The 57,154-nt window shown below is 67.4% G+C and carries 51 protein-coding genes and 1 tRNA gene (2 of these 52 only partly in view); 29 read left to right on the forward strand and 23 right to left on the reverse strand.

Features of this window, described 5'->3' with window-relative positions:
* The 4 genes from K5K93_RS18195 to K5K93_RS18210 form a co-directional block, all read right to left on the reverse strand.
* Positions 1–429, reverse strand: the 5' end (the start) of a protein-coding gene (locus K5K93_RS18195; RefSeq protein WP_222388614.1) for a serine hydrolase domain-containing protein. 642 nt of this gene lie to the left of the window's left edge; only the first 429 of its 1,071 coding nucleotides appear in the window; the start codon lies at positions 427–429; its stop codon lies beyond the left edge, outside the window.
* 16 nt (positions 430–445) lie between these two features.
* Positions 446–2,389, reverse strand: a complete 1,944-nt coding sequence (locus K5K93_RS18200) for a DUF885 family protein (protein WP_222388615.1) — start codon at positions 2,387–2,389, stop codon at positions 446–448.
* 96 nt (positions 2,390–2,485) lie between these two features.
* Positions 2,486–3,271, reverse strand: a complete 786-nt coding sequence (locus tag K5K93_RS18205; RefSeq protein WP_025879090.1) for a queuosine precursor transporter — start codon at positions 3,269–3,271, stop codon at positions 2,486–2,488.
* A complete protein-coding gene (locus tag K5K93_RS18210) occupies positions 3,268–3,951 on the reverse strand; it encodes a DUF502 domain-containing protein (RefSeq protein WP_132824507.1) in 684 nt (227 codons plus the stop codon). Before K5K93_RS18210 ends, K5K93_RS18205 begins: the two co-directional genes overlap by 4 nt.
* An 84-nt stretch (positions 3,952–4,035) precedes the next feature.
* On the opposite strand from K5K93_RS18210, the gene K5K93_RS18215 reads away from it, so the two are divergent.
* On the forward strand, positions 4,036–5,307 hold the full coding sequence (locus K5K93_RS18215; RefSeq protein ID WP_261311873.1) for a hypothetical protein: 1,272 nt from the start codon (positions 4,036–4,038) through the stop codon (positions 5,305–5,307).
* Between the two features lie 7 nt (positions 5,308–5,314).
* Here the strand turns inward: K5K93_RS18215 and K5K93_RS18220 are convergent, their stop codons facing one another.
* The 5 genes from K5K93_RS18220 to trxA form a co-directional block, all read right to left on the reverse strand.
* A complete protein-coding gene (locus K5K93_RS18220; protein WP_093821147.1) occupies positions 5,315–6,034 on the reverse strand; it encodes a hypothetical protein in 720 nt (239 codons plus the stop codon).
* Positions 6,035–6,087: 53 nt separating this feature from the next.
* Positions 6,088–6,540 carry a DUF4442 domain-containing protein gene (locus K5K93_RS18225; RefSeq protein ID WP_032975063.1) on the reverse strand — a complete coding sequence of 151 codons (453 nt, stop codon included), beginning with the start codon at positions 6,538–6,540 and terminating at the stop codon, positions 6,088–6,090.
* Between the two features lie 89 nt (positions 6,541–6,629).
* Entirely contained in the window at positions 6,630–8,264 is a 1,635-nt protein-coding gene (locus K5K93_RS18230) for a CHASE2 domain-containing protein (protein ID WP_093821151.1), read from the reverse strand.
* Positions 8,261–9,961 (reverse strand): FecR domain-containing protein, encoded by a 1,701-nt coding sequence (locus tag K5K93_RS18235; protein WP_222388617.1) that lies wholly within the window; start codon positions 9,959–9,961, stop codon positions 8,261–8,263. Before K5K93_RS18235 ends, K5K93_RS18230 begins: the two co-directional genes overlap by 4 nt.
* 106 nt (positions 9,962–10,067) lie before the next feature.
* Positions 10,068–10,925, reverse strand: coding sequence for a thioredoxin (trxA, locus tag K5K93_RS18240; RefSeq protein WP_222388618.1), 858 nt, complete (start codon positions 10,923–10,925; stop codon positions 10,068–10,070).
* A gap of 153 nt (positions 10,926–11,078) precedes the next feature.
* On the opposite strand from trxA, the gene K5K93_RS18245 reads away from it, so the two are divergent.
* The 9 genes from K5K93_RS18245 (at position 11,079) to K5K93_RS18285 (ending at position 19,081) form a co-directional block, all read left to right on the forward strand.
* Positions 11,079–11,687 (forward strand): DUF998 domain-containing protein, encoded by a 609-nt coding sequence (locus K5K93_RS18245; protein ID WP_222388619.1) that lies wholly within the window; start codon positions 11,079–11,081, stop codon positions 11,685–11,687.
* Between the two features lie 105 nt (positions 11,688–11,792).
* Positions 11,793–14,432: a leucine--tRNA ligase gene (gene leuS, locus K5K93_RS18250; RefSeq protein WP_093821193.1), complete on the forward strand. Its 2,640-nt coding sequence runs from the start codon at positions 11,793–11,795 to the stop codon at positions 14,430–14,432.
* Positions 14,433–14,571: 139 nt separating this feature from the next.
* Complete coding sequence (gene lptE / locus K5K93_RS18255; RefSeq protein ID WP_049467022.1) at positions 14,572–15,147, forward strand: LPS assembly lipoprotein LptE; 576 nt, start codon at positions 14,572–14,574, stop codon at positions 15,145–15,147.
* A 12-nt stretch (positions 15,148–15,159) separates the two neighbouring features.
* Positions 15,160–16,197 carry a DNA polymerase III subunit delta gene (holA, locus tag K5K93_RS18260; protein WP_222388620.1) on the forward strand — a complete coding sequence of 346 codons (1,038 nt, stop codon included), beginning with the start codon at positions 15,160–15,162 and terminating at the stop codon, positions 16,195–16,197.
* A gap of 3 nt (positions 16,198–16,200) precedes the next feature.
* The gene (nadD, locus tag K5K93_RS18265) at positions 16,201–16,866 is read left to right on the forward strand and encodes a nicotinate-nucleotide adenylyltransferase (protein WP_222388621.1); all 666 of its coding nucleotides are present in this window, start codon (positions 16,201–16,203) and stop codon (positions 16,864–16,866) included.
* 58 nt (positions 16,867–16,924) lie between these two features.
* Complete coding sequence (gene rsfS, locus K5K93_RS18270) at positions 16,925–17,338, forward strand: ribosome silencing factor (protein ID WP_049467016.1); 414 nt, start codon at positions 16,925–16,927, stop codon at positions 17,336–17,338.
* 63 nt (positions 17,339–17,401) lie between these two features.
* A complete protein-coding gene (gene rlmH / locus K5K93_RS18275) occupies positions 17,402–17,872 on the forward strand; it encodes a 23S rRNA (pseudouridine(1915)-N(3))-methyltransferase RlmH (protein ID WP_025879294.1) in 471 nt (156 codons plus the stop codon).
* A gap of 22 nt (positions 17,873–17,894) precedes the next feature.
* Positions 17,895–17,971: transfer RNA gene (locus K5K93_RS18280), tRNA-Asn, on the forward strand.
* Positions 17,972–18,130: 159 nt separating this feature from the next.
* On the forward strand, positions 18,131–19,081 hold the full coding sequence (locus K5K93_RS18285) for an alpha/beta hydrolase (RefSeq protein WP_222391118.1): 951 nt from the start codon (positions 18,131–18,133) through the stop codon (positions 19,079–19,081).
* Between the two features lie 19 nt (positions 19,082–19,100).
* Here the strand turns inward: K5K93_RS18285 and arcD are convergent, their stop codons facing one another.
* The 4 genes from arcD to K5K93_RS18305 form a co-directional block, all read right to left on the reverse strand.
* Positions 19,101–20,522: an arginine-ornithine antiporter gene (gene arcD / locus K5K93_RS18290; RefSeq protein WP_222388622.1), complete on the reverse strand. Its 1,422-nt coding sequence runs from the start codon at positions 20,520–20,522 to the stop codon at positions 19,101–19,103.
* Positions 20,523–20,630: 108 nt separating this feature from the next.
* Positions 20,631–23,423 (reverse strand): TonB-dependent receptor, encoded by a 2,793-nt coding sequence (locus K5K93_RS18295; RefSeq protein WP_222388623.1) that lies wholly within the window; start codon positions 23,421–23,423, stop codon positions 20,631–20,633.
* A 216-nt stretch (positions 23,424–23,639) separates the two neighbouring features.
* Positions 23,640–24,296 (reverse strand): energy transducer TonB, encoded by a 657-nt coding sequence (locus K5K93_RS18300; protein ID WP_222388624.1) that lies wholly within the window; start codon positions 24,294–24,296, stop codon positions 23,640–23,642.
* 219 nt (positions 24,297–24,515) lie between these two features.
* Positions 24,516–25,253, reverse strand: coding sequence for an SIMPL domain-containing protein (locus K5K93_RS18305; protein WP_222388625.1), 738 nt, complete (start codon positions 25,251–25,253; stop codon positions 24,516–24,518).
* Between the two features lie 130 nt (positions 25,254–25,383).
* Here K5K93_RS18305 and K5K93_RS18310 point away from each other — a divergent pair, with 130 nt between their 5' ends.
* From K5K93_RS18310 to tldD, 4 genes are all read left to right on the forward strand, one after another.
* Complete coding sequence (locus K5K93_RS18310; RefSeq protein ID WP_222388626.1) at positions 25,384–25,992, forward strand: Maf family nucleotide pyrophosphatase; 609 nt, start codon at positions 25,384–25,386, stop codon at positions 25,990–25,992.
* The gene (gene rng / locus K5K93_RS18315) at positions 25,985–27,472 is read left to right on the forward strand and encodes a ribonuclease G (protein ID WP_025879287.1); all 1,488 of its coding nucleotides are present in this window, start codon (positions 25,985–25,987) and stop codon (positions 27,470–27,472) included. The genes K5K93_RS18310 and rng overlap by 8 nt, the downstream gene beginning before the upstream one ends.
* Positions 27,473–27,502: 30 nt before the next feature.
* Positions 27,503–31,372: a YhdP family protein gene (locus tag K5K93_RS18320; protein WP_222388627.1), complete on the forward strand. Its 3,870-nt coding sequence runs from the start codon at positions 27,503–27,505 to the stop codon at positions 31,370–31,372.
* A 63-nt stretch (positions 31,373–31,435) separates the two neighbouring features.
* Positions 31,436–32,881: a metalloprotease TldD gene (gene tldD / locus K5K93_RS18325; RefSeq protein ID WP_025879285.1), complete on the forward strand. Its 1,446-nt coding sequence runs from the start codon at positions 31,436–31,438 to the stop codon at positions 32,879–32,881.
* Positions 32,882–32,922: 41 nt separating this feature from the next.
* On the opposite strand, the gene yjgA is transcribed toward tldD, so the two are convergent.
* Positions 32,923–33,513, reverse strand: coding sequence for a ribosome biogenesis factor YjgA (yjgA, locus tag K5K93_RS18330; RefSeq protein WP_093821183.1), 591 nt, complete (start codon positions 33,511–33,513; stop codon positions 32,923–32,925).
* 68 nt (positions 33,514–33,581) lie between these two features.
* On the opposite strand from yjgA, the gene pmbA reads away from it, so the two are divergent.
* Both pmbA and K5K93_RS18340 read left to right on the forward strand, forming a co-directional pair.
* A complete protein-coding gene (gene pmbA / locus K5K93_RS18335; protein WP_222388628.1) occupies positions 33,582–34,949 on the forward strand; it encodes a metalloprotease PmbA in 1,368 nt (455 codons plus the stop codon).
* A gap of 88 nt (positions 34,950–35,037) precedes the next feature.
* Positions 35,038–35,400: a DUF4870 domain-containing protein gene (locus tag K5K93_RS18340; protein ID WP_089236364.1), complete on the forward strand. Its 363-nt coding sequence runs from the start codon at positions 35,038–35,040 to the stop codon at positions 35,398–35,400.
* A 123-nt stretch (positions 35,401–35,523) separates the two neighbouring features.
* Here K5K93_RS18340 and K5K93_RS18345 read toward each other — a convergent pair whose 3' ends face one another.
* The 5 genes from K5K93_RS18345 to K5K93_RS18365 form a co-directional block, all read right to left on the reverse strand.
* The gene (locus K5K93_RS18345) at positions 35,524–36,402 is read right to left on the reverse strand and encodes a farnesyl diphosphate synthase (protein WP_093821187.1); all 879 of its coding nucleotides are present in this window, start codon (positions 36,400–36,402) and stop codon (positions 35,524–35,526) included.
* Positions 36,392–36,652, reverse strand: coding sequence for an exodeoxyribonuclease VII small subunit (locus K5K93_RS18350; protein ID WP_222388629.1), 261 nt, complete (start codon positions 36,650–36,652; stop codon positions 36,392–36,394). Before K5K93_RS18350 ends, K5K93_RS18345 begins: the two co-directional genes overlap by 11 nt.
* Positions 36,653–36,688: 36 nt before the next feature.
* Positions 36,689–37,975 carry a tRNA lysidine(34) synthetase TilS gene (tilS, locus tag K5K93_RS18355; RefSeq protein ID WP_261311875.1) on the reverse strand — a complete coding sequence of 429 codons (1,287 nt, stop codon included), beginning with the start codon at positions 37,973–37,975 and terminating at the stop codon, positions 36,689–36,691.
* Between the two features lie 459 nt (positions 37,976–38,434).
* Positions 38,435–38,980, reverse strand: coding sequence for a WG repeat-containing protein (locus K5K93_RS18360; RefSeq protein ID WP_222388631.1), 546 nt, complete (start codon positions 38,978–38,980; stop codon positions 38,435–38,437).
* The gene (locus K5K93_RS18365) at positions 38,977–40,683 is read right to left on the reverse strand and encodes an alkaline phosphatase (protein WP_222388632.1); all 1,707 of its coding nucleotides are present in this window, start codon (positions 40,681–40,683) and stop codon (positions 38,977–38,979) included. Before K5K93_RS18365 ends, K5K93_RS18360 begins: the two co-directional genes overlap by 4 nt.
* Positions 40,684–40,837: 154 nt before the next feature.
* Here K5K93_RS18365 and K5K93_RS18370 point away from each other — a divergent pair, with 154 nt between their 5' ends.
* The 7 genes from K5K93_RS18370 to K5K93_RS18400 all read left to right on the forward strand — a co-directional run bounded on the left by K5K93_RS18370 (position 40,838) and on the right by K5K93_RS18400 (position 47,926).
* Positions 40,838–42,172, forward strand: a complete 1,335-nt coding sequence (locus tag K5K93_RS18370; protein WP_093820690.1) for a dicarboxylate/amino acid:cation symporter — start codon at positions 40,838–40,840, stop codon at positions 42,170–42,172.
* Between the two features lie 230 nt (positions 42,173–42,402).
* Entirely contained in the window at positions 42,403–42,942 is a 540-nt protein-coding gene (locus K5K93_RS18375; protein ID WP_222388633.1) for a hypothetical protein, read from the forward strand.
* Positions 42,939–43,553 carry a hypothetical protein gene (locus K5K93_RS18380; RefSeq protein WP_222388634.1) on the forward strand — a complete coding sequence of 205 codons (615 nt, stop codon included), beginning with the start codon at positions 42,939–42,941 and terminating at the stop codon, positions 43,551–43,553. Before K5K93_RS18375 ends, K5K93_RS18380 begins: the two co-directional genes overlap by 4 nt.
* Before the next feature lie 44 nt (positions 43,554–43,597).
* Positions 43,598–44,980: an adhesin gene (locus tag K5K93_RS18385; RefSeq protein ID WP_093820684.1), complete on the forward strand. Its 1,383-nt coding sequence runs from the start codon at positions 43,598–43,600 to the stop codon at positions 44,978–44,980.
* A gap of 140 nt (positions 44,981–45,120) precedes the next feature.
* Complete coding sequence (locus K5K93_RS18390; RefSeq protein WP_025876073.1) at positions 45,121–45,825, forward strand: C39 family peptidase; 705 nt, start codon at positions 45,121–45,123, stop codon at positions 45,823–45,825.
* Between the two features lie 13 nt (positions 45,826–45,838).
* Positions 45,839–46,591 (forward strand): hypothetical protein, encoded by a 753-nt coding sequence (locus K5K93_RS18395; RefSeq protein ID WP_222388635.1) that lies wholly within the window; start codon positions 45,839–45,841, stop codon positions 46,589–46,591.
* Positions 46,592–46,636: 45 nt separating this feature from the next.
* Positions 46,637–47,926, forward strand: a complete 1,290-nt coding sequence (locus tag K5K93_RS18400; RefSeq protein WP_093820680.1) for a transporter — start codon at positions 46,637–46,639, stop codon at positions 47,924–47,926.
* Positions 47,927–48,011: 85 nt separating this feature from the next.
* Here K5K93_RS18400 and K5K93_RS18405 read toward each other — a convergent pair whose 3' ends face one another.
* The 3 genes from K5K93_RS18405 to K5K93_RS18415 form a co-directional block, all read right to left on the reverse strand.
* Entirely contained in the window at positions 48,012–49,364 is a 1,353-nt protein-coding gene (locus K5K93_RS18405) for a sigma-54 dependent transcriptional regulator (RefSeq protein ID WP_222388636.1), read from the reverse strand.
* Between the two features lie 231 nt (positions 49,365–49,595).
* A complete protein-coding gene (locus K5K93_RS18410) occupies positions 49,596–50,372 on the reverse strand; it encodes a C40 family peptidase (protein WP_033831682.1) in 777 nt (258 codons plus the stop codon).
* 132 nt (positions 50,373–50,504) lie between these two features.
* The gene (locus K5K93_RS18415; RefSeq protein WP_222391120.1) at positions 50,505–51,044 is read right to left on the reverse strand and encodes a C40 family peptidase; all 540 of its coding nucleotides are present in this window, start codon (positions 51,042–51,044) and stop codon (positions 50,505–50,507) included.
* A 111-nt stretch (positions 51,045–51,155) separates the two neighbouring features.
* Here K5K93_RS18415 and K5K93_RS18420 point away from each other — a divergent pair, with 111 nt between their 5' ends.
* The 6 genes from K5K93_RS18420 (at position 51,156) to K5K93_RS18445 (ending at position 56,822) form a co-directional block, all read left to right on the forward strand.
* Positions 51,156–51,638 (forward strand): peptidylprolyl isomerase, encoded by a 483-nt coding sequence (locus tag K5K93_RS18420; protein ID WP_222388637.1) that lies wholly within the window; start codon positions 51,156–51,158, stop codon positions 51,636–51,638.
* Positions 51,639–51,737: 99 nt separating this feature from the next.
* A complete protein-coding gene (locus K5K93_RS18425) occupies positions 51,738–52,982 on the forward strand; it encodes a DUF418 domain-containing protein (RefSeq protein ID WP_222388638.1) in 1,245 nt (414 codons plus the stop codon).
* Positions 52,983–53,153: 171 nt separating this feature from the next.
* Positions 53,154–54,512, forward strand: a complete 1,359-nt coding sequence (gene gorA, locus K5K93_RS18430; protein ID WP_093820670.1) for a glutathione-disulfide reductase — start codon at positions 53,154–53,156, stop codon at positions 54,510–54,512.
* Between the two features lie 286 nt (positions 54,513–54,798).
* Entirely contained in the window at positions 54,799–55,719 is a 921-nt protein-coding gene (locus tag K5K93_RS18435) for a DMT family transporter (protein ID WP_059064791.1), read from the forward strand.
* Positions 55,716–56,054, forward strand: coding sequence for an MGMT family protein (locus K5K93_RS18440; RefSeq protein ID WP_223486363.1), 339 nt, complete (start codon positions 55,716–55,718; stop codon positions 56,052–56,054). Before K5K93_RS18435 ends, K5K93_RS18440 begins: the two co-directional genes overlap by 4 nt.
* A gap of 93 nt (positions 56,055–56,147) precedes the next feature.
* The gene (locus K5K93_RS18445) at positions 56,148–56,822 is read left to right on the forward strand and encodes a rhomboid family intramembrane serine protease (RefSeq protein ID WP_025876091.1); all 675 of its coding nucleotides are present in this window, start codon (positions 56,148–56,150) and stop codon (positions 56,820–56,822) included.
* Positions 56,823–56,935: 113 nt separating this feature from the next.
* Here K5K93_RS18445 and K5K93_RS18450 read toward each other — a convergent pair whose 3' ends face one another.
* A protein-coding gene (locus K5K93_RS18450; protein ID WP_222388639.1) for an NAD(P)/FAD-dependent oxidoreductase crosses the window boundary here: on the reverse strand, positions 56,936–57,154 show its final stretch. It continues 1,368 nt past the right edge of the window; the window shows 219 of its 1,587 coding nt (coding positions 1,369–1,587); the start codon falls outside the window, past its right edge — the gene reads right to left on this strand; the stop codon is at positions 56,936–56,938.

Consider the following 57,154-nt stretch of genomic DNA (forward strand, 5'->3'; position numbering starts at 1 on the left):
AGGGTCCATCAGGTCTTCGTAGTCCAGCATGCCGCTGGTGTGCGACAGCAACTGGCGCAGGGTGATGCCGGCAGCAGCGGGTGGCAGCTCCGGCAGCCAGCGCCGCGCGGGCTGGTCCAGCGCCAGGCGGCCGTCCTCGACCAGCAACAGCACCGCCGCAGCGGTGAACTGCTTGCTGACCGAGGCCAGGCGGAAGTTGCTGGCCGGCGTCACTGCACTGCCATCTTCAACCACGGCCAGGCCGTAGCCGCGACGGAACACCGGCTGCCCGTCGTGCAGCACCAGCACCGCCGCGCCCGGCACCTGGCCGTCGTAGGCCTCCATCAGTCCATCGATGCCTGCATCCGGCGGTGCCAGCAGTGCCGCTGCCAACGCTATCGACGGCAGTAGAGCGAGAACCGTGGCACACAGCAGGGCGGCAGGGCGCATGGCAGCTCCGTGGCGGTCAGGGCGCGGGCGCAGGCGTTGCAGCGGCCGGCTGCGCCAGCCAGCGCTCGATCTTGTGGTCCAGTACATCCAGCGGCATCGAACCGTCCTTCAGCACTTCGGCATGGAAGCGGCGCAGGTCGAACGCAGCGCCCTGGCGTGCCTTGGCCTTGTCGCGCAGGGCGATGAGCGTGGTCAGGCCGGCGACGTTGGACAGCGCCTGCCCAGGCTGGGCCATGATCCGTTCCACTTCCGCGTTGGCATCGTCAGCGCTCATGTCCACGGTTTTCTGCAGATAGGTCACGGCCTGCTGCTTGCTCCAGCCCTGCGCATGCACGCCGGTATCGGCGACCACTCGCGCGGCGCGCAGCAGGCGCGAATACAGATAGCCGATGCGGTCGTACGGATCGGTGTACGCGCCGAGCTCGTCGCCCAGGGTTTCCGCGTACAGGCCCCAGCCTTCGACGAAGGCGAGGTCACCGCCGAGGCGGCGGAAGCGCGGCAGCTTGGTCAGTTCCTGCTGCAGGCCCAGCTGCACATGGTGGCCGGGAATGGCTTCGTGCAGGTACTGCACCGGCACGTTCCAGCGCTTGCGGCTGGGCAGGTCGCGGGTGTTGACGAACAGCACGCCGGGTTGTCCCGGCGGCGACGGCTGGTAGGAGGCTGCGGCGGCGGTCATGGCACGCTCCGGTTCCACTGCACGGATCTGCAGCGGCGCCTTCGGCAGGGTGTCCAGTACCTGCGGCAGGCGTGCATCGACCTGCTGCTGCACCTGCCGGTAACGGTTGAGCAGCGCGTTGGCATCGCTGTACTGGAACTGGCGGTCGTTGCGCATGCTGCGCAGCAGCTTGGCCTGCGAACTGCGCAGCTTGCCGTCGCGCATCACCGTGGTGATCTGCGCCTGCAGCTCCTGTACACGCTGCTCGCCCAGCGCATGCAGCTGCGCGGCGGTCTGCTGGCTGGCGGTGGTCTGCACGATCAGGTTGGCGTACCAGGCCTGGCCGTCGGGAAGTGCGCCAAGACCGCTGCTGCTGCGCGTGGCAGGCAGGTATTCGGTGGCGATGAAGCCACGCAGGGCGCGGTAGGCCGGCATGATGCGCAGTTCGATCATGCGCTTGTACTCGGCGCTGATGCGCGCCTTGTCTTCGGCGGAGATGGACTCGGGCATGGTCCGGATCGGCGACCAGAAGATGCTCTCTTCGGCGGTCGGCTTGATCACCGCGTCCAGCTGCGGCAGTACCTTTTCCATCAGGTCGCGCGGCTGCACCACGCCGGCCTTCATGCCCTGGCGCATGTTGTCGATGGCCTGCTCGAACAGGTCGGGGATGCCCAGCGAGCGTCGCGACCAGGTGTCGTAGTCCTTGGCCGTATTGAATGGCTGTGCGCCAGCACCGGCGCCGAGGATGGCCATGATGCTGCCGACGTTGTAGTACTGGCTGATCGGCATCATCCAGCTCGGATAACGCTCGGCGGCCAGCGATGCGCGGGCATCACGCACGAAGATCTCGTAGCTGAGCAGGTCCTGCCCCTGCAGGCCGTCGCTGCCGATCTTCTCGACCTTGCCCAGCCATTCGGTGGTGAAGTCGTGCGATTGCTGGCGCCACGCGGCGGACAGGATGTTGGGCAGCTGGTCGTTGTAGCGCGGCTCGCCCTGGAAGGTGGCCTGCAGCGGGTTCAACCGCATGGAGGCATCCCAGTATTCGTCGTACAGCCGCTCCAGCTGCACCTGCTTGGGCACCGCACGGGCAGGGGCGACCGGGCGCGGCGCGGCGCGGCGCGCCGAGCTGCCGCGGGCGGGCGTGGTGGCACGTGTGCCGGCGCGGGCCTTCGGCTTGGCCGCCTGGCGGGTCTGCGCGGCGGCGGGGCGGCTGCCCTTCTTCTTCGCTGCTTCGGCCGGCGGAACGGCGCTGAACAGGAACAACGCGGCGATGGCGGCGGCCAGGACGCGGGGGGAATACGGCATCAAGAAGCTTCCGTGGAACACAGACCGTGGAGCTTGCACGATCCGCGCGCGTACGGCCAGCGTGGGGGCGCAGTCAGCTTGCGCGTCGCTGGGGCTTCAGTCAGCCGCGGCCGCAGCGCGCAGGTCGGCGGCGCGGTGTTCGCCCAGATAGCGGGTGATTGCACGCCGCATCAGGTACAGCAACGGAATCAGGGCGATCGCAAAGCCCATCTTGTAGACGTAGTTGACGCTGCTCACTGCCAGGAACAGCGATGTCGGCCAGTGCTGCGGGCCGAGCACGAAGGCGATCCAGATCACCACGAAGCTGTCCACCAGCTGCGAGACCGCGGTGGAACCCGTGGCACGCAGCCATACATGGCGCTCGCCGGTTGCCTGGCGGATGCGGTGGAACACCGCCACGTCGATCAACTGGCCGAACAGGAACGCCACCAGCGAACCGGCGATGGTCCACATGCCCTGTCCGAACACCGCCGCGAACGCGGCCTGGTAATCGGGCACGCCGTGGGCATCCATCGAGGTCACCCACCAGCTGGCCGGTGCCAGCGAGATCGCCGCGAAGGCGAACAGGAAACCATAGGCGATCAGCACCACCGCCAGCCACGAGATGAAACGCACCCCGCGCTTGCCGAAGAATTCGTTGATGGTGTCGGTCATGATGAACACCACCGGCCACAGCAGCGTGCCGGCGGTGAAGCTCAACGAGCCGGTCTGGCCGAACAGGTTCCAGTTCAGCGGGTCGATGCCGAGGGTGTCTTCCAGGGCGAAGATCTTCACCCCGATCAGTTCGGCCAGCACCGCGTTGCCGCAGAAGAACGCAGCCAGCACGATGAACAGCAGGACCGCGCGGTCCTGCAGCGGGCGCGCGTGCGACGCCTCGCTCATCCGGAACGATCGCCGGCGCGGGTGAACGGAACGCTGGCTGGTGCCACTGCACCGCCGGAAATGATGAAGCTCATCGCCTGGTCCACCGTCCAGTCGGTCGGGGTGAGCAGTTCGACAGGCACGATCTCCAGATAGCCGGAGGTCGGGTTCGGCGTGGTCGGCACATAGACGGCCGCCAGTTCGCGGTCGGTGCCCTGTTCCTTGATGACCCGGGTGACCAGGCCCACCGACTTCATGTCGCGGTGCGGGAAGTCGATCAACACCACGCGCTGGGTACTGCCCGGTTCGGTCTGCAGCATGTCCAGCAGCTTCTTGGCGCTGTCATAGATGATGCTGGCCAGCGGAATGCGCTTGATGACCGCGCCGACCCAGCGCAGCAGGCGCTGGCCGACCACGCGGCGGCTGGCCACGCCCACCGCCAGGATCACCAGCAGGGTGGCCAGCAGGGCAATGGTGTTCTGGATCCATTCGGCGCGGACCCAGCCGAGGTAGTGCGGGAAGCTGGTCGCGATCTGTTCGGACAGCGGCACCACCAGCGGGCTGGAGATGCCCGACAGCAGCACGAACACGAATTTGACCACCACCCAGGTCAGCCAGATCGGCAACAGGGTCAACAGGCCGGTCAGGAACAGGCGCTGCAGGGAGGGACGGGGAACCAGGGCGGGGGCATCGAGCGACATGCGCGCATTGTAGCGGTCGCGGCCGCTCGTTTACGCTGCCCGTTGGCGGCGCTGGCCATGCGGGGAAGGGATGCTGTGTTGAGGATGCTGCGGTGGTTGGGCTGGGCAATGCTGGGTCTGCTGGTGATCGCCATCGCGGCATGGCTGCTGTCGAGGTTCTGGCCGTTGTCGGCCGCCCAGCAGGAGGATGTCCGCCTGCTTGAAGCCGCGCATCGCAGCGAGGGCAGGAACGGCTTCGCTTTGCTGTGGACGCTGCCCTTCGATGGGCTGGACCTGGCCCAGCGTGAGGCGGTATTGGCCGAAGATCTGCAGCGCTGGCAGACGACGCCCACGCAGGCGTCGCATGCGTCGGTGCTGGCCGCCAGGCACGCGCCGTTGAATCTGGACCGGTCAGGTCGTTGTGCAGTCGGGCCGGTCGGCTGCCTGGCCCAGGTACGCGCTGATCCGCAGCGCTTCGCTGACGCCCACGCCGGGCATGCCGGCCTGCACGAGCGGCTGGCCCGGATGGCGGACTACGATCGCTTCGATTCCCCGTTCCGGCCCAGCGGAAACGAGCTGCTGCCTCTGCCGGCCTACGCGCCGCTGCTGGATGGGGCAAGTGCACAGGCATTGGCCTATCTGCAGGGCGATGTTGCCGGTGCCATCGAGGGCAGCTGCAGCGCGGTGCGGTTTGGCCGGCGGATGATGCGGACCGGCAGCACGCTGGTGGACAGCATGATGGGCGCCGCCGTGGTGCGGACCCATGCCGCACTGCTTGGCGAGATGCTGGTCGAGCAACCGCCGGATTACGCGCTGCCCGTCCCCTGCGAGGCGGCGCTGCAGCCACTGGACGCGGACGAACAGAGCCTGTGCCAGGCAATGCAGGGCGAATTTGCGATGAACAAGGCAGCGGTGGAAGCGTCCACGCAGACAACAGGCAGTCGTCTGCTGCTGGATCGCGACCACACCCTGGCCCGGATCGCCGGCAATTTCGGCTGGGCATGCCGGCCTGCTGCAGCCACGGCGCTGGCGGCCGACGTCCCGCTCCCTGTCTCGCCACCACTCGGATGGGATGTGCGCTGCATGGCCAATCCGCTGGGATGCACATTGAGTGCCATCGCCGGGCCGTCCTATGCGCCGTACGCGGCGCGCAGCCAGGATACGGCGGCGATGATCCGCCTGCTCGGCGCGCAGCGGTGGCTGCGGCAGCAGCCCGGGCCCGCCGACGAGGCGCTGGCGCGGTTGCCGGCGCAATGGCGTTCGCACGCCCGCACGCCCGGGGTGTCTGCCGATGGCCGCTACCTGCAGGTGCTGCGGCGCGGACCTGCGCGCGACGGCGAAGGCCCGCATCTGTCGATGCCGTTGCGGGCGGATTGACCCGCGCTCAGCCGCCGTCACCGAGCGGATTGAACGCCCAGCCATCGCCGACGCTGTCCAGCGTCCAGGGCTTGCGGTCACGCAGGGTCTGCCAGCGCACCTGTTCCTTGTCGTCCTGCATGCTGCCTTCGGTCAGCTTCACCTTGCCGGTGGAGTAGTTCACGCTGAGGCCCTCGGTCTGCCCGGAATTGCGCATCATCGTGTTGCGGTCGTAGCCGATCAGCGCGAAGTTGCCTTCCTGCCAGCGGAACGTGAACGTGGTGGTGCCCATCGACCAGCTGCCCGCGCTGGAGAACGAGTACAACCCAACCCGCAGTGCGCCGCGCTGGATCGACACGCCAGTGCCTTCGGCCAGCGCATCGCTGAGCACGGGCGAGTCCGGCCGCGGAATGAGCGTGTGGTTCTGCGCGGCCAGCACGTAACCGGACGGTCGCGCGAAGGCGATGGCGAGGATGCGCGGGTTGCTGTCATAAGGCGAAGGACCAAACCCATCGTGTTCGATGATGTTGCGCGGGTCCTGCTGGCGCAGCACCAGTGCGAGGTCTGCGCGCCCGTCCTGGTCGAGGTCGCCTTCGATCCTGTATTCCAGCGTCCAGCCGGCAGGTACGAAACCCTCGGCCGTGGCGGCCTGCGCGGGCACGGCGGGATAGCGCACCGGCGGCACGTCCAGTGCAGTGGCGGCGAAGGGCAGGGCGGTCAGTGCCGCAGCAAGAAAGAAAAGGCGCATTGCAGCCTCCATGGCAGGGCTGCAGAGGATAGCCGGGCGTGCGTCGGCCCGCTTTACCGTGCGTGTGGCTTCAGGCGCACGTAGACCTGCTTGCGTACCTGCGCAACCACCTCGCCGGCTTCGTCGACCACGTCGTTGCTGAACCAGCGCAGCACTTTTTCGCCACCGGCTGCCGCCGTGCGCAGTTCATCCAGCAGAGCGTCGTCGATGCGGAAAGACGTGCGCACCGTTCCACGACCGGGCTTGAGGAAATCGATCGCGCCGGCGCGATCCCAGACGTAGTAGTCGCGACCCAGCGTGTGCATCAGGCCCAGCATCCAGAACGGATCGGTCATCGCAAACAGGCTGCCACCGAAGTGGGTGCCGACGTAGTTGCGGTTCCAGGGGCGCAGGCGCAGTTCCACGTCGATCTGCCGGTAGTCCGGGGTGATGCGGGTGACATGGATACCGGTGAACAGGAACGGTGGCCACAGGTTGATGCCGAAGCGGAAGGTGCTGGCTTTCATGCGGGAAACGGGCAGGGGACGGGGCGCCCAGTCTAACCATTCGCATGCGTATGCTGTAGCCCGCTGCGCCCCGACAGGCCTGCCGGGCGCTACGGCGCGGGCGTGCCGCCGTCGATCACATAGCCGTCGCGGCCATTGTCCTTGGCCCGGTACAGCGCGTTGTCGGCGCCTTCGACGAAATGATGCGGTTGCAGGTCGCCGTCAGGCACACGGGTGTAGACGCCGATGGTCAGGGTGACGCCTGTGTCGCTGCCATCGCCGGGCGGCGGCAAGGCACGGATGCAGGAGATCAGGTCTTCGATCACCTGCCGCGCGCCTTCAACCGGGGTGTCGGGCAGCACCAGTGCGAATTCGTCGCCGCCGTAGCGGGCAGCCATGTCGCGCGGGCGCCGGGCATGTGCCTGGATCAGGCGGGCCACTTCGCACAGCACGCGATCGCCGACCTGGTGGCCATGACGATCGTTGTGGTGCTTGAAGTGGTCGACGTCGATCAGGGCCAGGGTCAGTGGCTTGCCACTGCGGCGTGCCGCATCGCATTCCTGTTGCAGCGACTGTTCGAAGCGCAGGCGGTTGCCCAGTCCGGTCAGCGCATCACGGTTGGCCTGGCGGTGCCAGGAGGCGATGCGCCAGGTCGCCCACGCCGTCAGCACCAGCACGATGCCGAGCAGCGCGCTGGCCGGCGCCCACCAGAGGCTGCCGGTGCGCAGCAGCAGCCAGCTCAGCAGTGGCGCGGCCGGCAGCGAGCACAGCGCTACCACCCAGGGCAGGCGCAGCCCGAGCAGCAGCACGCACATGGCCACCAGCAGGCCGGCCAACGCGTCCTGCCAGGTGCGGGGCAACACGTCGATCTGCTTGTCCTGCAGCAGCATCGAGGCGATGTTGGCCTGGTACTCGCTGCCGCTCATCCAGTATTCGCGGGTGGTGGGGGTCAACAAGCGGGTGGAGATGCCGCTGGCCGTCATGCCCACCACGATGCGCCTGCCACGCAGCATCGAGGCATCCACGCGCCCTTCCAGCACATCGGCGTAGGACACCTGTGGCAGGCGTTCCGGTGGCCCGGCATAACGCACGCGCACGTAATCATTGCGGCGCCATTGATAGGGCGAGTCCAGCGCCGGGTCGGGGTCGGGCAGGCCCTGCGCGCGTTGCGGCGGCAGTCCGGTCAGCGCCAGGCCGAGCGCCGGCCAGTGCGCTTGGCCGATGCCGGCGTGCAGGTAGATCCCGCGGGCGACACCATCGCCGTCGACTTCAACGTCGCTGTGGCCGATGGCGGCTGCGCTGGCGGCAATCAGCGGGATCGGCAGCATTTCCTCGGCCATGCGGTCGCCGGCGGCCGGCGCGGCCAGCACCGGCAGCACCACGCGGCCATTGCGACGGATCGCCGCTGCCAGCTCGGCATCCTGCCGCGCATCGCGACGGTCGGGTTCGGACAGCATGAGGTCCAGCGCAACGCGCTCGGCACCGGCGTCGGTCAAGCGGTCAAGCAGGCGGGCATGCACCGAGCGCGGCCACGGCCACTGGCCCAGCCGCTGCAGGCTGCCTTCGTCGATGGCCACGATCAGCACGCTGGGGTCGGGGCGGTAATCCCAGCTGCCGACCATCAGGTCGTACGCGGTCTCGTCCTGCCGCCACAGCCACTGGCCATGGCTGACCACCGCCGTCGCTACACCTGCCAGCAGGGCCAGCAGGATCCGTCGCGACCACGGCAGCGGCGAGCGCCTCACAACAACAGCCACAGCAGCAGGGCCCCGCCGCTGGCGCCGTAGCACAGGCGACACGGCAGCTTGACCTGCTGGGCGGGCGAGAACGGGCCAGCATGGCCGTCGTCATCGATGTACTGCACGCGGATGTGCAGCGTGCCGCGCCACGGTCGCCTGAAGCTGACCTGTGGTTGGTCGACGGTGGTATCGAGCAGCGGCGCGCTGAAGTCGCCGCGACGATCGACCTGCACCCGGTAGCGCTGCCCATCGCTTCCCGCCTGCCAGCGCAGGGTCAGTTCGCCATCGGCGGCTTCGGGCGGCTGCAGGGCCGGGTCTACCGGTTCATCGGTCAGTTGCAGCGCCACGGCCTGGCCATAGCGACCCTGGTGGCCCTGGCCATCACGCGAAGCGATCCGCCAGTAGTACTGGCCGGGAGGCAGCGGCTCGCCCAGGCGCAGGTCGGTGCCGCCGGTGCTCTGCTCGCGCAGCGGCTGCAGGAACTGCGGCTCGTCGGCCACCTGCAGCACACTGCTGCTGGCACCGGGTGCCTGGCTCCAATGGAAGCGGGGACGGTCGCTGTTGACCGCCTGTCCCTGCAGCGGGGAAATGGTCAGCGGCGGTGGCGGCTGGTCGTTGAGGACGAAATCCTCGCTGGCATCCAGGCCTTCCACGCCCTGTGCATCCACCGCGCGCAGCAGCAGGCGTAGCGTTCCCGGCGGCAGCTCGCCGATCACCAGCCGGATGTCGGCGGTGTCGGCGGCAAACAACAGGATTTCCGGGGTGGCGGCCTGCACGACTTCCACCCGGTAGTGATCGGCGCCGGTCACCGGCTCCCATGCGAGCCGGGCCGGCAGGGCGCCCAGGCGGGTCGCATCGGCACGCAGGCGCGGTGCCGGCAGCAAGCCGGAAACCGCTTCGGGCGCCATGCCGTTGCCGGCGCTGCGGCTGGCCTGGCCAGGGTGCACCAGGCGCTGGCCATGCGGGTTGCCGACCTGCACTTTGCCTTCCAGCACTTCGGTGGCGCCGGCATGGGCATCATCGCCGGCACTGACCCGGAACACGGTGCCGCGCACGCTGCTGGTGGCCGTGGGGGCATCGATGATGTAACGCGAGGCCGGCCCGCGCGCAGGGGTGACCCGGTTGCTGGCGCGCCCCTGCTGCAGGCGCAGGCGGGTATCGACCATGCCGGTACGGCCATAGCGGCTGAGCTGGTCCAGGCGCAGGCGAGAGTATTCGCGCAGCTGCAACCGCGACGCATCGGCGAACTCAAGGGTGATGCTGGAATCGGCCTTGGTCTGGATCGCATCGCCGATGCGCAGCTGTTCGCCTGCGCGCACGGCGCGGCTGCTGCTGCCATCGGCCGCGCTCAGTTCAACCTGCCCACGCACGGCCAGTACCCGCGCCGGGGCGGGCTCAACGCGCAGCCAGCCGATCGGGAAGCGCAGCAGTTCACCCGGCGGCAGCCGGTACGGGTTGTCGATGCGGTTGTGCTGCTGCAGCTGCTGCCAGCCGACGCTGGGCTTGAGGTAGGCCGCGCCGAGATCCCACAGGGTATCGCCGGGGCGGACCCGGTAGTTCCAGTCCTGCGCGCCGGCGAGCGCCGGCCACAGGCAGAGGGCACACAGCAGCGTGCGCAGGAAATACTTGATGAAAGACGACGAGCGGCCAACGGTCACGGATAGCTGTCCCGGCAAAGCGGGGGCGCAGCAGCAAGACCCCATGGCCCCGACCTCATCCCCCCGAACGGATCGTGGCGGCCCTGGGGCCACCATCGCGGGCATTATTGCCCGCGTTCAGTGCAGGGATTCTGAACGATGCCGGTGCCGTTCAGAACAGCAGGGAGGCCATCCGGCGCCGCGAACGGCCGACCAGGTCTTCATCAGAGATGACATTGAAGGCGTCGATCAGGGCCTTGCGCGGCAGTCCGTCCTGGAAACCGCGGTCGATCCGCAGCATCTCCAGGAACTGTTCCAGTGCCGCTTCGTCCTCGCCGGCCAGCAGCAGCTGCACACCGCGCAGGTGGCGTGCCTGCAGATCCTTGCCGTCGGCGGCGATGCGCGCATCCAGCTCCTCGGCTGGCGGCGCGTCCTTCAGCGCGGCGGCGAAGGTGAGCCGGGCGCGGCCACGCACGGCGCGGTCGTCGGTGGCCAGGTTGGCGGGCAGGGCATCGATCAGGGTGCCGGCTTCGTCCACGCCGCCGACCTGCAGCAGCGCTAGGGCCAGGTCGAGCTTCAGCTCATCCTTGTCCGGCTCGGCGGCGATCTGCGCACGCAGCACGTCCACCTGCGCCTGCGGGTCCAGCGGCGCTTCGTCTTCGGCGATGGTGTCGCCGACATCAGCCGGCACAACGCCGTGCTGGGCCAGGAATTCACGCAGCTGGCCTTCCGGCAGGGCGCCGGGGAAGCCGTCCACCAGCTGTCCACCCTTGACCAGGAATACGGTGGGCACCGAACGGATCTGGAAGGCCGCCGCGATCTGCTGTTCCTTGTCCACGTCGACCTTGGCCAGCTCGAACGCGCCGTTGTATTCGCCGGCCAGCTTCTCCAGCATCGGGCCGAGGGTCTTGCACGGTTCGCACCAGGTCGCCCAGAAATCCACCAGGACCGGCGTCTGCAGCGACTTCTGCAGCACTTCCGCCTCGAAGGTGGCAGTGGTGGCATCGAATACGTAGGTCGTCTCGGTCATGGGGCATCGTTCGGCATCTGGAGACCGATTCTATGGTGACGAACCTTGCCGGTCTCAACCCTGCGGCCGCGCCCACCATGAAATCGCGGACGGCTTGGCGCAGGTGCCGGCTGCCGTGACAATGGCCTGATGTTCTCCTGAAGAGTGGCTGCAATGTCCGTGGTTCGGCTGGATCGTTGGGTAGGCATGCTCGCCGCAGCCCTGTTCGTGCTGTCGGTGGCCGGCTTCGGTGCGGCCCTGCCGGACTATTCGCAGGCGATGCATCCGGTGACCTGGCTGGGCGCACGCGGCATCCCCCATGCGCTGGGCTTCAACCTGCTGGGCCTGGTGCTGCCGGGTGCACTGGCGGTGGTCGTGGCCGAGCGCCTGCGCCGGCAGCTGCCGTTGGACGCTGCCTGGACGGCACGCGTGGGCAGCCAGATGCTGCTGCTGGCCGGTCTCGCCTTCATCGCGATGGGCCTGCTGCCGCTGGATTTCGAAGACCAGATGGACATGCAGGGCCCGGCCAGCAAGCTGCACGCCAGCGTGTGGATGGTCTGGGCATTGGCCTTTGTCGCCGGCAGCGTGATGCTGGGTGCGGCGCGGCTGCGGCATTCCGGCGGGCGCAGGCTGGGCCTGCTGTCGCTGGCCTGCGGAATCGGTGCCGGTCTGCTGGCGTTCGGCCTGCCGGGGGTACTGCCGGCGGCGCTGGCGCAGCGGTTGGCCTTTGCCTGCTGGGCGCTCTGGCTGGCCCTGGCCATGCCCCTGTCGCGCGGGCGCTGAGACGCTTCCCGCAGCCGCACCGCGCGCTGGTCCGGCAGGCAGGATTGGAGCCATTTGCCGCACTGCGGTACGCTGTACCGCTTTGCCGCCGCAACCGCGTGTTACATGACCAGCGTCGAACCCAACGTTTACGATCCGCAGCAGGTTGAATCCGCCGCCCAGCAGTACTGGGATGCTACCCGTGCCTTCGAGGTCGATGAAGCCTCGGACAAGCCGAAGTACTACTGCCTGTCGATGCTTCCGTATCCGTCCGGTGCGCTGCACATGGGCCACGTGCGCAACTACACGATCGGCGACGTGATCAGCCGCTACAAGCGCATGACCGGCCACAACGTCCTGCAGCCGATGGGCTGGGACGCGTTCGGCCTGCCGGCGGAAAACGCCGCGATCAAGAACAAGACCGCGCCGGCCGCCTGGACCTACAAGAACATCGACCACATGCGCAGCCAGCTGAAGTCGCTGGGCTATGCCATCGACTGGTCGCGCGAGTTCGCCACCTGCCGCCCGGACTACTACGTCCACGAGCAGCGCATGTTCACCCGCCTGATGCGCAAGGGCCTGGCCTACCGCCGCAACGCCGTGGTGAACTGGGACCCGGTCGACCAGACCGTGCTGGCCAACGAGCAGGTCATCGACGGCCGTGGCTGGCGCTCCGGCGCGCTGGTGGAAAAGCGCGAGATCCCGCAGTGGTTCCTGCGCATCACCGACTACGCCCAGGAACTGCTGGACGGCCTGGATGAACTGGACGGCTGGCCGGAGTCGGTCAAGACCATGCAGCGCAACTGGATCGGCCGCTCCGAGGGCCTGGAAATCCAGTTCGATGTGCGTGATGTCGATGGCACCGCACTGGATCCGCTGCGCGTGTTCACCACCCGTCCGGATACCGTGATGGGCGTGACCTTCGTGTCGATCGCGGCCGAGCACCCGCTGGCCCTGCATGCGGCGAAGAACAACCCGGAACTGGCTGCGCTGCTGTCGGAAATGAAGCAGGGCGGCGTGTCCGAGGCCGAGCTGGAGACCCAGGAAAAGCGCGGCATGGATACCGGCCTGCGCGCCATCCACCCGGTCACCGGCGAGAAGGTGCCGGTGTGGGTCGCCAACTTCGTGCTGATGGGCTATGGCACCGGCGCGGTGATGGCCGTACCGGGCCACGACCAGCGCGACAATGAATTCGCCAACAAGTACAACCTGCCGATCCGCCAGGTCATCGCGCTGAAGTCGCTGCGCAAGGACGAGGGCGCCTACGACGCGACGCGCTGGCAGGACTGGTACGGCGACAAGACCCGCGAGACCGAACTGGTCAACTCCGACGAATTCGACGGCCTGGACTTCCAGGGCGCCTTCGAAGCGCTGGCCGAGCGTTTCGAGCGCAAGGCCCAGGGCCAGCGCCGGGTGAACTACCGTCTGCGCGACTGGGGCGTGAGCCGCCAGCGCTACTGGGGTTGCCCGATTCCAGTGATCTACTGCGACAAGTGTGGTGCGGTGCCGGTGCCGGAAGACCAGTTGCCGGTGGTGCTGCCCGAAGACGTCAACTTCGTCGGCACCGGTTCGCCGATCAAGGCCGATCCGGAATGGCGCAAGACCACCTGCCCGGACTGCGGCGGCGCGGCCGAGCGTGAGACCGACACCTTCGACACCTTCATGGAGTCGAGCTGGTACTACGCCCGCTACACCTCCCCGGGCGCCCGCGATGCGGTCGACAAGCGTGGCAACTACTGGCTGCCGGTGGACCAGTACATCGGTGGCATCGAGCACGCGATCCTGCACCTGATGTATTTCCGCTTCTACCACAAGCTGCTGCGCGACGCGCGGATGGTGGACAGCAACGAGCCGGCGCGGAACCTGCTGTGCCAGGGCATGGTGATCGCCGAGACCTACTACCGCCCGAACCCGGACGGCTCGAAGGACTGGATCAACCCGGCCGATGTGGAAGTGCAGCGCGACGAGCGCGGCCGCATCACCGGCGCGACCCTGATCGCCGATGGTCAGCCGGTGGTGGTCGGTGGTACCGAGAAGATGTCCAAGTCGAAGAACAACGGCGTGGACCCGCAGGCGATGGTCGGCAAGTACGGTGCCGACACCGTGCGCCTGTTCTCGATGTTCGCTGCACCGCCGGAACAGTCGCTGGAATGGAATGAAGCCGGCGTTGACGGCATGGCCCGCTTCCTGCGTCGCCTGTGGGCGCAGGTGCACAAGCACGCTGCCGACGGCGCCGCACCGGCGCTGGACGCAGCCGCGCTGGATGCCAGCCAGAAGGCCCTGCGCCGCAAGACCCACGAGACCATCGGCAAGGTCGGTGACGACTACGGCCGTCGTCACAGCTTCAATACCGCGATTGCCGCAGTGATGGAGCTGATGAACGCGCTGGCCAAGTTCGAGGACGGCAGTGAACAGGGGCGCGCCGTGCGCCAGGAAGCGCTGCAGGCCATCGTGCTGCTGCTCAACCCGATCACCCCGCATGCCAGCCATGCCCTGTGGCAGGTGCTGGGCCATGGCGAAACGCTGCTGGAAGACCAGCCGTTCCCGCAGGCCGACGGCAGTGCGCTGGTTCGCGACGCGCTGACCCTGGCCGTGCAGGTCAATGGCAAGCTGCGCGGCACGATCGAGGTCGCCGCCGATGCCGCCCGCGAACAGGTTGAAGCGCTGGCGCTGGCCGAGCCGAACGCGGCCAAGTTCCTGGAAGGCCTGACGGTGCGCAAGATCATCATCGTCCCCGGCAAGATCGTGAACATCGTCGCCGCCTGATGTACCCGGCACCGGCCGCCACCATGGCGGCCGGTGCATTGTTGCCACGCTGGGCGCGCCCAGCCGATGGCCCTGCGTTCACGCGGCCTCGGGCACCCTGTCTGTTGCCGTGATCGCCCGGCTCCGCCAGACTGTCTCCATGACCCGAATCCTGCTTGCCCTCGTTCTCGTCCTCGGCCTCGCCGGCTGCGGTTTCCACCTGCGCAACAAGTTGATGCTGCCGACCGACACGGCCCCGGTGAAGGTGGTCTCCACCGCGCCCTACAGCGAGCTGGTCAAGCTGTTGAACCGCAGCCTGCTGGCATCCGGTGCACGCTTGGCCGATGAGGACAGCAAGGGCCCCAATGCCCAGCTGCAGGTGCTGTCCGAACGCTGGGGCGACCTGCCCATCGCGATCGACTCGCAGGGCCGCGCGCAGGAATACAGCCTGCGCTATGCGGTGATCTTCATCTTCCGCCGCGAAGACGGCAGCGAGCTGGTGCCGCAGCAGGTGATCGAACTGTCGCGCGACTACGTGTCGCCGCCGACCGACGCCACCGGTACCACCACCGAACGCGAGATCCTGGCCGATGAACTGCGCCGGGAAATGTCGGCCTCGATCATCCGCCGCATCGACAGCGTGGTCCGCGCCGAACTGGAAAAGGGCGGCAGCCTGTCGGCGCCGAAGCCGGTCGAGCACGATCCGGTCGAGCCCGCACCCGCCGTCCAGCACTGAGCCCGGCGCCCGATGGAACTGCGACCGGAACAGTTGGCCGGCCAGGGCGCTGACACGGCGCTGGCGCCGGTCTATCTGATCGCCGGTCCGGAAACGCTGCGTGTGCTGGAGGCGGCTGATGCCGTGCGTGCCCGTGCACGTGCGGCCGGCATCGACGAGCGCGAAGTGTTCGATGCCGATGGCCGTGATTTCGACTGGAACCAGCTCGACGCCAGCTTCAATGCCCCCAGCCTGTTCAGTGCCCGCCGCCTGGTGGAAGTGCGCCTGCCCAGCGGGAAGCCGGGCAAGGATGGCAGTGAGGTGATCAGCCGGTTCTGCGCCAACCCGGCGCCGGACGTGATCCTGATGATCACCGCCAATGAATGGAGCAAGGCCCACCAGGGTAAATGGGCCGAGGCGGTGAACCGCGTCGGCGTGCTGTCGGTGGCCTGGGCCATCAAGCCGCATGAGCTGTCGGACTGGATCGAACGCCGCCTGCGCAGCAGGGGCCTGCGCGCCGAACCGGCGGCCGTGCAGCGCTTGGCCGAACGCGTGGAAGGCAACCTGCTGGCGGCTGCGCAGGAGATCGACAAGCTCGTATTGCTGGCCGACGGCCAGACCCTGGACGTGGAACGGATGGAGTCGCTGGTGGCCGATGCCGCCCGCTACGACGTGTTCCGGTTGGTGGAAGCCACCTTCTCCGGCCAGCCCCAAGCGGTATTGAGGATGCTGGCCGGGTTGCGCGGCGAAGGCGAGGCCGTCGCCGCGCTGATGCCTATCGTGATCCGCGAGCTGTTGGCCGGTGCCGGCCTGGCACGGGTACAGGCACGTGGCGGCAATCTGGCGGCGGAGATGAAATCCCGCGGTATCTGGGAATCGCGGCAGGCGCCCTACAAGCGCGCGCTGCAGCGGCACCCGGAAGGCAAGCGCTGGGAGCGTTTCGTGGCCGAAGCAGGGCTGGTTGACCGCATCGCCAAGGGCCGCGCAGACGGTGATGCCTGGCTTGCACTTGAGCGCCTGCTGGTGGCGGTGGCCGAGGCACGTGCGGTGCGCCTGCTCGCCCGGGCCTGATCCATGAGCCTGCGGATCTACTACGGGGGCACCTTCGACCCGGTGCATCTGGGCCATCTGGCAATCGCGCGCGCCGCACGGGATGAGCTGCAGGTGGCGGTGCGCATGTTGCCTGCTGCCGATCCGCCGCATCGGCCAGCGCCCGGCGCCAACGCCGAACAACGCTGCAACATGCTCGGCCTGGCCATCGGCGATGAGCCGGGCCTGCTGCTGGACCGGCGCGAGCTGGATCGGGCCGAGCGCTTCCCTGGCCGACCGTCCTATACCGTCGATACCCTGCGCGAACTGCGTGCCGAACTGGGCCCCAGCCGCCCGCTGGCGTGGCTGGTCGGGGCCGACAGCCTGCTGGGCCTGCCCAGCTGGCACGAGTGGCAGGCGCTGTTCGGTCTGGCTCATTTCATCGTTGCCGAGCGGCCCGGCAGCCCGCTGCGGGCCAGTGTCGACGGCGCGCTGGGCCAGGCCACCGAGGGGCGCTGGGCCGACAACGAGCAGGCCCTGTTCACCAGCCCGGCTGGCCGCATCCTGCGCCTGCACCATCCGTTGCGGGTGGAATCGGCCAGTGCCGTGCGCGCCCAGATCGCCGCGGGCGGCCCTTGGCGGGCCATGCTGGCGCCAGCGGTGGCCGACTATGTTTCTGGCCATGGCCTGTACCGCTCCCGCACCTCGTGAATACGGTTGCCGCGCTGTGCCCGTATAATCGCCCCCACGTTTATCGAGTCGACCCGCTTTGAGCAACCAGACCCAGCCCCAGACCATCAAGGTCGATCTGCCCAGCCCGCCGCCCTCCGTGCCGGAACTGCTGGCCAGCGTCCGTCAAGCCACCGAAGACCTGAAGGCCAAGGACCCGGTCGAGATCGACGTACGCGGCAAGTCCAGCGTCGCCGACTACATGGTGGTCGTGTCGGGTACTTCGACCCGCCATGTGAAGTCCATCGCCGACGAAGTCGTGCGCTTTGCCAAGAACATCGACGTCATGCCGCTGGGTGTTGAAGGCGAGCGTGAAGCCGAATGGGTGCTGGTCGACCTGGGCGACGTCATCGTGCACGTGATGCTGCCGCGCGTGCGAGAGTTCTATGCGCTCGAGCGCCTGTGGACCGTTGGCGACCAGCCGCCGTCCCATGAAGACGACGAAGTGGCCTGAGCCATTCGTTGATGCGGTTTTCGACGGCGCCGATGGCGCCGTCGACGTTTTGGAGGAATGTGGATGAAAGCCCGCCTGATCGCCACCGGCGAACGCGCGCCCAGCTGGGTGGCGCAGGGGTTTGCCGAGTACCAGAAGCGGCTCTCGCACTGGCTGCCCTTCGAGCTGGTGGAGATCGAGCCCGGCCTGCGTGGCAAAGGGCGCGATGCACGCCGCGCCACCGAGGACGAGGGCAAGCGGGTGATCGCTGCGTTGCCGAAGAATGCCTATGTCGTTGCGCTGGACGTACCGGGCCGCCAGCTCAGTTCCGAACAGCTGGCGCAGCGCCTGGAACACTGGCGTGGACAGGGCAGGGACCTGGCGTTCCTGATCGGTGGCCCGGAAGGGCATTCGCCGGAAGTATCTGCGCTGGCCGATGAAAAGTGGTCGATCGGCCCGCTGACGCTGCCGCACATGCTGGTGCGGCTGGTGGTGGCCGAGCAGTTGTATCGCGCCGCTGCGATGTTGGCCAATCACCCCTACCATCGCGCGTGAAGAGTGGTTATACTGGCGGTCTGCCCGAATAGCTCAGCCGGTTAGAGCACTTGACTGTTAATCAGGGGGTCGTTGGTTCGAGTCCAACTTCGGGCGCCACATTCAAGAGGCCTGCATCGCAAGATGCAGGCCTTTTTTGTTGCGTCGTGCCGTGCAGCCGCGTGCGGCGGTGGATCCACGCCATGCGTGGATGCATTGCGCGCGATCTTTGAAGCGGACTCGACTCTACACTGCAGGTCCATCACGTGGATGTTGACGATGCGCGCTCGCTTTGCATTTCGCCTGCTGATGGTCCTGCTGCCATTTACCGCATCGGCCGCCGCGCCTGCCACCTGGCAACCGCCGGCCGGTACCACCGAATTCCCTCTATGGCCCGATGGGCAGGTGATGGCGCCACCGAAGCTGAAAGGCCGCGAGCAGGTCAGCGAAACCGTGTCCAGGGCCAGTGGCGAGCGCTGGATGATGTTGCAGAATGTGGCCGTGCCCACGCTCACCGTGTTCCCGGCGAAAGGCTCGCCCAACGGCACGGCAGTGATGGTGATACCGGGTGGTGGCTACAACGTGCTGGCGATCGACCTGGAAGGCAGCGAGATCTGCGATTGGCTGACCGAGCAGGGCGTCACCTGCGCACTGCTGAAGTATCGCGTACCGGCGTCGGGACCGAACTGGGATCGCGAATGCAACTGCCGCGACATTCCGGCCGTGCCGATGGCCTTGCAGGATGCGCAGCGGGCAATGGGCCTGCTGCGTGCGCAGGCCGCGCGCTGGAAGATCGATCCACAACGGTTGGGCGTGATCGGCTTCTCGGCCGGCGGCCATGTGGTGGCGGGGGTGAGCACGCATGCGCAGCGCAGCTATGCACCGCTGGATGCGGCCGATGTGCAGTCCAGCCGGCCGGATTTTGCGATGCTGCTGTATCCAGGGCATCTCTGGGTACGCAAGGATGATTCGCTGGAAAAAGACATCGTGGTCGACGCAAAGGCGCCGCCGACGTTCATCGTGCAGGCCGCCGATGATCCGACGGACGATGTCCGTCACGCACTGGTCTATCACCGCGCACTGATCGGGGCCGGCGTGCTGGTTGAAATGCATCTGTTCGCGCACGGCGGCCACGCGTTCGGCCTGCGCCTGAAAGATGCACCGGTGTCGGCATGGCCCAGCCTGGCAGAACGCTGGATGCATGACATCGGCATGCTGACGAAGCACTAGCGTCGGGCGTGGCTCGGCCTTACAAGGTCAGCGCGTCACGGGCGAACGCCACCAGCGTCGCGATCGCCACCACCAGGATCGCACCGAACAACACCCCTTCCCACTGTGTGAAAACCCGCTCGCCACGCTGGCGCCGGGTCAATGCGTACAGCACTACGCCTGGCACATACAGCAGTACCGACAGCAGCAGGTTGTCCAGGCCACCGGCATACACCAGCCACAACGCATAGGCGCTGGCCAGCAGCGCGACGATGAAGTCGCGCCAGCGGGCACCGGCCGCGCTGGCGTATGCCTCGCCCCGCCAGGCCAGCTTCACGCCGAATGCGCTGGACAGGAAGTACGGCACCAGGCTCATCGACGCCGCCAGCAGCACCAGGCTGGTGTAGCTGCCCGAGTTGAACAGCACCAGCAGCAGGAACAACTGGATGAGGCCATTGCTCAACCACAGCGCATTGGCGGGCACGCCACGCGCGTTCTCGCGGCCGAGGAAGGCCGGCATCGTGCCATCGCCAGCGGCGGCAAACAGCACTTCGGCGCACAGCAGCACCCACGCCAGCAGCGCGCCCAGCACCGAGATGATCGAGCCGATGATGATCACCGTCGCGCCCCATTCGCCAACGATCGCGCGCAGCACATAGGCCATCGAGGGATTGGGCAGACCGGCCAGTTCGACCTGCGACAACACGCCCATCGACAGCAGGCTGACCAGCACCAGCAGCAGCCACACGCCGAGGAAGCCGATCACCGTGGCGCGGCCGACATCGGCGCGTCGTGCCGCGCGCCGCGAATAGATGCTGGCACCTTCAATGCCGATGAACACCCACACGGTGACCAGCATCATGCCGCGCAGCTGCTGGCCCATGTCGCCCAGCGCGGGGGCGCCAAAGAAGTCGGCGCGGAACACGTCCATGCGGAATGCGCCGGCTGCCAGGATCAGGAACAGCGCAATCGGCACCAGCTTGGCCACGGTGACCAGGCCATTGATGATCGCCGCGGTGCGCAGGCCACGCAGTACCAGCAAGTGCACGGTCCACAGCAACAGCGACGATGCGGCGATGGCGGCCGGTGTATTGCCTTCGCCGAACACCGGTGCGAAGTGGCCGAGACCGCTGAAGATCAGTACGAAGAAACTGGCGTTGCCGAGCACCGAAGCGACCCAGTAGCCCCAGGCGGCGGAGAAACCGATGTAGTTGCCGAAACCTTCGCGCGCATACGCATAGATGCCGGTGTCCAGGTCGGGGCGACGATTGGCCAGGGCCTGGAACACGAAGGCAAGCATCAGCATGCCGGCACCGCTTACCGCCCAGCCGATCAGCGCGGCGGCTGGGCCGGCGCTGCGCGCCACGTTCTGCGGCAGCGAGAAGATGCCGGCGCCGACCATCGAACCGACCACCAGTGCGGTCAGTGCGGCCAGGCCGAGGCGTTGGTTGGATGAGGGCATCACGTGCGGCGCAGGTGTCGGGATGCCCATGATGGACGCTGTCGCGTGTGGAAAAAAGCAAAGGCCCGGGCGTGAGCCCGGGCCTTTGCAGGTGAAGCGGCAGCGGTATTACTTGAAGGTGTACTTGAAGCCGACGGTGTAATAACGGCCCAGCGCACCGGAGAAGTGCATCGGGTTGTAGTTCACGCCGCCGTAGGTGGTCGGATCGAGCGGGGCGATGCGGTCGAACACGTTCGCCACCGAGGCGTTGAGTTCGAACGAATCGTTGATGCTCCAGCGACCGGACAGGTCCATCGTGGTGAACGAAGAAATCTTCTTCACCGGCTCGCCATCGGCGTAGAAGGCCAGGTAGTCGCCGCCACGCTTGTCCTTGTTCTCCATCTTGCTGATGTAGTTGGCAACGGCGCTGACGCTCCACGGCCCCTGCTTCCAGGTGGTGCCGAAGTTCACCTTGTCCTTCGGCGTGCCGATGCAGTTGGTGACATCGCAGTTGCCGTGGGTACCCACGTAGTCAACCGTGTCGCCACCTTCGGTACGCTCGAACTTCAGGATGTGGCTCCACTGCAGGTCCAGCTCCAGCTGGCCCGGGCCGATATCGAAGGTCTGGCGGATATCGGTATCGATACCGCGCACGCGCGACGAGCTGGCATTCACGTAGGCGGTGTTGACTGCCAGGATGGTGCCGCTGTTGGCCACGCCATTGAGATCGTTGCTGTCACGCAGGACGTTGCCGGCGAGGATCGCCGCCGAAGTGCTGCCCTGCACGATTTCGTTGGTGCGCTTGATCTGCCAGGCATCGACGGTCATCGAGGTGGACGAGGTCGGCTGCAGCACGATGCCGACCGAGTAGCTCTTGGACTCTTCCGGCTTCAGCAGCTTGTTCGGCTTGGTGATGATCGCCACCGAGTTTGCGCCGCACTCCGCTGCGTTGTTGCCGCTGATCTGGCAACGAATCGGGTCGACCGCGGTGGAGAAGGCCGCCAAGCCACCGTCACCGTTCTCGGCCGGGTTCGGCGCGCGGAAGCCTTCGGCGTAGCTGGCGCGCAGGGCGATCCAGTCGGCCGGGGTCCACTTCACGCCCAGCTTCGGCGTGGCCTTGCCTTCACCGCTCTCGTACTTGTCGTAACGCATGGCGGCCGACAGCTCCAACTGCTCCAGCACCGGTGCGGACAGTTCGACGTAGCCTGCGTACACGTTCTGGGTGCCGTCGTAGGCCGAATAGCCCAGGCCGATGATGTCGCCGGTGTCGGTGAAGGTCTGCGGGGTCAGGCTGTTGCTGGTCTTGCGCCATTCGGTGCCGAACGCCAGGCCCAGCGGGCCACCCTTCAGGTCCATCAGGCTGCGCGACATGGTGAAGTCGAACATGTCCAGGCTGGACTTGGCGCGTGCACTGATCATCGGCGAGATGAAGTCGTACAGTGCCTGCGAGTTCTGGCCGGCGTTGTCGCCGATGCGCCACACGCCACCGGCGCAGTTCGGGTTGGCCAATGCACAACGCACGTTGTCGTAGTTCAGGAAGCCGGTGCGCTTGTTGGTCAGGTCGGTGCCCGAGTGCAGGTAGGCGGTGTCGTAGCTCCAGTCACCCCAGTTGCCCTTCACGCCAACCAGGAAGCGGTTGAACTCGTTGGTGTTGTTGGTAACGCGCGGGCCGACGTCCCAGGCCGAGTAGCGCAGGCGCACCGGCGCACCGGTCGGGTTGTCCGGGTGGGTGGCACCGAGCGTAGTGGCGCCCGAGCCGCTGTTGGCGTTGACCGGACCGCCGGGATAGCCCCAGCCGCCGGATACGCCGGACGGGGTATTGCTGAAGATCGTCTGCTTCTTCGAGTAGCCGATCTCGGTGTAGACCTCGCCGCCTTCACCGAAGGCGAAGCTGGCGCGACCGAACACGTTGACGTATTTCTCTTCCGGAATCAGGTCGCGGTACTGCTGCGCCGGATCGAACAGGCAGCCGTCGGTGGCGATGCTGGCAGGGGTCTGGCCACCGATGGTGGTCAAGCCCGCGCAGCCCGGCAGCGGGACCAGATGACCGGTCGCGTCCAGGTAGGAGCCGTTCGGACCGGAACCGCCCGAGGTGCCGCCACGGGTGTACGCGCCGCCCAGGAACTGCGCGGTCTTGTCATAGCCCCACTGGCGGGTGTCGCCCGTGCCGATCCACTTGCGGTTCTTGCGGTCGCTGATCTTGATGGCGTCGGTCTTGCCGACGTCCAGGCTGAAGAATGCATTCCAGCCGTCGCTGGCCAGGTCGCCGGTACCCGCGGTCAGGGTCGCCTTCCTGGCGTCGCCGTCGCTGTCGCCGGACAGGCCGTAGGAACCGCGCAGGATCACGCCCTGGAAGTCGCTGCGCAGGATGATGTTGACCACGCCGGCGATGGCGTCGGAGCCGTAGATCGCCGAGGCGCCGTCCTTCAGCACTTCAACGCGTTCGACAGCGTCGAGCGGGATGGTGCTGAGGTCGGTGAACACCTTCTGGCCGTCATCGGCCAGGCCATAGGTGGCCATGCGGCGGCCGTTCAACAGCACCAGCGTGGAGCCGGCACCCAGGCCGCGCAGCGAAATGCCGGCGCCGCCACCGGCGAAGCCGTTGCCGAAGGTCTTGGGAATGGAGCCGGCACCATCAGCGGTGATGGTCTGCAGGTACTCGGCCAGCGAGGTCTTGCCGGTGCGATCGATTTCCTGGCGGGTCACCACCTGCACCGGCGACGGTGTCTCGGTGTTGGTGCGCGGGATGTTCGAACCGGTGACGGTGATCCGGTCAAGGTTGGTGGCCTGTTCCTGCGCGAAAGCAGAAGAGGAAGCCACGGCCCCGGCGAGCAGCAGGGCACCGCCGGTGAGGATATGGGTGATGGACGTTGCCAGGTGGTTGCGGCGGCGGCTGGCGGGCCGTTGGATCGGGTGTTTCACAGCTTCTCTCCTGACTGGAAAACTCGAGCATTGAGGGCTGTCTCCGGTGTGTCCCGGGACGCGTCAATCTAGGTTTCCGGCAGGTGACGAAGGTGTGAAGTTTTACTAAATTCGTAACGGTTTTCCAACGAAGTTCAAATAACCGGGCAGCTTGGCCCTGTTCGGGCCCATTCACCGTTGTGACCGGCCCGGCGTGCTGCCGGGCCGGTCCGTGGCTCAGTCGGGCAGGGAGAACTGCACGGGCACCATGCCGATGGCGGGAACGGCCATGCCATCACGCTCGGCCGGCACGAAACGCCAGTGGCGCAGCACCTGCTGGCGGGCGGCCTGGTCCAGGCTGCGCGAGCCGCTGCTGCGTTCGATGCTGACGTTCACCGGCTGGCCACTGGGGTCCACTTCCACCCGCAGCAGCACCGTGCCCTGCTCGTGATTGCGCAGGGCCTGGATCGGATAGCTGGGCGGCGGGTTGCTGCGGTACTGCAGCTGGGCGCCGGCCAGCGGCGTGGACGGGGCAATGGTCGGCGCAGCCTGCACTGCGGTCGGCTCGGCCGCCGGCAGGATGATGCCCTGGGCCTCCTCGACGGTCGCGGTGGGCGTCGGCAGCGTTGCAGGCACCGGCGTGGCCTGCCGCTTGTGCACCACCTCCACCTTTTCAGGCTTGGTCGGTACCGGCAGCGGCTCGATCGGCTTGGGCTCTTCCCTGGGAATGAACCGTACCGTGGTCTGATCGCGCGGCAGCGCGGTGATGGCCTGGTAGGTCGCCGGGATCAGCAACAACAGGAACGCGAGCAGATGCAGGGCGATGGCCGCACTCCAGGCGGCAACGCGGGCGGGATCGAAGTGCAGGGGTACTACGGGATACGTACGAACCATGGTCCACCTCCATGCCAGTGTCGAAGTCCTCAACGCACCAGGGCCGCCATCGGGGTTGCCGCACGCGGCTGGCAGTCAATCATTAGCGCGCCGCCTCCACCACTGCCTAGAGGCAGGGGCGGCAGCGTTGGGCTGCCCTTCATGTAACGCTGCCGGCACGGCGGCGGTGGAAACGAAAACGGCGCCCCGCAGGGCGCCGTCGGTTGAACGCAAGGCGCCTCAGCGGCCCAGTTCGAACACCACGTCCAGGTTCACCGAGACGGTCGACTCACCCGGGGCGACCGGGGTGGCCTTGTCCATTGCCATGCCGGCGGCCTGCGCACGCATCATCGGCATCGGGCGGAAACCGCCACCGGCGTTCTCGGAAATGCTGACAATGCGGCGCACCTGCAGGCCAAGCGACTTCGCATAGGTCTGCGCACGGGCCTGGGCCTTCTTCAGTGCCGCCAGGCGCGCTTCGTCATAGACCGGCTCGGGCTGGTCGATCTCGAACTGCGGGCCGTTGATCTGGTTGGCACCCTGCGCGGCCAGCGCGTCCAGCACCTTGCCGAGCTTGGCGATGTCGCGGACCTTCAGGCTGACGGTGTTGCTGGCCTGGTAGCCGGTGATCTTCGGGGCTTCGTTGTCGGCATAGCGGTACTGCGGGTTGAGGCTGACGCCGCTGGTCTGCACGTCGCGCTCGGCGATGCCGGCGGCCTTGATCGCAGCCAGTACCTTGTCCATCTGCTGGGCGTTCTGGCGCATGGCGCTGTTGCCGTCGGTGGCCTGGGTGACCACACCGGCCGACAGCGTGGCCACATCCGGCACCCGGGTGGCTTCGGCGTTGGCCGAGATGTTCAGCAGGGTGCCTTCGGCCGCGGCGGCGATCGACGGCGACGACGGGGCGGCATGGGCGGTCATCGAAGCTCCAAGAGCGAGGGACAGGGCAAGCAGCAGCGGGGTGGCGGTGCGGCGCATGGGATCTCCTTGTTGTGGCAGTGAGGGTGGTGTCGTAGCGATGAACGCGTTGTGAGTCCGTTCGGGGTTGCAGGCGCCCAGGGAGGATTGTCCGACGATTCAGGTACCGGCGTCAGGTTATGCTGTGTCGATGCTCTATCTTGCTTCCCGCTCCCCCCGACGCAACCAGCTGCTGGCCCGACTCGGACACCCTTTCCAGGCATTGGACCTGGAGGTCGCCGAGCAGCGCGCGGCCTCTGAAAGTGCCCAGGACTATGTCTGCCGGGTTGCCGCCGACAAGGCGCGCGCCGGCCTGGCGCGGGTGCTGGCCGATGACCCGCAGGCGCGGGTGCTGGGCTCGGATACCGAAGTGGTGCTCGATGGCGAAGTATTCGGCAAGCCGGCCGACGCGGCCGACGCGCGGGCGATGCTGGCACGGCTGGCCGGGCGCACCCATCAGGTGATGACCGCCGTGGTGGTGGTGGATGCGCGCGGGCTGGACAGCGAACTGGTTGTTTCCGAGGTCACCTTCGCCGCCATCGAGTCCGCCGACATCGCTGCCTACGTCGCCACCGGCGAGCCGCTGGACAAGGCGGGTGCCTATGCCATCCAGGGCGGTGCCGAGCGCTGGATCGAACACCTTTCCGGCAGCTACTCCGGTGTCATGGGGCTGCCGTTGCTGCATACCGATCGTCTGCTGGCCCGCTGCGGCGTGCTGGCCCCAACTGCTGATGCCGCCAGGGAGGCTGCCGATGTCTGAGGAAATCCTGGTCAATGTGACCCCGCGCGAAACCCGGGTCGCGGTGATCGAGAACGGCATGCTGCAGGAGCTGCACATCGAGCGCGGTTGGCGCCGGGGTGTGGTCGGCAACATCTACAAGGGCAAGGTGCAACGGGTCATGCCGGGCATGCAGGCGGCATTCGTCGAAGTGGGCCTGGAGCGCGCCGCGTTCCTGCACGCCAACGACGTGGTGCGGCCGGCGCCGGTGGCCAGCGCCGATACCGAGAACACGACCCTGCCGCCGCCATCCAGCGTGCCGATCGTGGAGCTGCTGCGCGACGGCCAGGACATCGTGGTGCAGGTGGTGAAGGATCCGATCGGGACCAAGGGCGCACGCCTGACCACCCAGATCAGCATTCCCTCGCGCTACATGGTGCTGCTGCCGCAGTCGAAGGTGGTGGGCGTGTCGGCGCGCATCGAGGACGAAGGTGAGCGCGCGCGGCTGAAGGCGCTGGTGACCGAGCTGTCGGCCCAGCACGGTGGCTACGGCTACATCGTGCGCACCAATGCCGAGGGCCAGCCGGCCGAGGCCATTGCCGAAGACATCGCCTACCTGTCACGGGTGTGGAACGTGGTCGAGCGCCGCGGCCGCGAGGCGGCGTCGTGCAGCAACATCTATGAAGACCTGAGCCTGCCGCTGCGTTCGGTGCGCGACCTGATCCGCAAGGACGTGGACAAGGTGAAGGTGGACTCGAAGGAGACCTTCGCCCAGCTGCAGGCGTTCGTGGCCAAGTACATGCCGGTGCTGGCAGAGAAGATCGAGCTTTACAGCGGCGATCGTCCGATCTTCGACATGTTCGGGGTCGAGGACGAGATCGGCCGTGCGCTGGACAAGCAGGTACCGCTGAAATCCGGTGGCTACCTGGTGATCGACCAGACCGAGGCGATGACCACCATCGACGTCAACACCGGCTCGTTCCTCGGCCAGCGCAACCTGGAAGAGACGGTGTTCCGCACCAACCTGGAGGCCGCGCAGGCGGTGGCCAGGCAGCTGCGCCTGCGCAACCTGGGCGGCATCATCATCATCGACTTCATCGACATGGATGACGCCGAGCATCGCCGCCAGGTACTGCGCACGCTGGAAAAGGCGCTGGCCCGCGACCATGCCAAGACCACGGTGTACGACTTCTCGCCGCTGGGCCTGGTGGAGATGACGCGCAAGCGCACGGTGGAAAGCCTGGAGCGCCAGCTGTCGGAAACCTGCCCGCAGTGCAGTGGCCGCGGCACCATCAAGACCACCGAAACGGTGACCTACGAGATCTTCCGCGAGATCACCCGCGCGGTGCGCCAGTTCGATGCCGCGCGCCTGCTGGTTATCGCGTCCAGCAAGGTGGTGGCGCGGATCACCGATGAAGAATCCACGGCCGTGGCCGAGCTGGAGGAGTTCCTCGGCAAGAGCATCCGCTTCCAGGCGGACGAGCAGTACCTGCAGGAGCAGTTCGATGTTGTTCTGCTCTGATCCAGGCCGACTGTCTGCTTTCGGTGGCCGATGAGCGCGCCGCCGCGCCTGCGACTGCGAAGGATCCGCCGTCATTTCATCGCCGCATGCGCGGTCGGCCTGGTCGGGCTTGCCCTGCTGGTCGGTACCCTCAGCCAGCTGTTGCCGCTGGCTGAGCGCCATCCGGACCGGATCGCAGCCTGGCTGAGCACGCGCGCCGGGCAACCGGTGCGCTTCGAACGCCTGGACACCGCCTGGACCCGACGTGGTCCACTGCTGCAGTTGAAGAGCCTGCGCATCGGCGCGGGCCAGGGCCTGGCCATCGGCGATGCCGAGGTGCTTGTGTCGATGTACAGCGGCCTGTTGCCGGGCCGCTCGCTGACCGAACTGCGCCTGCGCGGCCTGGCGCTGGACCTGCAGCAGGCCGCCGATGGCCGCTGGTCGGTGCGCGGCCTGCCGCAGTCCCGCGCTGGCGGCGATCCGCTGGATGCGTTGCGCCGGCTGGGCGAACTGCAGGTGATTGGTGGCCGCCTCGGCGTGCATGCGCCAGCGCTGGGGCTCGATGCCACCCTGCCACGTATCGACCTGCGCCTGCGCGTGGATGGCGACCGCCTGCGGGTGGGCGTGCGTGCCTGGGCACAGACCGACGCCTTGCCGCTGACGGCGGTGCTGGACCTGGATCGCCAGCGCGGCAACGGCCAGGCCTGGGTAGGCGCCGATCCGATCGATTTCCGTGCTTGGGCGCCGTTGCTGGCGGCCGGCGGCATGCGCCTGCGCGAGGGTAAGGGCGAGCTCAACCTGTGGTTGACGCTGCGTGATTTCGCCCCGGTGGCGCTGATCACCGATTCGGACCTGCGTGATCTGCGTGTCGAAGGCGCGCCGATGCCTGGCGTGGCGCGCCCGCAGATTCAATTGCAACGGCTGCAGGCGCGCCTGCGTTGGCAGCGGACGGCAGAAGGCTGGGCGCTGCAGGTGCCGCGCCTGCGCCTGCAGGCCGATGGCAGCCAGCAGCAGCTGGACGGGCTGCAACTGCGGGTGGGCAAGCAGATGCAGGTGCAGGCCGCAGCAGCGCAGGCGGGTACCGCGTTGCGCGCGCTGGCGCTCAGCGACCGCCTGGACGCGGGCCTGCGGCATTGGCTGTACCTGGCCAAGCCGCAACTGGACGTGGCGCAGCTGCAGTTGCGCGGCCAGCAGGATGGCCCGTTGTGGGTGCAGGGCGAGCTGCAGTCGCTGGGCTTTGCCAGTGTTGGCAACTCGCCGGGCCTGCGCGGCCTGGGCGGCCGCTTCGAGGGCGATGCCGACGGCTTCAGCCTGCAGCTGCAGCCCCAGCGCCAGTTGCAGTTCGATTGGCCGACCGGTTTCGGCGTGCGTCACGACCTGCACCTGGCCGGGCAGATCGTCGGTTGGCGCGACGAGGCCGGTGGCTGGCGCATCGGCACCCCGGCAATGCGTGTGGAAGGCACCGACTACGCTGCCGACGTGCGCGGTGGTCTCTGGTTCCAGGGCGATGGCACCCGACCGTGGATGCAGCTGGCGGCCAAGCTGGACGACGTACCGATGACCGCGGCCAAGCGTTTCTGGATCCATTCCAGGATGAGCAAGGGCGCCACCGACTGGCTGGACATGGCCTTGGCCGGCGGCCAGGTGCGCAACGGCATCGGCCTGGTCAGTGGTGACTTGGACGACTGGCCGTTCGACAACAACGATGGCCGCTTCGAGGCCACCGGCCACATCAGCAACGGTGACATCCGCTTCCAGCACGATTGGCCGTTGATGGGCCAGGTCGATGCCGATGTCGCCTTCATCGGCCCGGGCTTCCACATGCAGGGAAGCGGCGATCTGGCCGGCGTGGCGGTACAGACGTTCGAAGCCGGCATCCAGGATTTCGGCCAGCAGCCACTGTACGTGCGCGCCGACAGCCAGGGCGACGCCGGCAAGCTGCTGGCGATGCTGCGGCAGAGCCCGCTGCACAAGGAATACGGCGACACCCTGGACAACCTGGCGGCAAGCGGGCCGACCAACGTGCATTTCGACCTGTTGCAGCCCCTGCATCATGACCAGGGCGGTGGCCACCTGCAGGGCACGGTGGACCTGGCCGGGCTGAAGCTGGTCGACAAGCGCTTCCAGCTGGAATTCGACAACATGCGCGGGCAGGCCCGCTACAGCAACGCCGGCTTCGCCGCCGAGGAACTGGCCGTGCGCCACCTCGGCCAGGACGGCCGGCTGAGCCTGCGCGCCGGTGGTTTCGTGCGTGACCCCAAGCTGGCCTTCGAATCGGAACTGGCCGCCACGCTCGATGCGGGCGTGCTGATCGACCGCGCACCGGAAATGGCCTGGCTGAAGCCCTACATCAACGGCACCTCGCCGTGGACCATCGCGGTGAACCTGCCGAAGGTCGCGCCGGGTACACCAGCGCCGCCAAGCGAGCTGCGCCTGCGCTCGGATCTGCTGGGCACCCGCCTGGACCTGCCGGCACCGCTGCAGAAGCCGGCCAACGAATCGCTGCCGACCACCGTGGCCGCACAGCTGCCGATGGGCGCCGGCCGAATCGACGTGGCGTTCGGCCAGCGCCTGGCGCTGGCCGCGCGCAGCCACAACAACCAGACCGGCGTGCAGGTCACCCTGGGCAGCGACCACGTTGACCGCGAACCACCGCCCAGCGGGCTGACCATCAATGGCCGCAGCCCGACCCTGGATGCGCTGGAATGGATCGGCCTGGCCCGTGGCGCCGGTGGCGATGGCGACCCGATGCCGCTGCGCGCGGTGGACGTGCAGGTCGGCCAGCTGATGCTGATCGGCGGCGTGTTCGAGCAGACCCGCCTGCAGCTGCACCCCGGCCCGCAGGCGCTGGACGTGCGCCTGGATGGCCCCTCGCTGGCCGGCAAGTTGACTGTACCCAACGCCGATGGCGGCACCATCAGCGGCCAGCTCGAGCGCGTGTACTGGCAATCGCTGCCGACCCTTCCCGGAGTCACGGCGGCACCGGCGCGGGTGCAGGCCGGTGCCGACGACATGGACCCGGCCAAGCTGCCGCCGTTCGCACTGGACATCGCCGACCTGAAGTTCGGCAAGGTCGTGCTGGGCCAAGCCGTGCTGCGTACGCGGCCGATCGCCAACGGCCTGAGCGTGGAACAACTGCAGTTCCGCGCCCCCAGCCAGGAGATCGACATCCGTGGCCGTTGGCTTGGCAAGGGTGGCGGTTCGCGAACCGCGCTTGATGCGCAGGTGCGCAGTGAAGACCTGGGCGGGTTGCTGCAGAACCTCGACTACGGCGGCCAGCTGCGCGGTGGTTCCGGCCACGCCCAGCTGCAGGCCTCGTGGCCCGGCGGTCCGTCGGACTTCCAGCTGGGCAACCTGCAGGGCCAGCTCGATGTGAATGCCCGCAATGGCCAGCTGCTGGAGCTGGAGCCGGGGGCCGGCCGCGTGCTGGGCCTGCTCAGCGTCACCCAGCTGCCGCGGCGGCTGATGTTCGACTTCCGCGACTTCTTCTCCAAGGGCTTCGCGTTCAACCAGGTCGAGGGCAGCGTGCAGTTCGGCGAGGGCATGGCCCGTACCGACAAGGTGTTGATCGAAGGGCCGGCAGCGAACATCACCATCCGTGGCCAGGCCGACCTGCGCAAGCAGCAGTTCGACCAGACCATCGACGTCAACCCGCGCGCCGGCAACCTGCTGACCGTGGTCGGCGCGGTGGCCGGCGGCCCGGTGGGCGCAGCGCTGGGTGCAGCCACCAATGCGGTATTGTCCAAGCCATTGGGCGAGATCGGTGCCCGCACCTACAAGGTGACCGGCCCCTGGAAGGAGCCCAAGGTGGAGGTGATCGAGCGCAGCCGCGAACGTGCGCCAGTACCCGCGCCGCCGCCGCGCCTGCCGCCGTTGCCGGCCGTGCCGCCGACCGTCACCGAACCACCGCCACCGCGCTGAGCGCGGCCCTCGTTTCCCCAGGGCGGCCTTGCCTGGCCGCCTTCACACCCCCAGATCGAGACCATGACTGACAACGCCCTGACGCTTGCCCAAGATCGCCTGTTGCGCCCCGGTGGCCTGGATACCGCTGGCCTGGAGCGCACCTTCGGCCAACTGCTCGGCCCCGGTGTCGACTTCGGCGACCTGTATTTCCAGCACGCCCGGCGCGAAAGCTGGAGCGTGGAGGACGGCATCGTCAAGGACGGCGCCCATTCCATCGAGCAGGGCGTGGGGGTGCGCGCGATTGCCGGCGAGAAGACCGGCTTTGCCTATTCCGATGACATCCATGCCGGTGCATTGCTGACCGCAGCGCAGTCGGCACGTGCGATTTCGCGCGAAGGCGGCGCCCAGACCGGGCGCTCGCTGCTGCGCGGCGATGCGCGCGTGCTGTATCCGGCGCTGGATCCGATCGACGGCATCGGCAACGAAGCCAAGGTCGAGGTGCTCAAGCGCCTGGATGGCTACCTGCGCGCGGCCGACCCGCGCGTGAAGCAGGTGATGGTCAGCCTGTCCGGTGGCGTCGATACCGTGCTGGTTGCCCGCACCGATGGTGTGCTGGGCGCCGACGTACGCCCGCTGGTGCGGTTGAACGTGCAGGTGATCGTCGAGCAGAACGGCCGCCGTGAGTCGGGTTATGCCGGCGGCGGCGGTCGCTACGGCTATGAAGCGCTGTTTGCCGATGGCCGCCCGGAAGCCTTTGCGCGCGAGGCGCTGCGGCAGGCCCTGGTGAACCTGGAAGCGGTACCGGCGCCGGCTGGGGTGATGCCGGTGGTGCTGGGCCCGGGCTGGCCGGGCGTGCTGCTGCACGAGGCGGTCGGCCATGGCCTGGAAGGTGACTTCAACCGCAAGGGCACCAGTGTCTACGCCGGCAGGATCGGCGAGCGCGTGGCCGCCCCGGGGGTGACCATCGTCGACGACGGCACCCTGGACGGGCGCCGTGGTTCACTCAACATCGATGATGAAGGCCACCCGACCCAGTGCACCACGCTGATCGAGGACGGCATCCTGGTCGGCTACATGCAGGACAGCCTCAACGCGCGGCTGATGGGCGTGGCGCCGACCGGCAACGGCCGTCGCGAGTCGTTCGCGCACATGACCATGCCGCGCATGACCAACACCTACATGCGCGCCGGCCAGCATGACCCGCAGGAAATGATCCGTTCGGTGAAGAAGGGCCTGTACGCGGTCAATTTCGGCGGCGGCCAGGTCGACATCACCAGCGGCAAGTACGTGTTCTCGGCCACAGAGGCCTACCTGATCGAGGACGGCCGGATCACCGCGCCGGTGAAGGGCGCGACCCTGATCGGCAATGGCCCGGAAACCATGCAGAAGGTGCGCATGGTCGGCAACGACCTGGCCTTGGACGAGGGCGTGGGCATCTGTGGCAAGGACGGGCAGAGTGTGCCGGTCGGTGTCGGCCAGCCGTCGCTGCTGATCGAGGGCATCACCGTCGGCGGTACCCAGGCCTGAGCACGGCGATGGCCACAGCCACCGCCCTGCCCGACGGGGACTCAGTCCTCGTCGGCGTCGTCGACCGGTTCGTCTGCGTCGACGTCCTCAGCGGACGCCTTCAGGCCCAGCGCGGCCGGCAGCATCAGCGTGCGCAGCACCTGGAAGATCTCGCGGTAGGCGCGTGGCGGCTTGTTCTTGGCCTTTTCGGCCTGGGCATTGCGTACCAGCGTGCGCAGCTGCTGGCGGTCGGCCTGCGGATGGTCATCCAGCAGCGCGGCCAGCGCTTTGTCGCCTTCATTCATGAGGCGTTCGCGCCAGTCTTCGACACGGTGCATCATCGCCACTTCGCGGCGCCCGGTTTCGCTGTTGGCATCCAGCGCATCGCGGATCGCGTCCAGCGCGGCATCGTCCTCGCGGCGCATGTGCTTGGCCAGGAACGCCAGCTGCCGCTTGTGCGCGATATGGGCGGTGATGCGCTTGCACTCGGCGATGTGCGGCAGCAGGTCCTCCGGGATCGGCAGGCGCGCCAGCTGGGCCGGGGTCAGCGACACCAGCTTCTCGCCCAGGGCCAGGACATCGAGCGCATCGCGCCGGTTCTGGCTGCGGCTCTTGTCGTGGAATTCACCGGTTTCTTCGTCGCGTCCGCGCATCGTCCATACCTGATTTCAAAAAAAGTCGCCCGGCGTGATGCCGGGCCCAACCCGCACAGGATAAAGCATTGAACGTGATCGCCCCTGAAGTCGCCGTCGGCGACGACAGCCCGGCCCGGCTGGAACGGCTGGCCGACATCTCCCAGCAGCTGCTGCAGCGTGCCCGCGCTCTGGGTGCCAGCCAAGCCGAGGTCAGCTGCAGCGAAGACCGTGGGCTGGAGGTCAATGTCCGTCTCGGCGAGGTCGAGACCGTGCAGTCAACCCGTGACCGCGGCATTGCCGTGACCGTCTACTTCGGCCAGCGCAAGGGCAGTGCCAGTACCGCCGACCTGCACGAGGCCAGCCTGCTGGCCACCGTCGAGCAGGCCTGCGCGATCGCTCGCCATACCGAGGACGATCCGGCAGCCGGCCTGGCCGAGGCCGACCTGATGGCCCGCGACTTCCCCGAACTGGATGGCTGGCACCCCTGGGAGCTGCAGGCCGACGGCGCGGTGGACCTGGCGCTGGCCTGCGAGGCCGCGGGCCGCCAAGCCGATGCGCAGATCCGCAATTCCGATGGCGCCTCGGTGTCGAGCATGCAGAGCGTGTCGGTCTACGCCAATTCGCATGGGTTCATCGGCCGCGAGCGCGGAACCCATCATTCGATCGGCTGTGCGCTGATCGCCGGCACCGGCGATGGCATGCAGCGCGACGGCTGGTACACCGGCGCACTGGCCCGCGAGGACCTGGAAGATCCGGCCAGCGTCGGTCGTCGCGCCGCAGAGCGCACGATCGCCCGCCTGCAGCCGCGTTCGCTGCCGACCGGCAGCATGCCGGTGCTGTACGCGCCGGAAGTGGCGCGCAGCCTGGTGGGCCACCTGCTGTCGGCGGTCTCCGGCGGCGCACTGTACCGCCAGGCGAGCTTCCTGCTGGACAGCGTCGACCAGCAGCTGTTCCCCGACTGGATGCAGATCGAGGAGCTGCCGCACCTGCGCCGTGGCCTGCGCTCGGCCGCCTTCGACGGCGACGGCGTGGCCACGCGTGCCTCGGCCCTGGTGCGTGACGGCGTGCTGCAGCGTTACGTGCTGGGCAGCTATTCGGCGCGCAAGCTGGGCCTGCGGACCACCGCCAATGCCGGCGGCGTGCACAACCTGCAGCTGGCCGCCAATGCCGGTTCGCTGCAGGACATTGCCGCGCAGATGGGCAGCGGCCTGCTGGTGACCGAACTGATGGGGCAGGGGGTGAACGGGGTGACCGGCGACTACTCGCGCGGCGCCGGCGGCTTCCGCGTGGAGAATGGCCAGATCCAGTATCCGGTGGATGGCATCACCATCGCCGGCAACCTGCGGGACATGTTCATGGCCATCGAGGCGGTCGGCAGCGACGTCGATCCGCGCTCGCATATCCGCACCGGCTCGATCCTGGTGGGACGGATGACGATCGCCGGCAATGATTGATGCCATTGATGGCGTAAGCTAGGCCCGCCTGACGCGACCGGCTTGCCGCCGGTCGGTCAAGACCACCCAATAAAAAAGGAGTTTTGTCGTGAGCGAATTCGAGAACGTCCCGGCGGCGACCAGCGTACCCGCTGACCAGCGCACCATGGCCCTGGCAGCGCACCTGCTGGGCATCTTCACCGGTTTCATCGGCGCCCTGGTCATCTGGCTGATCAACAAGGATGACGCCAGCAAGGCCTTCGTCACCGATCAGTCGAAGGAGGCGCTGAACTTCCAGATCACCGTCGCCATCGCGATGTTCGCCTGCATCATCCTGACCTTCGTGGTCATCGGTGCGTTCCTGGCGCCGATCGTCGGCCTGCTCAGCCTGGTCTTCAGCATCATCGCTGCGGTGAAGGCGAACAATGGTGAAGCCTACCGTTACCCGTTCGCACTGCGCCTGATCAAGTAAGCGGCAACGATCAACGACGTAAAAAGAAGCGCCCGGCAATGCCGGGCGTTTCCGTGTATGGCGCGTAGGGTAGCGCCGGGCCATGCCCGGCGAACGCGCAGCGCGGCAGATCCATGCCTGCAATCAGTGATCGCGTTCCACGGCCAGCGTGGCCAGCGCGCGCAGCGCATCGGCTTCTTCGTGATAGCCCGCCAGCGCCTGCTGCATGCGCGCGGACAGTTCGCGCAGCTGCGCCTTGGCACCGTCCATGCCGAGCAGGGCAGGGAAGGTGCTCTTGTCCTGGGCCTGGTCCTTGCCGGCGGTCTTGCCGAGCTGCTCGGAACTGGCTTCGACATCGAGGATGTCATCGCGGACCTGGAAGGCCAGGCCGAGCGCATCGGCGAAACCGTCGAGCTGGGCCAGCACGGGTTCGGGCGCATCACCGCACAACGCGCCCATGCGCACCGCAGCGCGGATCAGCGCACCGGTCTTCAGCGCATGCATGCGTGTAAGGGCTGCCAGCGACTGCTGCTGGCCGGTGGCATCGATGTCCAGCGCCTGGCCGCCGCACATGCCGGCCGCGCCGGAGGCATGGGCCAGGGTCTGCAGGCACGCCACGCGCAATGCCGCCGGCAGCGGTGCATCGGCGAGCAGGCCGAACGCACGGGTCTGCAGGGCGTCGCCGGCGAGGATCGCGGTGGCTTCGTCGAAGGCGATGTGGGTGGTCGGCTTGCCACGGCGCAGGGCATCGTCGTCCATCGCCGGCAGGTCGTCGTGCACCAGCGAGTAGGCGTGGATCAGCTCCACCGCCATCGCTGCGGCATCAAGCTTGTCCAGCTGGGCGCCGAACACCTGGCCGGCGGCATAGACCAGCAAGGGGCGCATGCGCTTGCCGCCACCGAGTACGGAATAGCGCATCGCCTGGTGCAGGCGTTGCGGTGCTTCGGCCGGAGAGGGCAGGGCGGCGTCGAGCTGGCTTTCAATACGGTCGCGCCAGCGCGCGAACAACGCCTCAGCCGTCATGGCTGGGCGGATCGAAGGGTTCGGCGGTTTCGGGCTGGGCCGGATCGCTGAGCAGGCGCACGCGCAGTTCGGCCTGCTCCAGCGCCTGCTGGCACTGGCGGTACAGACCGACGCCACGTTCGTAAGCACTGAGCGAAGCTTCCAGGCTCAGCTCGCCGGTTTCCATCTGCTCCACCAGCTGTTCCAGCGATTCGAGCGACTGCTCGAACTGGGCGACCGGGGAGGCGTTTTCGGGGGACTTCTTGACCATGCGACAAGTGTGGACGGCGCGCGCGCAAGGGTCAATTCACCAGCCGCCCGGATGCCACTGCAACTGCGCATTGCGTGCCTGCAGCCAGGCCTGCAGCTGTGCGGCAATGACTACATCGGCGGCCGCCAGCAGCTGCCCCTGGTCGAACAGCAGGGGCAGCTGTGCGCGTCGCCAAGGCGCCAGGTGCTCGCGCTGCAGGCAATCCTTCAACGCGGATGAATGCGTACGGCCGGGCAGCACGATGCGCTCGCCGCCCTGGCGGGCGCGCAGGTCCAGCGGGTGTTCGAAGCGGTCCGTGCCGAGCAGGCGCAGCTGGCCGCCGTCGGGCAGCTGCAGCGGTACACGGCCGTCCCAGGCCGCGTGCCAGTCCTTCGGTAGGGCCGGCAACGCTGCCGGCAGCAGGTAGGCGTGCTGGCGCCACTGGCGGATGGCGTGCTGCTGCCAACGCACCTGCGACTGCCGATCGGCACCTGCCGCCATCAATTCGTTCTGTACTTGCCGCAGCACATGCGCCGGCAACGGGGCTGCGCCATGGCGGCGCACCCACGCACGCAGCACCCGCGCAGCACGCTCCGGTGCAACCTGGCGCAGCAGCTCCAGCGACAGCACCCGGGGTGCCACTTCCAGGTGAGCGAGCAGTTCGGCGTCTTCTTCATCGAGCAATGCACGGGTCTGCGCGCAATGCGCGGCGCTGCCGGCCAATGCGGCGGCGGCATGCGGCCAGCGCTGGCGCAGCAGTGGCAGCACCCGCAGGCGCAGGAAATTGCGGTCGGCGTGGTCTTCGCCGTTGCTGGGGTCTTCGATCCACTGCAGGCCGTGTGTCGTCGCGTAAGCCCGCAGCGCGCTGCGCGGCACATCGAGCAGTGGCCGCCACAGCCGATGGCCCTCAAGGCGGCTGTCAGCGGTCATCGCCGCCAGCCCATCGATGCCCGAACCGCGCAACGCGCGCAGCAGGAAGGTCTCGGCCTGGTCGTCCCGGTGCTGGGCCAGCGCCAGGGTTTCCCCGGCCTGCAGCTCGGCGCTGAATGCAGCGCGACGTGCCAGCCGGGCGGCCCCTTCGATGCCATGGCCGTCATCACGGCTGACCTGCACGTGGTGCACGGCCAGTTCGATGCCCAGCACCGCGCATTGCTGCTGGCAGTGCTGCACCCAGTCATCGGCAACCGGTTGCAGGCCATGGTGTACGTGCATGGCACGCAGCGGCGTGCCGGCCGCCTGTGCCGATCGCCACAGCCAGTGCAGCAGCACGGTGGAATCCAGGCCGCCGCTGTAGCCGACCAGCAGCGGTGCATCAAGCGGAACGAGGGCGGGGAAGGCGGTCACGGCGGCAAGTATAGGGTGGGTGGGTGAGTCGGCAGGGCTGCGCCCTGCACCCGCCGATGCAAGGGCAACAGCCAAGGCAACAGCGGGCATTCCGTGGGATGGCGGGGTGGGTCCGGTTGCGGGGGACGCTGCAAGTACGTCCATGTAAGCTCGGTCGCGCCATCCATGGCGCTCACGCCCCCGCAACCGGACCCACCCCGCCTTCGACAGTTGGCCGGTGGCCAGTAGATCCACGCCATGCGTGGATGAAATCTGTCAGATATCGAATGAAATTCTGGGCCATTCCCGTGTCGACCAAGGTCGACACCCACCAAGGGAAGGCCATCCCGTTCCGACAGAGCGCAGGAAACTGTCGAAGGCAGGGCCCACCCCGCCATCCCACGGAATGCCTGCTGTTGCTTTGGCCGTTGCCGTTGCCTGGCGTCGGCAGGTGCAGGGCGCAGCCCTGCCGAAAAACCCTTACTTCACTCGACGACCGGAACGATCGATGCGGAACCACTCACCGCCTTCCATCGGCGTATGCCCGTCGCCATCGGGCGTGCCGCGGCGGCAGCCGTTGCAGACCTCGGCCACGCCGTCCTGGAACGGCCAGGCAAAATCGAACGTGGCCGCAATCACCTGCTCGAAGGCAGCGTTGAAATAACCCACGCGATCGCCGACGCGGCCGCGGAACAGGCCTTCCTGCAGGGAGTCGGCGCCGTTGTCCCAGGCGATCACCGCCTGGCTGCGGCCGCGACGGTCGACGTAGTGGAAGCCATCGGCGGTCTGTACCAGCGCCAGGCCATCGCCGTCGTAGGGAAGATCCTGCAGGGTCTCCGCGCTGATCTGCGGCTTGTCATCGACGACCTCGCAGCCGGGCAGCATCCACAATCCGTGTTCTTCGGTCATGACCTTGCAGGCCGGCCCCTGCGCTGACGCACAGGTACTGGCCAGCACGCCCAGCAGGGCCAGCCAGCGCGCACGGCGGAGACTGCCCAGAGCAGGGCGTGCCGGCCGCGCCATCACTTGGCCTCGGCCTTGCGTTCGAAGGTGGCCGGTGCCGGCAGTTCCACCGGTACGCCCTTGTCATCGCAGGTGCCGGCCTGGCACAGGCGATCGCGCAGGGCCGGGGTGGCCTGCACGATCATGTGGTAGATCGCGTTCTGTTCCAGGGTGCCGCGGATCGCCTTGCTGCCCGGGCCACGTGCCCAGATGCCGACGTCCTCGCCACCATGCGATTCGGACTTCATCGGTACCAGCGCTTCCTGCATGTAGTCGGGATGCTCGGTATCGACGTCGTGCAGGTTCGGGCGGCCGTTGGCCGGCTCGAAGCTGCTGGGGTTGTGCGGGTAGCGCTTCGGACCGGCCGGTTGCTGGTTGCTGGTGCCGGTATGGCCGGGGCCGTTGGCGTAGCTCAGGGTGGTGTACGGCTGGCCGTTGCCATCCAGCGCGTAGTCGAGCTTGCCGGCGCCGTCTTCGCCACCCTTGTCCTTCACCTTGCCCAGGATCGGATTGCCGCGGGCGGGGTAGCCGACGAAGTTCAGGGTGTGTGAATGGTCGGCGGTGACGATGATCAGGGTGTCATCGGCCGAGGTCAGCTCGTTGGCCACGCGCACGGCATCGGACAGGGCCACGGTTTCGGTCAGCGCACGGTAGGCATTGCCGCTGTGGTTGGCGTGGTCGATGCGCGCGCCTTCGATCATCAGCACGTAGCCTTCCTGATGGCGCGACAGGTTCTTGATCGCTGCAGCGGTCAGCTCGGCCAGGCTCGGTTCACCGGCGGGGTCCTGCGGGCGTTCGTATTCGTAACGCATGTGGTCGGGCTCGAACAGGCCAAGAATCGCCGGTGCGTTGGCGGCGGCCTGCAGCTGCTTGCTGTTCCACACGTAGGCGCCCTGCGGGTGCGCCTGCTGCCATTCCTGCACCAGGCTGCGGCCGTCCAGGCGCTGGCCGACCTTGTCGTCGTACTCGGGGTCGCGCTCTTCCACGGTGGTGAACTCACCACGACCACCGCCCAGGGCGACCAGCGGGCCGCGGCCGTAACGCGAGGTCGACAGCAGCTGCTGGGCGATGTCCTTGCAGCCGGCGGCCTTGGCCGCCTCGGTCAGGTCGGTGTCGTTTTCCCAGTTGCGCTCGGGCGAATGCGCATAGGTCGCGGCCGGCGTGGCATGGGTCAGGCGCGCGGTGGAGACCACGCCAGTGGCCAGGCCGGCGCTGTCGGCCAGCTGCAGCCAGGTCAGCAGGCCCTTGGACAGGCTGTCGGCACAGTCGGTGCGGCTGCCGGCACTGACGCCGATCGCACCCATGTGGGTCTTCACGCCGGTGGTGATGGCGGTCATGGTGCCGGCCGAATCCGGGGTCTGCGAATCGGTGTTGTAGGTCTTGCTGAACGCGGTGGCGGGGAACCGCTCCCACGACAGCAGGTTTTCTTCACCGGAGCCGCCCTTCTGCTGGCCTTCGTAGATGCGCGAGGCGGCCACCGTGGTCAGGCTCATGCCGTCGCCCAGGAACAGGATGACGTTCTTGGCCTTGCCGGACATCGCGCCGTTCGCCGCTGCCTGCGCAGCGCCGCTGCGGTACCACCACTGCGGGGTTTCACCGGCAGGGTGGGCAACGGGGGCAACGCTGACCTTCAGGCCGGCTGGAGCGGACGCGGGGGCAGTGCTGGCGCAGGCGCCGAGCAGCAGGGTTGTGGCGCAGGCGGCCAACAGGGAGACGGAACGACGCATGGACGCTGGGATCTCACAAAGTGTAACGGGACGTTCATTATGCCCGGCCCTGCAAGGCACGCCGATGACACACTGATTTGCCATGCGGGCGGTCGTTCTGCGGCCCGCCTTGGGCTATCGTGCCAGCATCCCTTCCTACCCCCTTGGATTGCCTATGAAGCTGGTCTCTGCCTGGCTGCGGATTCCATTCTGGCAGCGCGTGGTCGGTGGCTTCGTGCTCGGTGCGCTGGCCGGCTGGGCGCTTGGCCCGGCTGCTGAAACCTGGTTCGGCCCGCTCGGCGAGCTGTACGTCACGCTGATCAAGATGATCGCGGTGCCGCTGGTGTTCTTCGCGGTGATCAACGCGATCTCTTCATTGCACGGCCAGAAATCGGTCGCCGCGCTCAGCGGGCGCACGTTCCTGTGGTTTGTGATCACTGCTGCGTTGGCGGTATGCGTGGGCCTTGGCGTGGGAACGGTGCTGCAGCCTGGCGCTGGTGGCCTGCAGCTGTCGATGGCCAGCAACTATGTACCGCGCGAAGTACCCAGCGTGGTGCAGGTGCTGCTGGATGTGGTGCCGTCCAACGTGTTCTACGCGCTGTCGGGTATCGGCACCAAGGTCAACGCCGCCGGTGAGACCGTGTTGGCCGCGGGCCGTGGTTCGATCCTGCCGGTGATCTTCTTCGCTGGCCTGGTCGGCTTTGCCATCGTCAAGCTTGGCGAGAAGGTGACCGAGGCGCGCAAGCTGGTCGGGCAGATGAGCGACATCATGATCCAAGTGACCCGCTTCGTGCTGGAAGTCACCCCGATCGGCACCTTCGGCCTGATTGCCGGCCTGGTCGGCAGCTACGGCTTCGAGAAGCTGCTGCCGCTGGGCCACTTCGTGCTGGCGCTGTACGTGGCCTGCGCGCTGCACATCGTGGTGGTGTACAGCGCGCTGCTGCTGGCGCATGGCCTGAACCCGCTGAAGTTCTTCCGCGGCGCGGCGCCGGGCATGCAGGTGGCCTTCGTCAGTTCCTCCAGCTTCGCGGCGATGCCGGTCGCGCTGCGCTCGATCACCCACAACCTGGGCGTGAACAAGGACTACGGTTCGTTCGCGGTGCCGCTGGGCGCAAGCATCAAGATGGACGGCTGCGGTGCGATCTATCCGGCGCTGTGCGCGGTGTTCATTGCCCAGTACAGCGGAGTGCCGCTGACGCCGGAGCAGTACGTGGTGGTGCTGATCGCTTCGGTGCTGGGCAGCTTCGGCACTGCCGGCGTGCCGGGTACGGCGGTGATCATGGCAACGGTGGTGCTGAGCGCGGCCAATCTGCCGCTGGAAACCATCGGCTATCTGTACGCGATCGACCGCATCCTGGACATGATGCGCACGATGACCAACGTGACCGGACAGATGCTGGTGCCGGTGCTGGTGGCCAAGGAAACGGGCCTGCTCGACCAGGCGGTGTACGACAACCCGTCCACCAATGTCGGCATCGATGACCCCGACCCGAGCCCGCCGCGCGCCTGAAGCGGCACTGCAACGTGCTGTATCAGCCGGTGTAACACGGCTGATACAGCGCCCATGGCGCCTTGCGCCGTGGTGTTTCCTGCGCGTTAAGCCCAACGAAATCCGAACGAAGTTGTAACACTGCGGCGTCATGCCGCTGCGGCGTTGCCGGTAAAACCCACGCTGCGACGACCTTCCGGTGTTGGCACGAAAGCTGCTCACTCCCTGCGCATAGGCGACGGGAGAGCGGCATGGACGGCAGCACCATCCTTTTCACTGTTTCTGGCCGGCAGCTTGCGCTGCTGCTGGTGCTGGTCGTTCCGCTGGCGGCTGCGGCCTCGGGTGCCCGCCAAGGGGTGAAGGTGCAGCCGGGTGAAATCGTCCTGCTGCGCGACGTGTCCACGCGCCCGGCCTATCGCATGGCGCCGCCCGGCGTGGCGTTGATCGCCGATCCGAAACCGCAGCATGAGATCACCGCCGCGCTCGGCAGCAGCGGCGCTGCCAGCGACATGGATGAACTCAGCGATGACGACTACGCCGGTCTCGGCGCTGGCCAGACCGGCAGCATGCACGCGCACGGCGTCACCACTGTCGAGCGGGTGACCCAGCAGGCCCTGGGCGGAACCCTTGGACGCTCGGGCGAGGGGATGATGAGCGGCAGCAGCCTCAGCGGTGCGATGAGCGGCCCGCTGGGGGCGGTTGGCAACACCACGCGCGGCATCGGCGATACCGTGCGTGGCGCGTTGTCGCAGTTCCCGTTGGGCGCTCCGGCGCAGGCGGGTGGCAAGTGAAGCGTGCAGTGCTGCTGGCAGCCTGGCTGGCACTGCCCGCCACAGCGCTGGGCGACGACTACAGCGGCATGCTGGCCTACCTCGACGTCACCCGCATCGACGGCCGCGCGCTGGCCGGTGCCAGTGGTGCCATCGCCATCAACCAGGCGGCCGGCGATCTCAACCTCCAGGCCAATCTGCATGGCATGGCCAGCGGCGACCGCGCCGACGTGGCCATCGCTGCGCGGCAACAGCACAGCAACGACGTCGTGCTGTCGGCACCACTGGAAGCCAGCGCACACATCGCCGGACAGGCCCTGGCAGGCGCCAGCGGCATTGCATCGATCAACCAGGCCAGCGGCATCGCCAACACGACGCTCAACGTCGTCAGCGCGACGCTGGCCCGGCAAGGAATACGCGAGTCCGATGACACGGCGTTGGCCGCCTCGGACATCGCGTCAGCAGGGGGGCAGGGCGATACCGGTGACGGTGTTGCGGCGGGTATCCGCAGTGTCGGCGTTGCGTCGACGGCACTGCGGGGCTTCGACGGTGTCCTGCAACTCAATCAGATCGCGGGAGCGCGAAACGATACGGCCAATGTTCTGGGCCTGGTCGTGCAGGGCAACCCGTGAGCACCACCCACCCGAACCAATCACCTGATGAGAGAGAGGGCACCATGAAAGCGACTGTCAAGAAGACCGTACTCGCCATGGCAATTGCCACTGCCTCGACCGCTGCTGCGGCCAATGGCTGGGACAACCAGAATGCCAATGCGAACATCAACCACAACCATGTCGTGACCGAGACCCGCAACGACACGCACAACCATACCGACAACGAAGTCCGCAACTGGACGCGCACCAATACCACGGTACGCAACAACACCGACACCTCGAACGTGAGCCGCACCCGCACGGTGAACGTCAACGAGCAGGTGCAGAAGAACAGCAACATCCAGGCCGACGAGCGCAAGGAAAAGAACAATCACGGCGTCGACGTGAACCTGGAGAAGGATCTGCGGTTGAGCTCGGACATCAACTTCTCCGGCGATCCGACCATCAGCGGTGACATCAATCTGGATTCGGCAGCCATCGCCGTGATCGACAACCGCCAGTCGATCAGCAACAACCTCGCCGGCAACAGCCTGGTCACCAACAGTGCATCGATCGCCGATGATGTCGGTGCGGGGGCCTCCGGCAACCTCGGCTTCAATGTGGTGGCCGGCGACAACAACGCGCAGGACAATGCTGCGTCACTGTCCGCTGCGGATGCGTCCTTCAGCTTCGGCATGGCCGACGCCGAGGTGTTCGTCAACCAGGCCGGCTTCGGCAACACCACCATGAACTCCGGCGTCACCAACGCCGCCGGCCTCGGTGGCAATGCCTTCGGCGGTGCCTCGGGCAACATCGGCGTGAACATCGCCTCGGGCAACAACAACGAGCAGAAGAACGCGCTCGCAGCCTCCGTGGCAACCAGTGCGATGGCGCAGTCGAGCATCAGCTCCAACCAGGTGTCCACCGGCAACACGGTGTCCAACGCCGGCTTCGTGCAGTCCTACACCGATACGGTACAGGTCGGCCTGAGCGGTCGCGTCGCAGGCGGTACCCTGGCTGTGGGTGCCGGTACCTATCGCGGCACCGGCAATGCCTACCAGATGGCCAACTACTACCTCGATTCGTGGAGTGGCGATCTGCCGCATCCGGGTGGCAATGCGACCGGGCACATCGATCTGGACAACGAGATCCAGAATGCAACGATGAACCCGAACCGGCCGGGAGTGGGTGGCCTGGGCTTCGATACGCGGGAAAGCGGCACCAGCCAGTTCGTCGAGCTGGGCGTGGCCGACCTGTATGCCAGCCTCAGTGGCACGGTCAGCACCACCCGCTGGGTGAACGTCAACGCGACCAACACCTCGGCACTGTCCGGCAGCGCGTTCTCCGGCGCGTCCGGCAACATCGGCGTGAACGTGGCATCGGGTACCGGCAACCTGCAGGCCAACAGCCTGGCATTGGCCGTGGCGCAGCCGAGCACCGGTGGTGGGACCGGCGGCGGCGAGTGATCCACGGTGTGACCGCTTTCGCAGCGAACCTGCGTTGAGCGCAACAAGCCCGGCCATCCGCCAATGGCCGGGTTCCCCCGGGGGCCCCTGTCCCTCCTCCCCCTTGGGGCAGGGGCTCCTTCCTTCTCGTGGAGAATGGCATGGCCGGTCATCGCTGGTGGTTGCGTCTGCTGCCCTGCCTGCTGCTGCTGACCAGCGCGTGTGGCTGGGCAGGCGAGGTGGTGTTCAGCGGGGTGCTGCCCAATGGCGCGCTGCTGCAGCAGAAGGTGGAAAGCATGCAGGAGCGGCGTTATCGCAACCTGGTGCGGCAGCACACCGACTACAGCTGCGGGGCGGCCGCTCTGGCCACCATCCTGCGTTATGCCTACCACCTGGACACCACCGAGGCGACGGTGATCGAGGGAATGATGGGGGTATCGGATCCACAGCTGGTCAAGGAACGCGGTTTTTCATTGCTGGACATCAAACGCTATGTCGAATCGCTGGGCATGCGTGGACGCGGTTATCGCATCGATGAATCGCGCCTGCGCACGTTGCGGGTTCCTGGACTGGTGCTGATGGATGTACGCGGCTTCCGGCATTTCGTCGTGCTCAAGCAGGTGCGCGACGGGGTGGTGGAAGTGGCCGATCCGATCCTGGGCAACCGCAGCCTGTCACTGGCCGAGTTCAGTGCCGCCTGGCCGTCACGCGCCGTTTTCGTCGTGATCGGCAGCGACTTCGATCGCAATACGGTGCTGCTGCAACCCAGCGAACGGCCCAGTGCCCGCGCGTTGTATGCGCGGCAGGGACCGATCACCGATGCCGAACTGGTCGACTTCGGCTTCAGCCACGCCGACCTGTTCTGAAGGAGGCACGATCATGCAATGCCAACGTGTAGTACTCGCTCTGCTGCTGATGTTGCCGGTGTCGCCGTTGATGGCGGCAGACGGTGCACCGGGGCGAGGCCTGAAGGAAATACCCGATCCCGAACTGAACCTGATGCGCGGCCGCTACACCGTTGGCGGCAACAACGTGGCCTGGTTCGGGGTGACGATGATTTCGCAGTGGCAGGGACCCAACGGTGCGGTGGTGCAGGGCGCGCTGACCCTGGGCATGGATTTCCGCAATGGCGGCACACCCAGGCTGAGCTTCCAGCCAAGCGTGCAGGTTACCGCCGCTGACGCACCGTTGCCGGCAACGGCGGGGCGCAGCATCGACAGTACCGGCCTGGCCAATGCCAGCGGACTGGTGCAGAGCGTGCAGGTGGCCGGCGATGGCAACACCGCACGCAACGTGACCACCCTGACCGTGCGTGACGGCATGGTGCCGACCGCACTGAGTGATGACGGCAGCCGCATGGCACAGGCACAGCAGGGCGGGGCGACTGCCACCGCCATGCTCGATGGCAACCAGGCGCGCCTGCTGCTGCAGGTTGATGGGCAGAGCCTGGTACAGCAGTGGATCCGCAATGGCAGCGTGGGGCAGGGCATTGCCCTGGCCGGCGATGGACAGACCGCCAGCAACCGGCTGCAGCTGGAGCTGGTACGCAATACCGCGGCCAACAACCTGCCCTTGAGCCAGAACGTGGCCCAGGCGATCGGGATGAACCGCGGCATGGGCCCAGGCCAGTAACACGGCCTGGACGGGGGGAACCGACGTACAACGCAGGTCACCGACATGCACACTCTCTACCGGCTTACTCCGCTGGCGCTGGCGGCGCTGGCGGCCACTGCCTTCGCCCAGCAGCCTGCGCCCAGTGATGGCGCCGACATGCAGGCATTGATCGCGCAACTGGAACAGCTCAAGGCCAATTACGCACAGGAGGTACGACGCCTGCGCGAACTGGACATGCAGGTGCAGGCGATGCAGGCGCGGCTGAGCGGTCGCGCAGGCCCCGGTGCGACGCCCGCTGCGCCGTTGGCGCCGGCTGCGGCATCGGCGCTACCGCCCAGCAGCGAGGGCTATGCCAGCAGCGCGGCCGAGGCACAGCAGGCCAAGCAGGAGGCCCGGCGCAGCGTGGATGACGTCAAGCAGCAGCAGGCGGCATTGTTCTCGCGCCGGTTCACCATCGAAAACGGCCTCACCTATGCACGCTACGACCGCAAGCAGCTCACGCTCAACGGGTTCCTCGCCCTGGATGCGATCTTCCTTGGCAACATCGCGATCGAGAACGTCGAATCGGATTCATTGACCTACAACCTGGCCGCGCGCTGGGGCGTCAGCCCCAACCTTACCTTGAACATGGACGTGCCGTACCTGGCACGGCGCACGGTCTACCAGAAGGGCGGTGCCGGCGGTGCCGCGGCGGCGATCGCGCAGGAAGAAACCAACGGCAGCGGCATCGGCGATGTCAGCCTGAGTGCCAATTACCGGCTGTTCTCCGAACGCGGCTGGCGCCCGGAGACGGTGCTGACCGGTGGCGTTACCGCACCAACGGGCCGCGCGCCCTATGGGCTGGACTGGAAAGTAATCGAGCGCGATGACGATGACTACATCCGCTTCGCAGTGCCGCAGGAACAGCCGACGGGCAATGGCGTGTGGCAGGCCAACCTGGGCGTATCGATGGTGAAGACCGCCGATCCGGCGATCCTGTTCGCCAACGCCGGCTACATCCATTCGTTCCCGCGCGGTTTCAGCGATATCGACAGCAACCCGGATACGGTCAATCCCGGCGATGTGAAACTGGGCGGTTCGGTGTACTTCGGTGCCGGCGTGGCATTCGCGTTCAACGAGCGCACCAGCCTGAGCATTTCCTTCAGCGACAAGATCAGCACGCGTGCCTCGACCCGGTTCAAGGGCGGTGAATGGGTGAAGGTGATCGGCAGCGATGCCAATGCGGCCTCGCTCAATCTCGGCGTGACCTACGCGTTGAACCAGCACACCACGCTGGTGACGCTGCTGGGCATCGGCCTGACCCCGGATGCGCCGGACTTCACCCTGGCATTCAAGGTGCCGTACATGTTGTAAGCGCGGCTGCCCGGCATGGCGCGGCGCTGCACAGCCGCGCTTTGCCGGCGTCGGGCCATGCCCGGCAGTGCAGGTTCCTGCGTTGTCAGCGCTGCGCCGGCAGTTCCAGATGATGCTTGCGGCACAACCGGTATATCGTGACCCGCGAGATCTGCATGTGCCGCGCACACGCCGAGACGTTGTAGCCATGCTGGCGCAGGGCCTGCAGCAGCACATCGCGCTCCACCTGGCCACGCGCATCCTGCAGCAGCGCGCGCCGCGCAGGGGCGTCGGGCTCTGCCAGGTCCAGGTCAGCGGCGCTGATCAGCTCGCCTTCGGCCACGATCGCCGCCCGCTGCACGCGGTTCAACAACTCACGTACGTTGCCGGGCCAGTCGAACCCGCGCATGGCCTGGCGCGCGCCGGGATCAAACCCGCGTGCACGGCCGGGGTGGCGTTGGCGGAAACCGCGCAGGAAGTGCTCGGCCAGCAGCAGGACATCGCTGCCGCGTTCGCGTAGTGCGGGCATCGGCAGGCGCAGGACATTGAGGCGGTAGTACAGGTCCCGGCGGAAGTGGCCCTGGGCCACCGCCTGTTCCAGTTCGACGTGGGTGGCTGCCAGCACGCGCACGTCCACACGCAGCGGCTGGTTGCTGCCGACCCGTTCCAGCGTCCCTTCCTGCAGCACCCGCAGCAGGCTGGTCTGTGCGTCGGCGGGCAGGTCGCCGACTTCATCGAGGAACACGGTGCCGCCGTGGGCACTTTCAAACAATCCGATGCGGCGTTGCGCGGCGCCGGTGAAGGCCCCGCGCTCGTGGCCGAACAGTTCGGACTGCACCAGATTGACAGGGATCGCGCCGCAGTTGATCGCCAGGAACGGCTTGCCGGCACGGCCGGACAAGGCATGCAGTGCCTGCGCGGCCAGCTCCTTGCCGGTGCCGGTCTCGCCGGTGACCAGCACCGGCAGGTCAACCGGAGCGAATTTATGCAGGGAGGCGCGCACCGACAGCAGGGCGCTGCTGTCGCCGATCAGCGTCGGCAGGCTGCCAGACGCGCGGCCCGTGTGTGGCAGCGCGTCGTCGCCCTCGGACTGTCGCTGCATTGCCGACAGCAGATCGTGCAGTTCCAGCGGCAGCGCGAACTGGTCGCGGCAGGTCCGCAGCAGCGGCCCCCACGCGGGCGGAGCGCTGCCCAGTCCAGCGGGCAGCACGGCGAGCCAGGGCAGGTGATGATGCCGCTCGATCCACGGCAGCAGCAGCTGCACGGCATCGGCATCCAGGTGACGCAGATCGACGATGGCCACCAGGTGGTCGCGGCTGCGCAGGCCGATGGCCATGGCAGGGCCAGGACTGACGCAGCGCAGTTGCCAACCGGCCGCCGCCAGCGCCCCCCGCTCGGCGGCCTGCGGTTGACCGAACCAGATTGCGCAACGCGATGGAATCTCCAGGCTTGCCGCCATTCCTTTCCCCCCAGGCAACACGGGCGGCCCAGCCGGGCACCCGGCGCGCCGCCCCGCGCCGGGATGCTGTGGCCGAACACGGTCGGCCTGTCGCGGTCACTGCAACCTTGACATCAAGGGCCAACGCAGCAAGCGGCGGCCAGCGGCCAGCGGCCCCGGTTCGGCCAGCCGCCCAATGAAAAAGCCGCTGCAGGGCAGCGGCTTTTCAGGCAATGCGCAGATGACCCCTGATCAGAGGTCGACCCGGCGGGCCTGCATGAACTTGTTGCCCCAGTAGCCGGTGAGCAGGGTGTCGACGCGGACGTCCTTGCCGGTGCTTGGGGCGTGCAGGAAGCGGCCATCGCCCACGTAGATGCCGACGTGGTCGACCCGGCCCTTGCGGCCGAAGAACACCAGATCGCCTGCAGCCAGCGCGGCGCGGTCGTTGATCAGTTCGGCATTGGCGTCATGGGCCATTTCACGCGAGACGCGCGGCAGTTCGATGCCCAGGGCCGAGCGGAACACGTAACCGACCAGGCCACTGCAGTCGAAGCCGCTGTCCGGATTGCTGCCACCCCAACGGTACGGGGTACCGAGCAGGGTCATGGCCCGGCGCAGCAGCGACTGCACCTTGCCGTTGTCGGCAGCGTTGCCGACCACGACGCTGCCATTGGCGGCGCTGCTGGTGTCGTAATTGGCGAGGAGGCGGCTGAGGTCACCGGCCACCATGGCCGAGCGGTCCATCAGGGGAATGGTGTCATTGGCGGCCAGGTGCGGCAGCAGGGCGGCCAGGGTGGCGCTGGCGGCGGCATCGGCGCGGCTGCGCTGCGGAGCGGTGGCGTCGGCCTTGGCGGCTGCGCGGGGGGCGGTCTCGGCGGTGGCAGCCGGGGTCGCATCGGTACGGGTGGGAGCGGACTGCGACCAGGCCGGAAGGCTGGTCAGACACAATGCCAGGCCCAGCAGAAGCGGGCGGACACTACGCGAAGAAGCGGCGGTCTGGCCTTGGCACGTCGGGTCGTTTGTCGTCACGCGTCGGTCACAAGGAAAAAAACGATGGGGCATCATGCCCTGTAAAAGCAGTAATAAGTTAAAAATTCCGTTAATAAATCGTTAGTTACATGGTGATGCATGTCACACTTTTGAACATATCGCCTGTTCATTTTAGCGAAGGACGCGTTTGGCCCCTGTGTAGTGGTCCTTCCAATAGGGGCCACTGAGGGAATCCAGGCGGACCGTTCCGCCGGTGCTCGGGGCATGCACGAATCGACCTTCGCCCACGTAGATCCCGACGTGGCTGACACTGCCGCGACTGCCAAAAAAGACCAGGTCGCCGGTTGCCAGGCGCTTCGGGTCGATCTTCGGCCCCTGTACCGCTGCCAGGTCGCGTGAGGTCCGCGGCAGCTTCAGGTCCAGCATTTCCCGGTAGACGTAGGCCACCAGGCCGCTGCAGTCGAAGCCGGATTCGGGCGTGTTGCCACCGTAGCGATAGGGCGTGCCGACCAGGCTGATGGCACGCATCAGCACCGAATTGGCGGCCTCGGGGTTGTCCGGCGTGGTGCTGGGCCAGCTTGCCGCAGCCGGTGGCGGGGCGGAACGGACGGCCTTGCCGCCGCCACAGGCGGTCAGCAGCAGGGGCAGGGCCAGCAGCAGGGCGGGCGCGAGGAGCCGGCGCGTGCCGGACGAAACTGGCGTGATGTGCATGTTCTCCGGATAATGCGCGACCTTGGATTGGCCGTCATGATGGCGGCGTCCCCGCTGGGCGACAACCCGCCCCAACCCGCCTGCCTCCGGCAGATCCAGACAGAGTTGCGCATGAAGATCGAAAAAGACCGCGTTGTCCGCTTCCACTACACCGTCTCCGAGGCCGGCCAGGAGCCGATCGAATCGTCCAAGGACCGCGGCGAGCCGCTGGCGATCCTGATCGGCCACGGCAACATCATCCCGGGCCTGGAAAACGCCATGATGGACAAGGAAGCCGACGCGACCTTCGAGGTCGACGTCAAGGCGGCCGACGCCTATGGCGAGCGCCGTGACGGCCTGTCCCAGCGCGTGCCGAAGAAGCACTTCGGTACCGCCAAGCTGGTCCCGGGCCAGCAGGTCGTGCTGCAGACCAACTTCGGCCCGCGTGCCGTGACCGTGCAGAAGGTCGGCATGAGCGTGGTCGACGTCGACCTGAACCATCCGATGGCCGGCAAGGACCTGCATTTCAACGTCGAGATCGTTGAAGTGCGCGAAGCCGGCAAGGAAGAGCTCGAACACGGCCACGTCCACGGTGACGGTGGTCACCAGCACTGATCGCACCGCGATCGTGATGGCAGCAACGGCCCGCTTCGGCGGGCCGTTGCGTATCTGGAACAGGGCGGGGCCATCCATGGCCCGCAGGCCGGCGGCATAATGACGGACCTGCACGCCGGATGCCCCGTGAACACCGCTTCCCCTTCCCTGCAACCGGTGGCTTCCGGCGAACGCATCGCCGTGCTGGACATACTGCGTGGCTTCGCCCTGCTGGGCATCCTGCTGATGAACATCGAGGCCCTCAGTGGGCCGCTGGACCTGGCCTTTACCGGCATCGACGCGCATTGGCAGGGCATCGACTACTGGGCCGATGCGTTCGTCTATGTGTTCGTGCAGGGAAAATTCTTCACCCTGTTCTCGCTGCTGTTCGGGGCGGGCTTTGCGGTGATGGCCCAGCGCGCCGAGGCGGCGGGCCGCCAGTTCACTCCGTTCTACCTGCGCCGCAGCGCCGGGCTGCTGCTGATCGGCCTGTGCCATGCACTGCTGGTCTGGTCGGGCGACATCCTGGTGCTGTATGCGCTGGCCTCGCTGCCATTGCTGGCCTGCCGTGAGGCACCGCGCAGCTGGCTGCCCTGGATGGGGTTGCTGGTGTATGCGCTGGGTGTTGCGCTGATGCTGCTGGTCGGCGCGATGGTGTCGATGGCCACCCCGCAGGACCTGCAGAAGATGCTGGTCGACGCGCAGCAGGGCATCGACCAGCAACGCCTGGTGTACGGCCAGGGTGACTGGATGCAGGCCAACGTGCAGCGCCTGCATGAGTTCGGCGCGTCGCTGGGTGGCATGTTCATTTCCGGGCCCGAAGTGCTGGGCATGTTCCTGCTGGGGGCCTGGTTCGCCGGCAGCGGCGCATTGACCGCGCCGGAGCGTTTCCCGCGGTTGTATGCCGGCCTGCGCTGGATCGCGTTGCCGCTGGGCCTGCTGGCCACCCTGGCAGGTGTGTTGTGGAGGCCGTATCTGGCGCCGGGTGTCTATGACCTGCCGACCACCACGGCAATGGCACTGGTGGCCGTGGGCGGTGTGCCGATGTGCCTGGGCTACCTGGCCTGGATCGTGCACTGGCGCGCGCGCATGGGCTGGCTGGCGCCGGTCGGTCGGATGGCGTTGACCCACTACCTTGCCCAATCGGTGGTCTGCACGCTGCTGTTCTATCACTACGGGCTGGGATGGTTCGACGTGCTGCCGCGTGCCTGGCAGCTGCTGTTGGCACTGCTGCTGTTTGCAGCGCAGGTGATCTTCAGCCATCTGTGGCTGCGCCGTTTCCGCTTTGGTCCGATGGAATGGCTGTGGCGTGCGATGACGTACCGGCAGTGGCCAGCACTGCGCCGTGGGGCCGGGCAGGCGTGATCGATGCCGGCCGCGCGCGTTTCGACCTGCGTGGCTGCATGCCCTCACGTCTGGCCTGCAGCGGGCCGTGGCATGCTCGCAGCAGCATGGGTGACGGCGCCAACCCGCTGCCTGCCGATCTTCGTTGCGGGCGCTCGCCCGCCATCTTCCCTGTCGATTCGAGCGATTGCGATGAATACTCCCTCTTATGATTACGATCTGATCGTCCTTGGCGGCGGTTCCGCTGGCCTGGCCGGTGCCATCCGCGCTGCGCAGCATGGCAAGCGGGTTGCCCTGCTGGAGCCGGGTGAACTGGGGGGGACCTGCGTGAATGTCGGGTGCGTGCCGAAGAAGGCGATGTGGCTGGCCGCCGATCTGGCCGAGCGCATCGGCCTGGCCAGCGCGATGGGCTTCGACGTGGCGCCGCGTCCGGCGCTGTCATGGAAGGAACTGGTGATTCATCGCCAGGCTTACATCAGCAACATCCACGCCAGCTATCACAAGCGCCTGGATGAAACCGGCGTGGTGCGCATCCCGGCCCGCGGCCATCTGCTGGATGCGCACACCGTGGCGTGCAGTGATGGCGTGCGTTACAGCGCTGCGCAGATCCTCATCGCCACCGGCGCCCATCCGCAGCGGCCGGACATTCCCGGCGCCGAACTGGGCCTGGTATCCGACGATTTCTTCGACCTGCGCGCGGCACCGGCCGAGGTCGCCATCATCGGCGGCGGCTACATCGCGGTGGAACTTGCCGGGCTGTTGCAGGCGCTGGGCAGCAAGGTGAGCCTGCTGGTACGTGGCAGCCGCCTGCTGGAGCGCTTCGACTACGAGCTGACCGCGCAGTTGGCCGAGAACCTGCGCCAGCAGGGCGTGCGCATCCACTTCGATTACCGTCTGCGTGAGTTGAAGCGCGACGGCGAACGCGTGCGCGCGTTCGGCCATGACGGCCCGATCGACAGCGTGTTCGACGCGGTGTTCTTCGCTACCGGCCGGCGCGGCAACAGCAAGGAGCTCGGCCTGGAAGCACTGGGCATCGGCATCGGCGAACACCAGCAGGTGGAGGTGGACGCGTGGCAGACCACGGCGGTGCCAAGCGTGCATGCGGTCGGTGACATCGCAGGCAAGGTCGGCCTGACGCCGGTCGCCGTGGCTGCAGCGCGACGCCTGATGGATCGTCTGTTTGGTGGCCGCCCGGAAGCGAAGATGGACTACGACAACGTGGCCAGCGTGGTGTTCTCGCACCCGCCGCTGGGTGCGGTAGGCATGAGCGAGGAAGATGCACGTGCGCGCTTCGAGCAGGTGACGGTGTACCACAGCCGGTTCCGGCCGATGCTGCAGGCGCTGGCCAACGGCACCCAGCGCAGCCTGTTCAAGATGGTCTGCGCCGGCCCGGAGGAGCGCGTGGTGGGGGTGCACCTGCTCGGCGAAGCGGCCGACGAGATCCTGCAGGGTTTCGCGGTGGCGGTGAAGATGGGTGCGACCAAGGCCCAGTTCGACGACACGGTGGCCATCCATCCGACGTCTGCTGAAGAAGTGGTGTTGATGCGCTGAGCCGACACTCACGGTAGTGCCGGCGGCTGGCCGGCAACCTCAACCGCAGACACCCCCGCAACCGGACCCACCCCGCCTTCGACAGGTTCCTGCGATCTGTCGGAACTGCGTTCTGTGTTGCTGTTGGTGGGTGTCGACCTTGGTCGACACGTGGATCCACGCAATGCGTGGATCAGGAGTTGCAGTGAGCATGAACGGACATCGGATCGTTCGCCCGCAAGTGCCATGAGACAATTGGAAGCAATCCGGCTGCTTCCAGCCGCCCATGTGGCCCGTTTTTTTCCTGATGTCCACTTCTTCCCCCCGTATCGCCACCACGTCCCCGCGCATCGCTCTGGGCGGCATCGGCCTGGCTGCGATCGGCGCCATCGCCGCCTCTGGCAAGGCGATCATCGTCAAGCTGGGGCTGCGCCATGGCGTGGACGCGACCACGCTGCTGGCGCTGCGCATGCTGATGGCGCTGCCGCTGTTCGCGCTGATGGCGGTGTGGGCCTCGCGCCGTGCCGAGCGACTGTCCTGGGCCGACCGCGCGCGCGTGCTGTGGCTTGGCTTCACCGGCTACTACCTGTCCAGCCTGCTGGATTTCCAGGGCCTGCAGTACATCAGCGTGACCCTGGAACGGTTGATCCTGTACTTGAACCCGACCCTGGTGCTGCTGATCAACGTGCTGTTGGCGCGGCAGCGGCCGGGTCGGTGGCAGGTCGGCGCGCTGGTGCTCAGCTATCTCGGCGTGCTGATCGCGTTCGGCCATGACCTGCAGCGCGAGGGTGGGCAGATCATCCTCGGCAGCCTGCTGGTGCTGGGCAGTGCGCTCAGCTACGCGCTGTATCTGTTCGGCAGCGGCCAGGTGGTCGCCCGTATCGGCGCGGTGCGCCTGACTGCCTACGCCAGCTGCGTGGCCAGCGTACTGGTGCTGCTGCATTTCACCATTACCCATCCGCTGCCGTTGCTGTGGCAGGCCCCCGCTGCCGTGCAGTGGCTGTCGCTGATCAACGCGACGGTCTGCACCGTGCTGCCGGTGCTGGCGATCATGCTGGCGGTGCAGCGCGTCGGCTCGTCGCTGGCTGCGCAGGTGGGTATGCTGGGCCCGGTTTCCACCATCGTGATGAGCCTATGGCTGCTCGACGAACCGATGGGGCCGGCGCAGATCGCCGGCACCGTGCTGGTCCTGATCGGCGTGCTGCTGGTGACGCGGCTGCGCCGCTGACGCCGGAGCAGGCACGCGCCCGCATCCTGGCGGTGATCCATGCGATCCCGCCAGGGCAGGTGATGGGCTACGGGCAGGTCGCGATGCGCGCCGGCCTGCCCGGACGCGCCCGGCTGACCGCACGCATCCTCGGCCAGAATGACGACCCCTCGCTGCCCTGGCACCGGGTGCTGCGCTCGGACGGGCGCATCGCCATGGCTGAAGGTTCGGCCGGCTGGCGCGAACAATCGCAGCGGCTGCGCGCCGAGGGTGTCATCGTCGAAAACGGCCGGGTGCGGATGCCCGCGACCGACCCGGCGGCGGCGCTGGATGCGGCCGTATGGGGGCCGGGCTGATCGCTGCCTGCGACTGAACGGGCGACCGTCCGCTCTGGTCAAAAAGGGCCGGTGCTGCGGCTATGATGGAGGCCGTTCCATGCCGGTGTCCCCATGTTCCCGCGACTGCCAACCGTCACCAAGGCCCTGTTGATCGCCAACGCGATCCTGTTCCTGCTGCAGCAGCCGTTCCTGCTCGGCATGCAGACCTTCGAGCCGTTCATGCTGCAGCCGCTGCAGCAGGGGTTCGATGCGTTCTCGCCGGGCGGCAATTTCCAGCCCTGGCAGCTGCTGACCTACGGCTTCCTGCATGGCAGTTTCTTCCATCTGTTCTTCAACATGCTGGCCGTCTTCATGTTCGGCGCGCCGCTGGAACAGACCTGGGGTGAGAAGCGCTTCCTGACCTACTACCTGGTGTGCGTGGTCGGCGCCGGCCTGTGCCAGTTGCTGGTCGGTACGATGCTCGACAATCCGGCCACGGTGCTGGGTGCGTCCGGTGGTGTGTTCGGCCTGCTGCTGGCTTACGGCATGCTGTTCCCCAACCAGCGGGTGATGCTGCTGTTCCCGCCGATTCCGATGAAGGCGCGTACGTTCGTGATCCTGTTCGGCGTGGGCGAGCTGGTGCTGGGCATGACCGGCTGGCAGCCGGGCGTGGCCCATTTCGCGCATCTGGGCGGCATGCTGTTCGGCTGGCTGCTGATCCGCTACTGGCGTGGCCAACCGCCGTTCAACAAGCGTCGTCCGCCGGGCCCGCCGAAGCGCCCAAACCACCTGCGCAGCGTGAAGTGAGGCGCAGGTGGGGGCTGACCGTTGGTCGGCACACCTTGTCCCACGCAGGTAGATGCCAATCTTGATTGGCACGCCTTGACGCCGGTAGGTGCCAACCTTGGTTGGCGCGCATTTCATGCATCGGCCAGCACCACCTGCGCCGCGTTGTGCCCGGGCGCGCCGGTGACCCCGCCGCCCGGATGGGTACCCGCACCGCACAGGTACAGGCCGGGCAGGGCGCCGCGATAGCCGGCCTGGCCGACCATCGGCCGCGCCGAGAACAGCTGGTTGGCGCTGAGCGCACCGTGGAAGATGTCGCCACCGACCAGCCCGAACGTCCGCTCCAGATCCAA

This window comes from Stenotrophomonas sp. DR822, assembly GCF_019793815.1.
Lineage (GTDB): Bacteria > Pseudomonadota > Gammaproteobacteria > Xanthomonadales > Xanthomonadaceae > Stenotrophomonas > Stenotrophomonas indicatrix.

Bases quoted from the DNA above. Each gene is read 5' to 3' on its own strand.
- arcD (WP_222388622.1), bottom strand. From the start codon at position 20,522: ATGCCCTCATCCAACCAACGCCTCGGCCTGGCCGCACTGACCGCACTG.
- K5K93_RS18285 (WP_222391118.1), top strand. From the start codon at position 18,131: ATGCGCGCTCGCTTTGCATTTCGCCTGCTGATGGTCCTGCTGCCATTT.
- K5K93_RS18415 (WP_222391120.1), bottom strand. From the start codon at position 51,044: ATGCACATCACGCCAGTTTCGTCCGGCACGCGCCGGCTCCTCGCGCCC.
- K5K93_RS18390 (WP_025876073.1), top strand. From the start codon at position 45,121: ATGGCCGGTCATCGCTGGTGGTTGCGTCTGCTGCCCTGCCTGCTGCTG.
- K5K93_RS18350 (WP_222388629.1), bottom strand. From the start codon at position 36,652: ATGGTCAAGAAGTCCCCCGAAAACGCCTCCCCGGTCGCCCAGTTCGAG.
- tldD (WP_025879285.1), top strand. From the start codon at position 31,436: ATGACTGACAACGCCCTGACGCTTGCCCAAGATCGCCTGTTGCGCCCC.
- yjgA (WP_093821183.1), bottom strand. From the start codon at position 33,513: ATGCGCGGACGCGACGAAGAAACCGGTGAATTCCACGACAAGAGCCGC.
- K5K93_RS18445 (WP_025876091.1), top strand. From the start codon at position 56,148: ATGTTCCCGCGACTGCCAACCGTCACCAAGGCCCTGTTGATCGCCAAC.
- K5K93_RS18235 (WP_222388617.1), bottom strand. From the start codon at position 9,961: ATGGGGTCTTGCTGCTGCGCCCCCGCTTTGCCGGGACAGCTATCCGTG.
- trxA (WP_222388618.1), bottom strand. From the start codon at position 10,925: ATGACCGAGACGACCTACGTATTCGATGCCACCACTGCCACCTTCGAG.
- K5K93_RS18215 (WP_261311873.1), top strand. From the start codon at position 4,036: ATGCTGCGGTGGTTGGGCTGGGCAATGCTGGGTCTGCTGGTGATCGCC.
- K5K93_RS18405 (WP_222388636.1), bottom strand. From the start codon at position 49,364: ATGGCGGCAAGCCTGGAGATTCCATCGCGTTGCGCAATCTGGTTCGGT.
- K5K93_RS18395 (WP_222388635.1), top strand. From the start codon at position 45,839: ATGCAATGCCAACGTGTAGTACTCGCTCTGCTGCTGATGTTGCCGGTG.
- K5K93_RS18205 (WP_025879090.1), bottom strand. From the start codon at position 3,271: ATGAGCGAGGCGTCGCACGCGCGCCCGCTGCAGGACCGCGCGGTCCTG.
- K5K93_RS18300 (WP_222388624.1), bottom strand. From the start codon at position 24,296: ATGGTTCGTACGTATCCCGTAGTACCCCTGCACTTCGATCCCGCCCGC.
- K5K93_RS18425 (WP_222388638.1), top strand. From the start codon at position 51,738: ATGACGGACCTGCACGCCGGATGCCCCGTGAACACCGCTTCCCCTTCC.
- K5K93_RS18225 (WP_032975063.1), bottom strand. From the start codon at position 6,540: ATGAAAGCCAGCACCTTCCGCTTCGGCATCAACCTGTGGCCACCGTTC.
- K5K93_RS18385 (WP_093820684.1), top strand. From the start codon at position 43,598: ATGAAAGCGACTGTCAAGAAGACCGTACTCGCCATGGCAATTGCCACT.
- rng (WP_025879287.1), top strand. From the start codon at position 25,985: ATGTCTGAGGAAATCCTGGTCAATGTGACCCCGCGCGAAACCCGGGTC.
- gorA (WP_093820670.1), top strand. From the start codon at position 53,154: ATGAATACTCCCTCTTATGATTACGATCTGATCGTCCTTGGCGGCGGT.
- K5K93_RS18220 (WP_093821147.1), bottom strand. From the start codon at position 6,034: ATGCGCCTTTTCTTTCTTGCTGCGGCACTGACCGCCCTGCCCTTCGCC.
- K5K93_RS18400 (WP_093820680.1), top strand. From the start codon at position 46,637: ATGCACACTCTCTACCGGCTTACTCCGCTGGCGCTGGCGGCGCTGGCG.
- nadD (WP_222388621.1), top strand. From the start codon at position 16,201: ATGAGCCTGCGGATCTACTACGGGGGCACCTTCGACCCGGTGCATCTG.
- K5K93_RS18345 (WP_093821187.1), bottom strand. From the start codon at position 36,402: ATGACGGCTGAGGCGTTGTTCGCGCGCTGGCGCGACCGTATTGAAAGC.
- lptE (WP_049467022.1), top strand. From the start codon at position 14,572: ATGACCCGAATCCTGCTTGCCCTCGTTCTCGTCCTCGGCCTCGCCGGC.
- leuS (WP_093821193.1), top strand. From the start codon at position 11,793: ATGACCAGCGTCGAACCCAACGTTTACGATCCGCAGCAGGTTGAATCC.
- K5K93_RS18305 (WP_222388625.1), bottom strand. From the start codon at position 25,253: ATGCGCCGCACCGCCACCCCGCTGCTGCTTGCCCTGTCCCTCGCTCTT.
- K5K93_RS18420 (WP_222388637.1), top strand. From the start codon at position 51,156: ATGAAGATCGAAAAAGACCGCGTTGTCCGCTTCCACTACACCGTCTCC.
- K5K93_RS18370 (WP_093820690.1), top strand. From the start codon at position 40,838: ATGAAGCTGGTCTCTGCCTGGCTGCGGATTCCATTCTGGCAGCGCGTG.
- holA (WP_222388620.1), top strand. From the start codon at position 15,160: ATGGAACTGCGACCGGAACAGTTGGCCGGCCAGGGCGCTGACACGGCG.
- K5K93_RS18210 (WP_132824507.1), bottom strand. From the start codon at position 3,951: ATGTCGCTCGATGCCCCCGCCCTGGTTCCCCGTCCCTCCCTGCAGCGC.
- K5K93_RS18200 (WP_222388615.1), bottom strand. From the start codon at position 2,389: ATGCCGTATTCCCCCCGCGTCCTGGCCGCCGCCATCGCCGCGTTGTTC.
- K5K93_RS18365 (WP_222388632.1), bottom strand. From the start codon at position 40,683: ATGCGTCGTTCCGTCTCCCTGTTGGCCGCCTGCGCCACAACCCTGCTG.
- K5K93_RS18320 (WP_222388627.1), top strand. From the start codon at position 27,503: ATGAGCGCGCCGCCGCGCCTGCGACTGCGAAGGATCCGCCGTCATTTC.
- rlmH (WP_025879294.1), top strand. From the start codon at position 17,402: ATGAAAGCCCGCCTGATCGCCACCGGCGAACGCGCGCCCAGCTGGGTG.
- K5K93_RS18310 (WP_222388626.1), top strand. From the start codon at position 25,384: ATGCTCTATCTTGCTTCCCGCTCCCCCCGACGCAACCAGCTGCTGGCC.
- K5K93_RS18375 (WP_222388633.1), top strand. From the start codon at position 42,403: ATGGACGGCAGCACCATCCTTTTCACTGTTTCTGGCCGGCAGCTTGCG.
- K5K93_RS18245 (WP_222388619.1), top strand. From the start codon at position 11,079: ATGTCCGTGGTTCGGCTGGATCGTTGGGTAGGCATGCTCGCCGCAGCC.
- K5K93_RS18435 (WP_059064791.1), top strand. From the start codon at position 54,799: ATGTCCACTTCTTCCCCCCGTATCGCCACCACGTCCCCGCGCATCGCT.